This window comes from Pseudobutyrivibrio sp. OR37, from assembly GCF_900113655.1.
GTDB lineage: Bacteria > Bacillota > Clostridia > Lachnospirales > Lachnospiraceae > Pseudobutyrivibrio.
This window is the reverse complement of record NZ_FOQF01000008.1, coordinates 1-57,671: the sequence shown is the minus strand read 5'-3', so window position 1 is coordinate 57,671 and position 57,671 is coordinate 1. Positions and strand designations below refer to the sequence as shown.

At 40.8% G+C, this 57,671-nt stretch carries 44 protein-coding genes and 2 tRNA genes (1 of these 46 running past the window's edge); 34 read left to right on the top strand and 12 right to left on the bottom strand.

What is annotated here, in order from left to right:
* The 3 genes from BM097_RS05680 to BM097_RS05670 form a co-directional block, all read left to right on the top strand.
* A protein-coding gene (locus BM097_RS05680; RefSeq protein ID WP_090546915.1) for a carbohydrate ABC transporter permease crosses the window boundary here: on the top strand, positions 1 to 123 show its 3' portion. It extends 780 nt beyond the left edge of the window; 123 of the gene's 903 nt are visible here — the last part of the coding sequence; its start codon lies off the left edge, out of view; it ends in the stop codon at positions 121 to 123.
* Between the two features lie 3 nt (positions 124 to 126).
* On the top strand, positions 127 to 1,245 hold the full coding sequence (locus BM097_RS05675; protein ID WP_090546797.1) for a family 8 glycosyl hydrolase: 1,119 nt from the start codon (positions 127 to 129) through the stop codon (positions 1,243 to 1,245).
* 111 nt (positions 1,246 to 1,356) lie between these two features.
* The gene (locus BM097_RS05670; protein ID WP_090546794.1) at positions 1,357 to 2,892 is read left to right on the top strand and encodes a DHH family phosphoesterase; all 1,536 of its coding nucleotides are present in this window, start codon (positions 1,357 to 1,359) and stop codon (positions 2,890 to 2,892) included.
* Here BM097_RS05670 and BM097_RS05665 read toward each other — a convergent pair.
* Positions 2,889 to 3,251 carry a hypothetical protein gene (locus BM097_RS05665; RefSeq protein WP_090546792.1) on the bottom strand — a complete coding sequence of 121 codons (363 nt, stop codon included), beginning with the start codon at positions 3,249 to 3,251 and terminating at the stop codon, positions 2,889 to 2,891. The two genes, BM097_RS05670 and BM097_RS05665, sit on opposite strands and share 4 nt — an antisense overlap.
* Before the next feature lie 125 nt (positions 3,252 to 3,376).
* On the opposite strand from BM097_RS05665, the gene pepF reads away from it, so the two are divergent.
* From pepF to BM097_RS05595, 14 genes are all read left to right on the top strand, one after another.
* Entirely contained in the window at positions 3,377 to 5,173 is a 1,797-nt protein-coding gene (pepF, locus tag BM097_RS05660) for an oligoendopeptidase F (protein ID WP_090546790.1), read from the top strand.
* A 236-nt stretch (positions 5,174 to 5,409) separates the two neighbouring features.
* Entirely contained in the window at positions 5,410 to 8,922 is a 3,513-nt protein-coding gene (locus tag BM097_RS05655) for a DNA polymerase III subunit alpha (RefSeq protein WP_090546788.1), read from the top strand.
* A 129-nt stretch (positions 8,923 to 9,051) separates the two neighbouring features.
* Entirely contained in the window at positions 9,052 to 10,041 is a 990-nt protein-coding gene (gene pfkA, locus BM097_RS05650) for a 6-phosphofructokinase (protein WP_090546786.1), read from the top strand.
* Positions 10,022 to 10,828, top strand: a complete 807-nt coding sequence (locus BM097_RS05645; RefSeq protein ID WP_090546784.1) for a TrmH family RNA methyltransferase — start codon at positions 10,022 to 10,024, stop codon at positions 10,826 to 10,828. Before pfkA ends, BM097_RS05645 begins: the two co-directional genes overlap by 20 nt.
* Before the next feature lie 188 nt (positions 10,829 to 11,016).
* Entirely contained in the window at positions 11,017 to 11,529 is a 513-nt protein-coding gene (locus BM097_RS05640; protein ID WP_090546782.1) for an HAD family hydrolase, read from the top strand.
* A gap of 32 nt (positions 11,530 to 11,561) precedes the next feature.
* Entirely contained in the window at positions 11,562 to 11,825 is a 264-nt protein-coding gene (locus BM097_RS05635) for a hypothetical protein (RefSeq protein ID WP_090546780.1), read from the top strand.
* A 50-nt stretch (positions 11,826 to 11,875) separates the two neighbouring features.
* Positions 11,876 to 13,240, top strand: coding sequence for an MATE family efflux transporter (locus BM097_RS05630; RefSeq protein WP_090546778.1), 1,365 nt, complete (start codon positions 11,876 to 11,878; stop codon positions 13,238 to 13,240).
* A gap of 92 nt (positions 13,241 to 13,332) precedes the next feature.
* Positions 13,333 to 14,013: a GTP pyrophosphokinase gene (locus BM097_RS05625; RefSeq protein WP_090546913.1), complete on the top strand. Its 681-nt coding sequence runs from the start codon at positions 13,333 to 13,335 to the stop codon at positions 14,011 to 14,013.
* 63 nt (positions 14,014 to 14,076) lie between these two features.
* Positions 14,077 to 14,934, top strand: coding sequence for an undecaprenyl-diphosphate phosphatase (locus BM097_RS05620; protein WP_207647029.1), 858 nt, complete (start codon positions 14,077 to 14,079; stop codon positions 14,932 to 14,934).
* A gap of 357 nt (positions 14,935 to 15,291) precedes the next feature.
* Positions 15,292 to 17,571 carry a carbamoyltransferase HypF gene (gene hypF, locus BM097_RS05615; protein ID WP_090546774.1) on the top strand — a complete coding sequence of 760 codons (2,280 nt, stop codon included), beginning with the start codon at positions 15,292 to 15,294 and terminating at the stop codon, positions 17,569 to 17,571.
* A 77-nt stretch (positions 17,572 to 17,648) separates the two neighbouring features.
* Entirely contained in the window at positions 17,649 to 17,858 is a 210-nt protein-coding gene (locus BM097_RS05610; RefSeq protein WP_028242015.1) for a HypC/HybG/HupF family hydrogenase formation chaperone, read from the top strand.
* Entirely contained in the window at positions 17,858 to 18,901 is a 1,044-nt protein-coding gene (gene hypD / locus BM097_RS05605) for a hydrogenase formation protein HypD (protein WP_090546772.1), read from the top strand. Before BM097_RS05610 ends, hypD begins: the two co-directional genes overlap by 1 nt.
* 220 nt (positions 18,902 to 19,121) lie before the next feature.
* Positions 19,122 to 20,123, top strand: coding sequence for a hydrogenase expression/formation protein HypE (gene hypE / locus BM097_RS05600; RefSeq protein WP_090546770.1), 1,002 nt, complete (start codon positions 19,122 to 19,124; stop codon positions 20,121 to 20,123).
* A gap of 111 nt (positions 20,124 to 20,234) precedes the next feature.
* Entirely contained in the window at positions 20,235 to 20,618 is a 384-nt protein-coding gene (locus BM097_RS05595) for a response regulator (RefSeq protein WP_090546768.1), read from the top strand.
* A 312-nt stretch (positions 20,619 to 20,930) separates the two neighbouring features.
* Here the strand turns inward: BM097_RS05595 and BM097_RS05590 are convergent, their stop codons facing one another.
* Positions 20,931 to 22,082 carry a putative glycoside hydrolase gene (locus tag BM097_RS05590; protein ID WP_090546766.1) on the bottom strand — a complete coding sequence of 384 codons (1,152 nt, stop codon included), beginning with the start codon at positions 22,080 to 22,082 and terminating at the stop codon, positions 20,931 to 20,933.
* 144 nt (positions 22,083 to 22,226) lie between these two features.
* Between BM097_RS05590 and BM097_RS05585 the strand changes: the two genes are divergently transcribed.
* The 6 genes from BM097_RS05585 to BM097_RS05560 are packed head-to-tail and all read left to right on the top strand — an operon-like array spanning position 22,227 to position 28,774.
* Positions 22,227 to 23,378 carry a THUMP domain-containing class I SAM-dependent RNA methyltransferase gene (locus BM097_RS05585; protein WP_090546910.1) on the top strand — a complete coding sequence of 384 codons (1,152 nt, stop codon included), beginning with the start codon at positions 22,227 to 22,229 and terminating at the stop codon, positions 23,376 to 23,378.
* A gap of 6 nt (positions 23,379 to 23,384) precedes the next feature.
* Positions 23,385 to 25,139, top strand: a complete 1,755-nt coding sequence (locus BM097_RS05580; protein WP_090546764.1) for a lectin like domain-containing protein — start codon at positions 23,385 to 23,387, stop codon at positions 25,137 to 25,139.
* Positions 25,139 to 26,206 (top strand): N-acetylmuramoyl-L-alanine amidase family protein, encoded by a 1,068-nt coding sequence (locus BM097_RS05575; RefSeq protein WP_090546762.1) that lies wholly within the window; start codon positions 25,139 to 25,141, stop codon positions 26,204 to 26,206. The genes BM097_RS05580 and BM097_RS05575 overlap by 1 nt, the downstream gene beginning before the upstream one ends.
* Complete coding sequence (rdgB, locus tag BM097_RS05570) at positions 26,196 to 26,807, top strand: RdgB/HAM1 family non-canonical purine NTP pyrophosphatase (protein ID WP_090546759.1); 612 nt, start codon at positions 26,196 to 26,198, stop codon at positions 26,805 to 26,807. Before BM097_RS05575 ends, rdgB begins: the two co-directional genes overlap by 11 nt.
* Positions 26,788 to 27,291, top strand: coding sequence for a metallophosphoesterase family protein (locus BM097_RS05565; protein ID WP_090546757.1), 504 nt, complete (start codon positions 26,788 to 26,790; stop codon positions 27,289 to 27,291). Before rdgB ends, BM097_RS05565 begins: the two co-directional genes overlap by 20 nt.
* Entirely contained in the window at positions 27,281 to 28,774 is a 1,494-nt protein-coding gene (locus tag BM097_RS05560; protein ID WP_177197381.1) for an ASKHA domain-containing protein, read from the top strand. The genes BM097_RS05565 and BM097_RS05560 overlap by 11 nt, the downstream gene beginning before the upstream one ends.
* 49 nt (positions 28,775 to 28,823) lie before the next feature.
* On the opposite strand, the gene BM097_RS05555 is transcribed toward BM097_RS05560, so the two are convergent.
* Positions 28,824 to 29,861 carry a M42 family metallopeptidase gene (locus tag BM097_RS05555; protein ID WP_090546753.1) on the bottom strand — a complete coding sequence of 346 codons (1,038 nt, stop codon included), beginning with the start codon at positions 29,859 to 29,861 and terminating at the stop codon, positions 28,824 to 28,826.
* A gap of 86 nt (positions 29,862 to 29,947) precedes the next feature.
* Positions 29,948 to 30,019: transfer RNA gene (locus BM097_RS05550), tRNA-Thr, on the bottom strand.
* A gap of 79 nt (positions 30,020 to 30,098) precedes the next feature.
* Between BM097_RS05550 and BM097_RS05545 the strand changes: the two genes are divergently transcribed.
* The 3 genes from BM097_RS05545 (at position 30,099) to BM097_RS05535 (ending at position 32,201) form a co-directional block, all read left to right on the top strand.
* Positions 30,099 to 30,779, top strand: a complete 681-nt coding sequence (locus BM097_RS05545; RefSeq protein WP_090546751.1) for a lytic transglycosylase domain-containing protein — start codon at positions 30,099 to 30,101, stop codon at positions 30,777 to 30,779.
* On the top strand, positions 30,776 to 32,044 hold the full coding sequence (locus BM097_RS05540) for a diaminopimelate decarboxylase (RefSeq protein WP_090546749.1): 1,269 nt from the start codon (positions 30,776 to 30,778) through the stop codon (positions 32,042 to 32,044). The genes BM097_RS05545 and BM097_RS05540 overlap by 4 nt, the downstream gene beginning before the upstream one ends.
* Before the next feature lie 73 nt (positions 32,045 to 32,117).
* Positions 32,118 to 32,201, top strand: a tRNA-Leu gene (locus BM097_RS05535).
* 40 nt (positions 32,202 to 32,241) lie between these two features.
* Here the strand turns inward: BM097_RS05535 and BM097_RS05530 are convergent.
* Positions 32,242 to 32,970, bottom strand: coding sequence for a hypothetical protein (locus tag BM097_RS05530; protein ID WP_090546747.1), 729 nt, complete (start codon positions 32,968 to 32,970; stop codon positions 32,242 to 32,244).
* Between the two features lie 239 nt (positions 32,971 to 33,209).
* Between BM097_RS05530 and BM097_RS05525 the strand changes: the two genes are divergently transcribed.
* Both BM097_RS05525 and BM097_RS05520 read left to right on the top strand, forming a co-directional pair.
* On the top strand, positions 33,210 to 33,836 hold the full coding sequence (locus BM097_RS05525; protein ID WP_090546744.1) for a flavodoxin family protein: 627 nt from the start codon (positions 33,210 to 33,212) through the stop codon (positions 33,834 to 33,836).
* A gap of 336 nt (positions 33,837 to 34,172) precedes the next feature.
* Positions 34,173 to 38,984, top strand: a complete 4,812-nt coding sequence (locus BM097_RS05520) for a hypothetical protein (protein WP_090546742.1) — start codon at positions 34,173 to 34,175, stop codon at positions 38,982 to 38,984.
* 200 nt (positions 38,985 to 39,184) lie between these two features.
* Here the strand turns inward: BM097_RS05520 and BM097_RS05515 are convergent, their stop codons facing one another.
* The 3 genes from BM097_RS05515 to BM097_RS05505 all read right to left on the bottom strand — a co-directional run bounded on the left by BM097_RS05515 (position 39,185) and on the right by BM097_RS05505 (position 41,756).
* Positions 39,185 to 40,501: an IS4 family transposase gene (locus tag BM097_RS05515; protein ID WP_090546740.1), complete on the bottom strand. Its 1,317-nt coding sequence runs from the start codon at positions 40,499 to 40,501 to the stop codon at positions 39,185 to 39,187.
* A 226-nt stretch (positions 40,502 to 40,727) separates the two neighbouring features.
* A complete protein-coding gene (locus BM097_RS05510) occupies positions 40,728 to 41,315 on the bottom strand; it encodes an NADH peroxidase (protein ID WP_090546738.1) in 588 nt (195 codons plus the stop codon).
* A 48-nt stretch (positions 41,316 to 41,363) separates the two neighbouring features.
* On the bottom strand, positions 41,364 to 41,756 hold the full coding sequence (locus BM097_RS05505; protein WP_090546737.1) for a Fur family transcriptional regulator: 393 nt from the start codon (positions 41,754 to 41,756) through the stop codon (positions 41,364 to 41,366).
* Between the two features lie 241 nt (positions 41,757 to 41,997).
* Between BM097_RS05505 and BM097_RS05500 the strand changes: the two genes are divergently transcribed.
* From BM097_RS05500 to BM097_RS05490, 3 genes are read left to right on the top strand one after another with little or no spacing between them, the layout of a single operon-like run.
* Positions 41,998 to 45,291 (top strand): carbohydrate binding domain-containing protein, encoded by a 3,294-nt coding sequence (locus tag BM097_RS05500; protein ID WP_143084960.1) that lies wholly within the window; start codon positions 41,998 to 42,000, stop codon positions 45,289 to 45,291.
* Between the two features lie 28 nt (positions 45,292 to 45,319).
* Positions 45,320 to 48,118, top strand: coding sequence for a glycoside hydrolase family 3 protein (locus tag BM097_RS05495; protein ID WP_090546732.1), 2,799 nt, complete (start codon positions 45,320 to 45,322; stop codon positions 48,116 to 48,118).
* A 12-nt stretch (positions 48,119 to 48,130) separates the two neighbouring features.
* A complete protein-coding gene (locus BM097_RS05490; protein WP_090546729.1) occupies positions 48,131 to 50,821 on the top strand; it encodes a GH36-type glycosyl hydrolase domain-containing protein in 2,691 nt (896 codons plus the stop codon).
* Between the two features lie 9 nt (positions 50,822 to 50,830).
* Here BM097_RS05490 and BM097_RS05485 read toward each other — a convergent pair whose 3' ends face one another.
* On the bottom strand, positions 50,831 to 51,613 hold the full coding sequence (locus BM097_RS05485) for a helix-turn-helix domain-containing protein (protein WP_090546727.1): 783 nt from the start codon (positions 51,611 to 51,613) through the stop codon (positions 50,831 to 50,833).
* Between the two features lie 22 nt (positions 51,614 to 51,635).
* Complete coding sequence (locus BM097_RS05480) at positions 51,636 to 52,436, bottom strand: hypothetical protein (RefSeq protein ID WP_090546725.1); 801 nt, start codon at positions 52,434 to 52,436, stop codon at positions 51,636 to 51,638.
* A 160-nt stretch (positions 52,437 to 52,596) separates the two neighbouring features.
* Here BM097_RS05480 and BM097_RS05475 point away from each other — a divergent pair, with 160 nt between their 5' ends.
* The 3 genes from BM097_RS05475 to BM097_RS05465 all read left to right on the top strand — a co-directional run bounded on the left by BM097_RS05475 (position 52,597) and on the right by BM097_RS05465 (position 55,970).
* Positions 52,597 to 53,802 (top strand): 2-hydroxyacyl-CoA dehydratase family protein, encoded by a 1,206-nt coding sequence (locus BM097_RS05475; protein ID WP_090546723.1) that lies wholly within the window; start codon positions 52,597 to 52,599, stop codon positions 53,800 to 53,802.
* Positions 53,802 to 55,343, top strand: coding sequence for a 2-hydroxyacyl-CoA dehydratase family protein (locus BM097_RS05470; RefSeq protein ID WP_090546721.1), 1,542 nt, complete (start codon positions 53,802 to 53,804; stop codon positions 55,341 to 55,343). Before BM097_RS05475 ends, BM097_RS05470 begins: the two co-directional genes overlap by 1 nt.
* 183 nt (positions 55,344 to 55,526) lie before the next feature.
* Entirely contained in the window at positions 55,527 to 55,970 is a 444-nt protein-coding gene (locus tag BM097_RS05465; RefSeq protein ID WP_090546719.1) for an Hsp20/alpha crystallin family protein, read from the top strand.
* A 147-nt stretch (positions 55,971 to 56,117) separates the two neighbouring features.
* Here the strand turns inward: BM097_RS05465 and BM097_RS05460 are convergent, their stop codons facing one another.
* Positions 56,118 to 57,098, bottom strand: coding sequence for an IS3 family transposase (locus BM097_RS05460; protein ID WP_143084959.1), 981 nt, complete (start codon positions 57,096 to 57,098; stop codon positions 56,118 to 56,120).
* Complete coding sequence (locus BM097_RS05455; RefSeq protein ID WP_090546715.1) at positions 57,053 to 57,490, bottom strand: HTH domain-containing protein; 438 nt, start codon at positions 57,488 to 57,490, stop codon at positions 57,053 to 57,055. The genes BM097_RS05460 and BM097_RS05455 overlap by 46 nt, the downstream gene beginning before the upstream one ends.
* Between the last annotated feature and the right edge of the window lie 181 nt (positions 57,491 to 57,671).

Sequence of the window (57,671 nt, the reverse complement as noted above, 5' to 3'; positions counted from 1 at the left end):
GTAACTCCTACATCTGTAAGAGCAGCAGCAACTATCGTAACAATGCTTCCAATTATTTGTATTTATCCATTCTTACAGAAGTACTTCGTAACTGGTCTTACACTCGGTGGTGTAAAGGAGTAATACATGCGTAATGTTTTTTTAGAAATTGGAAAGTCTCATGAGGAAATTGATGCTCGCGTAGAAGAGACATTTAATGAGATTTTTTATGGCAGTAATAATTTTTATGGCACCACAGAAGACGGTTCCATGGGATATCTCATCGATACGGGTAACAACGATACCCGTACCGAGGGAATCTCGTATGGCATGATGATGTGTGTCCAGCTTGACAAGAAAAAAGAATTCGACCAGCTCTGGAACTGGGCAATGACAAACATGTATCTTGATAAGGGAGAAAATAAAGGATACTTTGCCTGGTCAGTGGCAACTGACGGAAATAAAAATGCTTTTGGACCAGCTCCTGACGGAGAGGAATTCTTTGCAATGTCACTCATTTTTGCAAGCCACAGATGGGGCGATGGCGAAGGTATCTATAACTACAGCCATCAGGCAAAAGAGTTGCTTAGGACATGCATCCATCATGAGGAGCTCTATGGTGGACATAACATGTGGACAGATGATGGATTAATCAAGTTCGTACCGGGGCTTGATTTCACAGACCCCTCATATCATTTACCACATTTCTATGATTTGTTTGCAGAAAATTGCTATGAAGAGGATAGTGCTTTCTGGAAGAAGGCAGCAGCTGCAAGTAGAGAATACTTGAAGAAGGCATGCCACCCAGTTACAGGTCTTTCACCAGAGTATAGCTACTATGATGGAAAGCCATATCCTGACCATGAGCATTTTGGTGGTCGTCACGATTGGTTTTACAGTGATGCCTATCGTACAGTTGCAAACTTAGGATTAGCTTATGAGTGGGAGTCAAAAGATTCCGATTTTGATAAATTTTGCAGACAGACTGCAAACAATTTACAACGCTTCTTCTTCACTCTTCCCTCTGATCAAAACAGAGGAATATATGAAATAGATGGCACAATCCTTGAAGGGGCAGCTTTACACCCAGTTGGCTTGACTGCCACAATCGCGCAAGCGAGTTTGGCAGCGGATGGAGAGTTTGCCCTTCGTGCCGTCGAAGAATTTTGGAATACTCCACTTAGAACAGGAGAACGCAGATATTATGACAATTGCTTGTACATGTTTGCCATGTTATCCCTAAGTGGAAGGTATAAGATATATTAAATAGTTACATTATATAATGTTTTTGGTTATGCTATAATAAGACTCAGAAGATAAGGCTATTATCTGGCCCACTTTTGGGTCTTTTTTATTTTTATTCGGAGGAAATATTTAATGAAGCTTTCCCAGCTACTAGAATTTGACAATATCATAGTGCAGTGTCACAACAATCCAGATGCAGATGCTCTTGCATCAGGCTATGCTGTTCTTAGATATTTAAAATCCTTTGGCAAAAACGCCAAGTTCGTATACGGTGGTAATTTCGAGGTAGCCAAAAGCAATCTTAAGCTGATGATTGGAGATTTAGGTATCGATGTTTATCACGTCAGAACCCAAGAGGAATTGGCTTCATTACTAGGTCTTTCAGAGGGAGCTTTGCCAGAATTGCTGGTTACTGTTGACGGCCAGTATTCTGAAGGAAATATTCAGCACTTCGAGGCGAAGGAGGTTGCCATCATAGACCATCATCAGGTGGAAGGACCACTGCCTGTATTGTCAGAGGTGCGCTCTTATCAGGCCAGCTGTGCCACTGTTGTTTGGGATATGCTTAGGGCAGAGGGCTTGGATGTAAATCACGATATCAAGCTTGCTACAGCCTTATATTACGGCCTCCTTACCGATAGCAACAATTTCTCCGAGCTGCATCATCCTGTCGATATGGATATGCGCGATGAGCTTAAAATCAGCTCATCCATCATTACCAAATTTAAAAATTCAAATATATCCCAGGAGGAGCTTCGCATAGCCGGAATAGCCCTCCTTGGTTCAGAATATTATCGTGATAATCATTACGCCATTGTCAAGACCGATCCTTGTGATCCTAATGTACTTGGCATTATTTCAGATATGCTTCTTGAGGTTGAGGATGTTGAATGCTGTCTTGTTTATTCCATCCACGAAAGCGGCATCAAAATCTCTGTGCGCAGCTGCGTCAAGGAGGTCAAGGCGGATGAGCTTGCCCAGTTTATCTGCGAGGGTGTAGGAAATGGTGGTGGCCACCTTATAAAGGCTGGCGGTTCCATCCAAAGAAAGCTTCTGGAGATTCAGGAGCTGGATTACAATCCACCTTGCATTCAGCAGTTCTTCCGCAGCAGAATGCAGGATTACTTCTACAACAATGATATTATCTACGCAGGCGATTATAATGTAGATATTACAGGCATGAAGCGCTATGTTAGAAAGTCCCTAAAGGCAGGCTATGTAGTCGCTACAGATGTTTTACCAGTAGGCACTAAAGCTGTCATCCGTACTATTCAGGGTGATGTTAAAATTCATGTTCAAGAGGATACTATTATCGTTATTGGTATTCGAGGCGAGGTATCAGCCATTAGCAGAAGCCTGTTTGATAAATATTTTAAAGTGGATTCTTCTGAATATGTTTATCCTGGTGATTACATTCCTACCATTAGAAGAGATATTGATGGAAGAACAATAGAAATTTTGCCTTTTGCCCACAGCTGTGTTACTTCAGGCAATAGTATGATGTTTGCAAAAGAATTGAATAATAGAACCAAGGTATTCACCAAGCATGATCCAGAACATTATCTTCTGGGAAAGCCTGGTGATTACATTGGCGTGTTAGAAGGGGACACCTCCGAAATATTAATTTTCGAACGGGAACTCTTCGAAAAGATTTTTGATATGGTTTAAAAAGCAACGACGGAAAAGCCATCCTTCAGGCCTTCAATCTGCAAATAAGATTTTACATCAAGTACTCTCTTAGTCAGCTTGTGGCCTGTCTGGGTGAAGCCATCATCCTCTACCTCGTTAAAGGTAATATCATTTCCATCCTCAATACCACGTCTATTTGTTACATGATATTTCACGACGCCACTTGCAATTCGGGCAAATTCAGCCTTGGAAACCACCACGCTTACTTCCACATTTCCACCAGCTGCACCAGTCATCAATGTGTTTGTATCAGCGAAAAACTGTCGACCAAGTTCGTCCTCTTTGTTATTATTCATAGCTTGACTTAATCCTTTAATCAGATCTTCTCTACCTGCCATGGCGCCCTCCTAATCGATAAAAATTTTCACAGTAAGTATTATTAGAATACAATGTATCTTTGAAGAAACTGTGATAGAATAGTGAAAGATTGTACTATTTGAAATTAATTATTGGAGGAAGAATAATGGCAAAGGAATTAATGTCCAGAGACCAGGTAAAGGTAGAAGATACCTGGAATGTGAATGATATTTATGAAACAGAAGCTTTATGGGAAGCAGATTTAAAAGTACTCGAAGAGAAGATAGCTGAGATTGTTAAGTTTGAGGGCAAGGTATGCGAAAGTGCCACTACACTTCTTTCAGTATTAGAGCAGACAGCAGCAGCTGAGGAAAAATTAGAAAGAGCATATTTTTACTCAGCAAGACTTTTCGATCAGGATCAGGGCAATTCAAAGCATAGAAGCATGAATCAGAAGATGGTTTCTATGTATGCAAAAATGGAATCAGATTTGTCCTTCATCACACCTGAAATATTAGCCTGCGATAGCGCAAAGCTTGAAGAATTCTATAAGGAAGAGGCAGGCCTTGATTTATATAAGAAGCAGATTAAGGAAATTCAAAGATTAAAGAATCACACTCTTTCAGCAGAGATGGAAAAGGTTGTTGCTATGACAGCAGAAATGGCAAATACACCAGGCGAAGTGTACGAGGCATTTACAAATATCGACCTTACATTCCCTAACATCAAGGATGAAAATGGTGAAGAGGCTGCTCTTACAAACGGAAGCCTTGTTCCATATTTAATGTCTGCAGACAGACGTGTAAGAGAGGAAGCTTTCAAGACCTACTATGGCACAATGAAGGGCTACTTAAATACCTTCGCAGCTTCTTACAGCGGTGAGGTTAAGCAGCGTATGTTCTACTCACGCGTTAGAAACTACGATTCAAATCTTAAGGCAGCTGTTGATGCAAACAATGTTTCGCCAGAGGTTTACGATAACTTAGTTAAAACCGTAAATGCGAATTTAGATAAATTACATGCTTATGTATCACTTCGTAAGAAGTGCTTAGGTGTAGACGAGCTTCATATGTACGATATTTACACACCTATGATTGCAGATGCTGCAAAGAAGGTAACCTACAAGGAGGCTCAGGAGACAATCTGCAAGGCACTTTCAGTGTTAGGTGATGATTATGTTGCGCTTCTTAAGGAAGGCTTTGCAAACAGATGGATTGATGTTTATGAGAACAAGGGCAAGCGTGGTGGCGCTTATTCTGACACAGCCTATGGCGTTCACCCATACATGCTTTTAAACTATCACGATACCTTCGATGATATGTTTACAACAGCTCACGAAATGGGCCACAGCATGCACAGCCACTATTCAAATGAAGCACAGCCATTTATCTACTCACACTACAAGATTTTCGTTGCCGAGGTAGCATCTACCTGTAACGAAATCCTTTTATTAGAGTATTTACTTAAGAACTGCACTGACAAAAAGGAAAAGGCGTACCTTCTCAACCACTACCTTGATAGCTTCAAGGGCACAGTATATCGTCAGACTCAGTTCGCTGAATTTGAAAAGATTACAAATGAAATGGTAGAAAAGGGAGAGAGCCTTAACGCTGAAAATTTATCGTCCCTATATAAGGACATAAACGCACGTTATTATGGACCAGATATGATTTCTGACGATGAAATTGCATACGAGTGGGCACGTATCCCTCACTTCTACTACAATTTCTACGTATATCAGTACGCTACCAGCTTCTGCGCTGCTGTAGCCATCGCAGAAATGATTCTAAAAGAAGGCGAGCCAGCCGTAGCTCGCTACAAGAAGTTCCTATCATCAGGCTGCACAGACGCCCCAGTAGAGCTTCTCAAAATCGCTGGCGTAGACCTAACCACTCCAGCTCCAATCGAATCAGCCCTCCGTAAGATGGGCGAAATTGTACGTGAATTGGAGACATTAGTATAACGTCATTTAGTTTATGGTTCATTCCTGTTTTGCTGATGAAAAACAAGAATCTACAATTATTTATATGAGCGAGAAAGTAACAAGTGTGCATAACCTAGGCGAGCGCGAGGAAGAGGGCCCCATGTAGTTAAGGAGGGACCCTTTAGGGAGGTTCCCTTGACTGCAATGGGAGATGGCTTCCGGGAGCACGGAAAACTAGGAGCACTTGTTACTGATTCTTGCGGACTAGAGGTTTTATGAGTTTTGTACATTTACACACCCATACAGAGTATTCGCTATTGGATGGCTCCAACAAGATAAAGGCTTATGTTAAGAAGTGTCTCGATATGGGCATGACCGCCGCAGCCATCACAGATCATGGCAATATGTATGGTGTAACCAAATTTTATGATGAGTGTATGGCCCAGGGACTGAAGCCAGTTATTGGCTGCGAAGTCTATGTGGCTCCAGGCTCAAGATTTGATAGAGAAATGGTTAAAGGTGAGGATAGATACTATCACCTTATTTTGCTTGCAGAAAATGATGTAGGCTACCACAATCTTATGAAGATTGTCTCTATAGGTTACGTGGATGGCTTTTACTATAAGCCACGTGTAGATTTCGAGACTATTGAAAAGTATCATGAGGGGCTCATCTGCCTATCAGCATGTCTTGCTGGTGAGGTAGCCCGCGCCCTAAATCGTGGTGATTATGAAGAGGCTAAAAAGGTAGCTATCCAGTATAGAGATTGCTTCGGCAAGGATAACTATTTTCTGGAGATGCAGGACCATGGTATTGCTGAACAAAAGAATGTTAACCAGGGCCTGCTTCGTCTTTCAAGGGAGACTGGCATTCCTTTGGTAGCCACAAACGATTGCCACTATACAAATAAAGAGGATGCATATAGCCATGATGTACTTCTTTGTATTCAGACAGCTGCTAGATTAGAGGACGAAGATAGAATGCGCTTCGAGACAGAGGAGTTCTATGTTAAGTCTGAGGAGGAAATGCTGGAGCTGTTCCCTTATGCAAAGGAGGCTGTTTATCGCACTCAGGAGATAGCAGACAGATGTAATGTGGAGATTAAATATCATATTGCAGGCCTTCCACCTTTTGATGTTCCAGAGGGCTATGATGCCTGGACATATTTAAATAAGCTTTGCTTTGATGGCTTGAAGGAGCGCTATGGTGATAAATCTACTCAGTACGAGCAGCGCCTTACCTACGAGCTTAATACCATCAAGGAAATGGGATATGTAGAGTATTTCCTTATTGTGTGGGATTTTATAAATTATGCCAGAACCCATGGCATTCCAGTAGGACCAGGTAGAGGCTCGGCCGCTGGTTCACTTATCAGTTACACTACAGGCATTACAGATATTGATCCTATGGAATACAAGCTGGTATTCGAGCGATTCCTCAATCCAGAGCGTGTATCCATGCCTGATATTGATACGGACTTCGATCCAGAAGGCCGTGAAGAGGTAATCGATTATGTCCGTAAGAAATACGGGGATGATTGCGTTACCCAGATTGTTACATTTGGTACACTAAAGCCAAAGAGCGTAGTTCAGGATGTAGGAAGAGTAATGGGCCTTCCTATTCCTTTTACAAATAGTATTAAAAAGCTGATTCCAGATGCTATCCCTGAAAAGAAGGTTACCATCGAAACAGCCCTAGCCTACAGCCCCGAGCTTAAGGCTATCTATGACAGTGACGACCAGGTTCGTCAGCTGCTTGATATATGTAAGAGCTTAGAGGGATTGCCACGTAACACTGGTGTGCATGCAGCAGGTGTTGTTATTTCCGGCAAGCCTACAGTAGAATACATGCCACTTGCCCTTGGAAAGGGCGATGTAATCATCACCCAGTACGAAAAGGAAGTTATCGAGGCTATCGGTCTGTTAAAGATGGATTTCCTCGGCCTTCGAAACCTTACAGTTATAAGTGACACTATCAAGCAGGTAGAAAAGAACTACAACATCAAGCTTGATATGCACGAAATTGATTACAACGATCCTGCCGTGATGGAGCTTTTTGCAGAAGGCAAAACAGAGGGTGTATTCCAGTTTGAATCCTCTGGAATGAAGGGCCTGTTAAAGCAGCTTAATCCAACGCATATTGGGGATTTAGTCCTTGCCAATGCAGTCTACAGACCAGGACCAATGGATTTCATTCCTAATATCATCGAATGTAAAAACACTGGAAAGCAATCACCATTTATTGAGAAGTTCCCAATACTTAAGGATGTGCTTTCTGATACCTACGGCTTCCCTGTTTATCAGGAGCAGGTTATGCAGATTATGACTACCTGCGCAGGCTTCACCATGGGACGTGCGGATAACGTTAGACGATTCATGAGCAAGAAGAAGCGTGACAAGTTGGCAGCAGAGCGTCCAGCCTTCGTTCAGGGTTGTCAGGAAACTAATGGAATAGGCGAGGCAGATGCAGGCTGGCTATTTGATCAGCTTATGCCTTTCGCTGAGTACGGTTTTAACAAGTCTCACGCCGTAGCATATTCTTATGTTGCTGTGCAGACAGCATATTTGAAAAAGTATTATCCACTAGAATATATGGCTTCACTCATGACCTCTGTACTTAACAGCAGTACAAAGATTGCTGAATACATTGCAGAATGTCGTGAGGCTGGAATAAAGCTTCTTCCACCTGATGTAAATTATGGAGAAGCAGATTTTTCCGTAGATAATGGAAATATTAGATATGGTCTTTCTGCTATCAAATCGGTTGGTGGCAGCACAGTCCTTTCTATCATTGAAGAACGTGAAAAATATGGCCTTTACCGAGACCTTGAGGACTTCATAAATCGTGTAAGCAAATATGATGCCAACAAGCGTACAGTAGAAAATCTGATAAAAGCAGGAGCACTAGATTCCTTAGAGGGTAACCGACGTCAGAAGGTACTCATTTATCAGCAGATTATGGATTCTGTAAATCATTCTAAAAAGAATTCCATGGCAGGTCAGATGACTCTGTTTGATTTTGCTGACGAGGAACAGAAGGAAGCTCTTAAGATTTCACTTCCTGAGGCAGATGAATTCCCAAAGGAATTACTTTTGGCCTTCGAAAAGGAATTGATGGGAGTATATGTTAGTGGCCATCCACTTGATGACTATATCCCAGTTTTAGAAAAGAATGTTACTGCCCATGCCAGCGAGTTTATGTCATCTGCAGATGCAGACGACGAGGCTAATGGACAGATGGAAGAAGCCTACGCTACCATCAAGGATGGCGCCGAGGTTGTAGTGGGTGGAATCATCATGGATTCTACCATTAAATACACAAAGAACGGCAAAGCCATGGCATTTATCCACATTGAAGACTTAACTGGTCCACTTGAGGTAATCATATTCCCTAACAGCTTTGAAAAATCCAGAGCACTTTTGGCAGAAGGAAATAAGATATTCATCAAGGGACACGTTCAAAACGAAGATGAACGAGGCGCCAAGCTGATATGCGATGATATCAAATCCTTTGATGATTGCGCCCGTGAAATCTGGATTCAGTTTTCCAACAAGGATGCCTACAACGTCGCAGAAGCCAAACTTCTAGAGACCATCCGCCAGATGGATGGAAACGATGCCCTCATAATCTACCTTACAGAAGAAAAAGCTGTAAAGCGCATGGGAGCCAACTGCAGCTTATCCGCTTCCGAGAATAACCTTGCCGCACTTCGTGGATTATTCGGCGAAGAAAACGTCAAGACTGTGGATAAAAAGATTGAATTCGAAAAAACACGCCGCCGCTACTAAAAATAATTAAAAAATAGTGTAAATGAGCTTAGTTTTTTTGCATGTTTTATATTGAAAACGGTGCCAAAAGAGGATAAAATAGGATGGAATTATTATAAAGAGGGATTTATTTTAGGAGGATTTATCAAAATGGCAGATAAAGTAACCACAATTGGTGTTCTTACATCCGGCGGTGATGCTCCTGGTATGAATGCTGCTATCCGTGCAGTTGTTCGTCAGGCTATTGCTAGAGGTAAGAAAGTTAAAGGTATTAGAAGAGGCTACGCCGGATTATTATCTGGTGAGATTATAGATATGAACGCACATAGCGTTTCTGAGACTATTCAGCGAGGCGGTACTATTCTTCAGACAGCTCGTTGTTTAGAGATGCTTAATCCTGAGTATCAGGAGAAGGCTGCTAAGAATGCAATCGCTGCAGGTATCGATGGCCTTGTTGTTATCGGTGGTGACGGTTCTTTTAAGGGTGCTCAGAAGATTTCTAAGTATGGAATTAACACAATCGGTCTTCCAGGTACTATCGATCTTGATATCGCATGTACAGAATATACTATCGGTTTTGATACAGCTGTTAACACAGCTATGGAAGCTATCGATAAGGTTCGTGATACATCTACATCACACGAGCGTTGCTCTATCATCGAGGTAATGGGTCGTGGCGCTGGTTACATCGCTTTATGGTGTGGTATCGCTAATGGTGCTGAGGATGTTCTTCTTCCAGAGAGATATGATTATGATGAGCAGAAGCTTGTTAACCATATCATCGAAGGCCGTAAGAAGGGTAAGCAGCATCATATCATTATCAATGCTGAGGGTATCGGTCATTCAACATCTATGGCTAAGCGTATTGAAGCAGCTACAGGTATTGAGACACGTGCTACTATCCTTGGTCACATGCAGCGTGGTGGTTCACCTACATGTAAGGATCGTGTATACGCATCTACAATGGGTGCTATGGCAGTTGACCTTCTTTGCGAAGGTAAGACAAACCGCGTAGTTGGTTACAGACATGGTGAGTTCGTTGATTTCGATATTGACGAGGCACTTGCTATGAAGAAGGACGTTGACGAGTATCAGTACTCACTTTGCAAATCTTTGAACAATGATTACAAGTACGAATAACAATCAAATCAAAAATATAATTGCACTTAACAAAAAAGCCAGAGAGCGTAAAGCTCAAAGGCTTTTTGTGGTTGAGGGAATCAGGGCTGTTCTGGAGGTTCCAGGAGAGCTTCTTTCTGCTGTTTATTACATTGAAGGCTTTGCGGCTTCAGTAGAGGGCAAGGAGTTTATAAACGACATCATCGAAAAGGCTCCACATGCACCTTTAGAAGAGGTTACAGCAAATGTATTCAAATTGATGTGTGACACAGTGACACCACAGGGCGTGCTTGCTGTTGTTAAGATGCAGGATTTCACTTTAGAGGATGTGCTAGGTAAGGGGCTTGATAAGCCTGCTCATGTAATTATTCTTGAGACTTTGCAGGATCCTGGTAATATGGGCACTATCATTCGTACTGCAGAAGGTGCAGGCGCTACAGGAATTATTATCAATTCTACTTCGGTGGATATGTATTCACCAAAGGTTGTGCGTTCTACCATGGGCAGTATTTTTAGAGTGCCACACATTATAGTGAAAGATTTGGCAGCTACAATTCAGACCTTGGAAAATGAACATAGCGTATCAGTTTACGCTGCGCATTTAAAAGGGGATCGCTATTACGACGAAATGGATTTCACTGGGCCTACAGCTTTCATGATTGGAAATGAAGGAAATGGTCTTTCTGATGAAATGTCAGAATTAGCTACAAGCTATCTTAAGATTCCTATGGAGGGACAGTTGGAATCTCTTAATGCGTCGGTTGCTGCGAGTCTTCTTATGTATGAGACACATAGGCAAAGAAAATAAATTTAAGGGATAAATGTCAATGTAAATTGGCATTTATTTTTTATATAAACCGATATATTATATATAGTATTAATGATTGATAATATTGCAAAAGACTTTTTTGAATATGATATCGCAGATAAGGATAATTGGTCTAAAGCAGTAATCGACATCATAAAGGGACTTAATGTATAAGGATGGCCAGGGGTATGACATTAAAAGGGCTTCGACAAAAAGAACATAATGAAAAGATGAGGGTATCATTTGATTTGGATGAGGTATTATTTGTATCTCCTCAAACTCATAAGACAGAGAAACCTTTACATTTTCCGTTCAATCATATTTACAAGGAAAGACTTAGATTAGGCACGCCGGAGCTTATTAATGAGCTGCAGGCCCTGGGCTACGAGGTATGGGTTTATACATCTTCTTTTAGAACAGAAAGATATATAAAAGGACTTTTTAAGCACTACAAAATTCATTTTGATGGTATAATAAACGCTCAACGTCATTTGAAGGAAGTACAAAGAGACAACAAAATGATACTTCCACAGAAGCTGCCAAGCAGATATCGCATATCACTGCATATTGATGACGAAAGTGTGGTATGCACAATGGGGCCACAGTATGGCTTCAAAACATATCAGCTTGATGCCCAGGATGATGATTGGAAAGATAAAATAATTAAGAGAGCAGAGCATATAAAAAATTTACCTAGGTAATAGGATTTTTGAAATGCTTAGAGGATAATGTTATGCGTATATGGTTTAAATCATGGAAAGATAATCACATGCTGCATGATTTTATGGTGGAGGATGAATCGGAAGATACTCGCACACATAAGATTTTTAATGCTGTAGATAAGGCGTGTTATGAGTTTGATACAAGTAAACCGGTTTGGCTGGATTCCACTATCAGAGAGTTCAAACGCCACGGAAAAGCCAGATTTAGTAGCGACAATTTTGTTGACGAGATTCCATTTGATTACTTAGAGATTCACATTATAGAAGAAGATTAGGCTTCACCATGAAGGGAAGCTGTCAGCGCTAGCTGACTGAAGAGGTACTTATGAATAAAAAATCGGTTGATTTGTTAAATGGTTCAATTGTAAGGGGGATGATTCAGTTTTGCATCCCCCTTTTTATTGGTCAACTTTTGCAGCAGCTTTATAATATAGCTGATGCTTGGGTTGTAGGAAATTTTGCAGAAAGTAATGCATTTGCAGCCATTAGCTCTGGCGGTGCTTTGAGCTTTTTTATTGTTGGATTTTTCGGCGGCATGGGAGCTGGTGGTGGAATTATCATCAGTAGATATTTTGGCGCAGGAGATAAGGAGAATGTTGTAAATTCTATTCACAGCAACGTACTTTTTGCTCTTATTTGTTCTGCTGTAGCTACTGTTATTGGATTGATATTTGTTCCATTTATGCTTCGAATAATAGATACACCAGCTGAGGTACTGCCATATAGCTTGCAGTATTTTAGAATCTATTTTGGTGGTATAGCAACTATCGTTTTATACAACACCTTTATGAACATAATGCGTTCTGTGGGAGACAGCTTCCATCCACTTATTTATCTGCTTATATCTTCTGTGATAAATGTTGGCTTGGATTTGCTATTTGTTGCTTACTTGCACACTGGTGTAGTTGGTGCCGCAGCAGCTACTGTTATTTCACAGGGATTATCAGCACTACTATGCTTCATTAGATTGCTTCGCACCGATGACTACACAGGTGTTAAGCTATCGAAGATTTTTATTTGGCATCCAAGGATTATTCATCAGATTCTTGTACAGGGACTTCCTATGGGATTACAGAATTCCGTAATCTCAATTGGAAATATTGTTGTTCAGAAAAACATCAATGCCTTTGGTCCACACGCTATGAACGGTATGGGAGCCTATGCAAAGATTGAAGGCTTTGTATTCTTGCCTATCAACAGTATTTCAATGGCAGTGCCTACATTTATTAGCCAGAATCTTGGTGCTCGCCAGTATGATAGAGCTAAAAAGGGAGCCAGATTTAGCATTATTGTAGGTGTGGTGCTGGCAGAGGTGATAGGTCTTGCCTTCTATCTGTTTGCAGATCCACTTCTAAGTATATTTATAAAGAACCCTAAGGATATTTTATTTGGTCATATGCAGGTTGCCACATGTGCATTTTTCTATTGTCTGCTGGCATATTCACATTGTGCAGCAGGTGTAATGCGAGGGGCAGGGAAATCAATAATCCCAATGGTTACCATGCTTACCTTCTGGTGTGGAGTTAGAATTGTATATGTAACTATCGCAGTACATTACATTCCAAAGTTTACCACTATCAGCTGGTGTTATCCTCTTACATGGGCATGCTCAACTATCGTATTTACGATATGGCTTTTAACACAGGATTGGACCCACGCTTACGATACACAGCATGTTTGGCATAACTAAAAATTAATAAAGACTTAATAAAATTTTTTGTGGTTTTATGGTATTATATATTTGTAATAAAAACGGGGAGGTGATTCTTTTTGGATATAGGAATGTTTCCTGATGACGGGGTTAATTCATGGAACACTGTCATGCTACTTTATGAATCAGCTATTAAAAAATTTCGTACCAAGGTTGAGATTCTAAACGACGAATTTCAGCAAGTACATCAATATAATCCAATTGAATACATAAAAACTAGAGTAAAAACTCCAGAAAGTATTGTTAAAAAGCTCAAGAAAAATGGCTATGAAATCTCTATCCCAAATATGATTGAGCATTGTAACGATATTGCAGGTGTCAGAATTGTATGCTCCTTCACATCGGATATTTACCAGATAGCAGAAATGATTGGCCGCCAGGCAGATGTTACTGTTATCTCTATCAAGGATTATATTAAAAATCCAAAGATATCTGGTTATAAGAGCTATCACATGCTTGTTACTATTCCTATCTATCTGTCAGACAAGACAGTTGATACAAAGGTAGAAATTCAAATACGTACCATCGGCATGGATTTCTGGGCAAGCTTAGAGCACAAAATCTACTACAAGTTCGAGGGTAATGCACCAGATTATATCAGCCGCGATTTAAGAGAGTGTTCTGAAATCGTTTCAATGATGGATACCAAGATGCTTCAGTTGAATGAGGCTATCATGCAAACGAAGCACCAAGAGGAAGAGAAACTCAAGGCTGAGCAGCGCCACAAGAACAACTGGAAAGAAAATATTTAATGTAATATAATATGAGCTGTCGTGTATAACGACAGTTCATTTTTTTTTATGGAGGATAATTTTATGTTAGAGATATTAAAAGCTATATTATTTGGTATTGTTGAGGGTATCACAGAATGGCTCCCAATCAGTAGCACAGGCCACATGATTCTTTTAGACGAAATCGTTAAGCTTGACGTTTCAGAAGAATTCTACAGCATGTTCCAGGTAGTTATTCAGCTTGGCGCAATCCTTGCAGTAGTTCTTATTTTCTGGAATCAGATTTGGCCATTTGGTAAAAAGAACAACAAGGCACCTTTAACAAAGAGTGGCATCGGAGCATGGATTAAGACAGATATTTTCGTACTTTGGTTCCACATTCTGGTTTCTTGCGTTCCAGCAGCCATCGTAGGACTCCTTTGGGATGATGTTTTTGAAGCACTTTTCTACAACTACACTACAGTAGCAATCATGCTTATCATTTTTGGTGTAGCATTTATCGTAGTTGAAAATATGAAATCTGGCCACAGCGCTAAGATTAACGCAGTAGCAGATATCACATACACAACAGCATTTTTAATTGGTATGTTCCAGCTTATCGCTGCTATTTTTCCTGGTACATCACGTTCAGGAGCAACTATCGTAGGCGCCCTTTTAATCGGAGTTTCACGTACAGTTGCAGCAGAGTACACCTTTTACCTTGCAATCCCTGTAATGTTTGGCGCCAGCCTTCTTAAAATCCTTAAGTTCGGATTTTCATTCACAGGCATGGAAGCAGCCATTCTTCTTGTTGGTATGGTAGTAGCCTTCGCAGTATCAATGTTCGTAATCAAGTTCCTAATGAGCTACATCAAGAAGCACGATTTCAAGGTGTTTGGATGGTACCGAATCATCCTTGGCGTTATCGTCGTTGTCTGCGGCATCGCAGGTTTAATCGGCTAATACCTTAGGCTGAGTGACATGTCGAGAAAGGCTCTAGGCCCTATCTTATTTGCCACTACACTCGCTAAGTAAAATTAAAAAAGTGGGTTTCTCATATATAGGCACCGTGCTCCATGCAACATCGTGTTGCTTACGCACTTGAACCGCCATCCTAGCGGTTCATGCCAATATATGTGAAACTCACTTTTTATTTTACTAAGCTCGTTCCAAGGCAACTAAGATAGGGCCTAGAGTCTTTCTCGACATGTCAATTCAAGTATTGCATTAGCCGATTAAGAGATGCGGTTCTGCATACAAAGTGAAATATTCGTTAGAAAGTGTTAAAATAGGCAAAGACTATTGTTGAAGGAAAGTTTGATGATTAGGAAATATACGATTAAGGGCTTGGTGCAGGGGATTGGATATAGACCTTGGGTGGCCAAGCTGGCAGATGAACTTAATATAGAAGGATATGTTAGAAATACTGGCGGCATTGTTACTGTGGTAGCATTAGGAGATGAGACAAAGCTTGATGAGTTAAAGAACAGGCTTAGCAAGGATGTGCCAACAGGAGGATTTGTCACATCAATCGATGAAGAGGAGCTTCAAGAAAGTGATGTGGAGCTTTCATCAGCTCATCAGTTTAAGATTATTGAATCTGACAGTGATGTGAAGGCAAATCTTCCGCTGATTCCTGCGGATATTTGTACCTGTGATAAATGTAAAGAGGAATTGCTAGATCCTAACAACAGAAGATATTTGCATCCATTTATTAGCTGTACTATCTGTGGGCCTAGATATTCCATAATAGAAAGCTTGCCATACGATAGAGATACTATCACCATGGGTGATTTTGAAATGTGCCCAGAGTGTGAGAAGGAATATACAGGAAAGCTGGATAGGAGACGTCATGCCCAGACTATTGCCTGCAAGGACTGTGGCCCAAGGCTTTCTTTTGAGCAGGTGGCAGGTGTAGAAAAATCAGAAGATACATTTGAAAAGGCAGTTGATGTTATTGCAGCAGGTGGAATCCTGGCGGTGAAGGATATTGGTGGATATCATCTGTGCTGTAATCCCTTTGATGAGAAGGCTGTGGCTGCTCTTAGAATATTAAAGCATAGGGAGGCAAAGGCATTTGCAGTGATGTTCCCTGATGTGGATTCTGTTAGGGATTATTGCGAGGTAAATGACCAGGAGCAGGAGCTTTTGGAAGGCCCTGCCAGACCTATCGTTTTGTTAAAACATATATACGATAATAAAAAGAAGCTTGCAGACAACGTATGTCTAACCAGTCCTTCTATAGGTGCCATGCTTCCATGTAATCCTGTGCAGATTTTGCTGGCAGAAAAGCTTGGCCCAATCATTATGACTAGTGGAAATGCCAGTGGGGATGTGCTTGAAACGGATGATAATAAAATGCTTAACTGGCTAAAGGAAAGAGTGGCTTCAAAAGAGATAGAGGACACTCCAATTGGAATACTTAGCCATAACAGAAGAATCCTTCGTCCAATGGATGATTCTGTAATGAAGGTGGTTTGCGGTAGACAGCAGTTCATAAGACGTGCAAGGGGCTATGTTCCAAACCCTATCAGTGTGGATATCTCAGGTGAATTGTTTGCGGCAGGTGGAGATCTTAAATCCAGCTTTTGCTATGTGAAAAATGGATTAGCCTATGTGAGCCAGTATTTAGGTGATATGGAATCCGTTAGCTGTCAGCATTTCTATCAGAATGAAAAGGCGGCTATGGAGCGTATATTTGGATTTGCGCCAGAAGTTATGGCAGTGGACAAGCACCCTGGCTATTTCAGCAGAAAATCAGGAGAAGAGGCAGCTGAGAATGCTAATCTGAAGCTAATTCAGATTCAACATCATAAAGCCCATGTTGCATCGGTGATTGCAGAACATAAGCTAACAGGTAAGGTGCTTGGTTTCGCATTTGATGGAACAGGCTATGGTGATGATGGAAGTATATGGGGAAGCGAAACATTCCTGTGGGATGGAATATCTGAGATGACGCGAATTGCTCACCTGAAGCCTATGAAGCTTATAGGCGGAGATGAAGGCGCTAAGAATTGCGATACCATTTTGACGGGGATGCTTCATAACTATGGGCTACAGCTACCAGATGCAAACAAGGATTCCATGGAGCAGCAGCTTATAAAAGCGGCCATTGATAACAATATAAACACAGTCACATCCACATCCATGGGAAGATTGTTTGATGCAGTATCGGCCCTTCTTGAAATATGTCACTACAATTCCTACGAAGGCCAGGCTCCAATTGAGCTTGAAAATGTGGCGGCTTTAACAAATGATTCGTACCCATTATCAATAGATGAAAATGGAGATACAAAAAAGCTGTTTGAAGATATCGTATATGCGATATCAAATGGAGCATCAAAAGCTAGTCTTGCCAGAGGCTTTATAGATGGGGTGGCAAAATATGTTGTCAGTATCGCAGAGAAAAATGCGTCACAGCTTGATGATAAAAAACAGATAGCTCTATCAGGAGGAACCTTCCTGAATCGTATCCTGTTAGAAGGGGTAATAAAGGGATTGGAAGAAAGAGGCTTTAGCGTTTATACTTCCCAGCAGCTTCCACCGGGAGATGGGGGACTTTGCCTTGGGCAGGCGTACCTAATTTCAAGGCAAAGCTGACCAATATTTTATACAATCCTTCATGATAAATTGTGCTAAACTAGTAGCAGTAAGTTTTGGTTTAAGAGGTAATAATTATGTGTGTAGCAATACCAGGATTAGTTAAAAAGAAAAAGGATGGAAAAGTAACAGTAGATTTCAATGGTAACGAGGTTGAAGCATACGCAGGACTTGTTAATGTAAACGAGGGCGATTATGCATTAGTTCACGCAGGCTGTGTCATCCAGACACTTAAGAAGGATGAGGCCGAAGAGATTCTTGAACTTATGGGAGGCCTTGAGGGCTAATGGAAATCAGTGAAATTGTTGACTTTTTAAGAACATACGATGGCGCACCAGTTCGTTTGATGGAGGTTTGTGGAAGCCATACTCATGCTATTGCAAAGCATGGCATTAGGGATTTGCTTTCACCTAATATTCAGCTTTTATCAGGCCCTGGCTGCCCTGTATGCGTTACACCTACAGCATATATTGATAAGCTTATAGAGCTTAGCTTGGAGGAGGGCACTACAGTTGCCACCTTCGGAGATTTGCTTAGAGTCCCTGGCTCGAAGGAAAGCCTTAATGAGGCAAAGGGCAGAGGCGGCTCGGTGGAGATGGTTTATTCTCCAATGGATGTTTTGGGATTGGCAAAGGAGCATCCTGATAGAAATTATGTATTTGCAGCAGTTGGTTTTGAAACCACTGCTCCAGTTTATACATTGCTTTTAGATAATGCTATAGCAATGAATCTTACAAATATTCGTATCCTTACAGCACTTAAGACAATGCCAGGTGCTATATCTTATTTGTGTGACCACGGCGCAGCCATCGATGGCTTTATCGCCCCAGGCCACGTAAGTGCCGTTACAGGAGCAGATTATTTCAACGGGCTTGCTGACAAATATCAAATACCTTTTGCAGTTTCGGGCTTTGGCGATCAGGAGCTGGTAATTGCAATCTACGGCTTGGTTCAGATGATAATAAAGCATCAGCCACAGGTAAAGAACTACTACACATCAGTGGTAGATGCAGGCCAGAATGATATTATCACACGTCAGTTAAATAAATATTTCGTTCCTGCAGATGTGGTATGGAGAGGCATGGGCATCATCCCTGGCTCAGGCCTGATGCTAAAGGATGAATATGCCCGCTTTGACGCAGGAAGCGCAGGATTAGATGAGGACAACAAGCGCAACAAAGCCTGCCGCTGCGGCGACATCCTAATGGGCAAAGCAACCCCAAAGGATTGCCCACTCTTCGGCAAGGTATGCACCCCAATGTCCCCAGAGGGTGCCTGCATGGTATCCGAAGAAGGTAGCTGCTTCAACGCGTATTTGGTAAGACGTTAACACGAAAATATATCTATTAGATACGTTATAATAATTAAGTGAGCTTCGTAGTTAACAAGCTATTATCGTTTTGAAGAAGATATTGGATGAGAGTGTGTATAATAAATTTAAGTGAGCGTTGTAGTTAACAAGCTATTATTGTTTCGAACGAGACATTAGTCGAGTGAGGAATAATAATGCTTGTTAACGTAACAACGCGGACTAAAGTGGAGATACAGATATGGAGAAAATTATTATGGAGCATGGCTCAGGCGGCCGTGCAACTGGAGAATTGATAAGAGAAATATTTGAGGCACAGTTTAATAGCGATGTGCTTTCTGAGATGGAGGACGCCGCCGTCGTCCCAGGCGATGCCACAATCGCTATGACAACAGATAGCTTTGTCGTAACTCCTTTGGAGTTCCCAGGCGGAGATATCGGTAGACTTTGTATTTGCGGTACTGTAAATGATTTGTGCATGAGAGGCGCAGTTCCTAAATATATTACATGCGGTTTTATTCTGGAAGAGGGCGCTGATGTGGAAACACTCAGAAGACTTGTGAAATCAATGGCTGAAACAGCAAACGAAGCTGGAGTAAAGATTGTTGCCGGTGATACAAAGGTTATCGAAGGAAATGGTGGTATTTATATTAATACTGCAGGTGTAGGCTTTGTTCCAAAGGGCGTGGATATTAAGGCTAAAAATGCCACAGTAGATGATGTGATTATTGTATCTGGTAATGTTGGTGACCATCATGCCACAGTTCTTAGCCAGCGTATGGGAATCAAGAATACAATCGTTAGTGATAATGCTCCTCTTCAGGAGATGGTTGGGAAGCTTACTGATGCAAAGGTGCCAGTACATGTTCTTAGAGATGTGACAAGAGGTGGACTTGCTACAGTATTGAAGGAGCTTGCTCTTTCAAGTGGCCTTACTTTTGAGCTAGCACAGGATTCAGTGCCAGTGGATGCTCAGGTTCAGTCCTTCTGCGGTTTGCTTGGCCTTGATCCAATGTACATGGGAAATGAAGGCAAGATGGTAGCTATAGTTCCTAGAGAGTACGCTGATAAGGCAGTCGAGCTTATCAGAAGCAGTAAGTACGGCGAGAATGCCTGTGTCATTGGAGAGGTAAAGAATCCTTCCGATGATTCTGAAAAGGGTGCTCTTGTAATGAAAACAAAAATAGGTGGAAGAAGATTTTTAGACATTCTTCAAGGCGAAGGATTGCCTCGTATTTGCTAGTAATACACAGCGTCGCCAACATTTAACATAATGTTCATATTCAGTTCGATATATCTTGTGCTATAATAACCATAAATCATCCATTAACAATAATAGTGAGGAGGATGACCTTTGGGTAAAACAGTACTGATAGTCGACGATTCAAGGTTTATGCGAGCTGTCGTCAAAAACGAAGTTGAAAAAAATGGCTGTACTGTTGTAGCTGAAGCCGATTGCTCTGATGCAGCGGTTGCAAGATACAAAGAATTAAAGCCTGATATAGTAACCATGGATATCACAATGACTGTAGATGGACATACTATAGGTCGTAGCTCCAATGGTATTGATGCTATCAAACAGATTATTGAATTTGATCCAGATGCCAAAATCCTTGTCGTAAGCGCTATGGGGCAGAAGTGCTATGTTATTGAGGCTATCGAAGCAGGCGCAAAGGATTTTGTTATTAAGCCTTTTGATGAGGTTAGATTCGCGGAGGCGCTAGCTCATTTTAAATGATAATTGAATAATGATTTTACGGAGACTGCATTTGCAGTCTCTTTTTTTGCCTGTGCACAAAAAATAAATGATGTGGCGCAACGGGAAACTAATTTTGCACAATTAGTTTTCCGTGAACCTGTGAAGATAAAATTAGACAAAAGAAAAAGACCGAATTCTCGGTCTTTTTGAGGGGAGTATAAATAATTAATAAGGGTGAAACTAGGAAACTCCTAGTTACGAGAAAGATTATAATATACAATCTAAAACTTTGCAATAAAAATAATCTGAATTTTAGCTGAAAATTTAAAAATCCAGAAGTTTATATTGACTTTACTGACATTTTAGCCCATCGGAAGTGTAATTACTTTTAGAATTCCAAAGAATCCATTCATCGTAGCCAGCTTCATATACGGCATCAATCTCTTTTCTTATGGCAGCTCCATCATAATCAATATAACCTTCCACCCAGGAAGCGGTGAAGGCCTGTAGCCATGGACGAATTACAGCACATTCATCTTCAGGAATGTCCTTTAACACCTGCTTTGAACCATCAAGGGCCATGTAAATAGTATCGTGAGGATTGGCATCAGGAGTTTCTAATCCGAACTCGCCGCTGGCATAATGTGAAGGATAAATCATAGGACAAAGGCAATCTAAAGAAGAAGCCAGATTTTTGTAGTCCTGTCCAATATGCTTTGAATCCAGAGAGCTTTTGATGATGGTTCCAAACACATCAGCAGTAACAGGAATATCCTGCTCATGAAGGGCATCAGTGATTTTTGAAATAAAATCATTTATGTATTTTTGTCGACTCTCATCATCAGATGGGGCCCCGTAATATGCCATGTCTGCGTTGACGCCGACAGGAAAGCGAACATAATCAAGCTGAATTTCATCGAAGCCTAAATCGGCACAGCTTTTAGCAAGGCTGATTATATAGTTCCAAACCTCTTCCTTGCATGGATTTACCCAAGCATTGCCGTTTGCATCAGTGACAGCATCACCAGAAAGAGTGCGCAGGGCAAGGTCAGGCTTTGCTGCAGCCAATGTAGGATCCTTGAAGCAAGGAATTCTTGCAATTACGTAAATATTATTGTCCTTAAGCTTTTTCATAAGCTGATTAATATCGGAAATGTATGGAATGCAAGCTCCAGTTTCTATAGCGTCATTATTATCCATTTTGAAGGAAATGTTACCATTATCATCCTTCACATCCAAAACGATAGCGTTTAATTCAGTATCGTTAATAAGCTGAATAATTTCATCCATACGCTCGGTGCCGGCGGTTGGGCCAGTGATGTATATACCTTTTACTTTAACGTGATTGTTTTTGTAGGAACTCAAAGAAAAATCATCTTCCACTGGACAAGCTGCCAAGGCTGGCTCTTCCCCTGAAATAATGATAGTTGAATCGTTGTAAGATACTAGAATACAAAGTACTAAAAATAGTGCAACTGCACCTGCAGAAAATATACGTCTCATTTAAACTCCCTCTTATTTCTGTGTTTACACCATTGTACAACAAAAACATCCAGTAAACATCTATTAATATCCACGATTTTACAGTGGTATGAAGGGGGCAAAATGGCTATAATATATATAAAAATGATTTTTAGAAAGAGTAATATGAGAACAGAAATTTTTACAATTAGTTGCCCATGTCATTTCGGACTTGAGGCACCACTTAAAAGAGAAATATATGATTTGGGGTACGATATCACAGAGGTTACGGATGGAAGAGTAACCTTCACTGGTGATGCAGAAGCCATCTGCCGCGCCAACATCCATCTTCGTACTGCAGAACGCGTACTTGTTGAGGTAGGTCGTTTCCGTGCCACCACCTTTGAGGAGCTCTTCCAGGGCATCAAGGCTTTGCCATGGGAAAACTATATTCCAAAGGATGGTAAGTTTTGGGTTACAAAGGCTACCTCTGTTAAAAGTAAGCTTTTTTCCCTTACAGATATTCAGTCTATAGTTAAGAAGGCCATGGTAGAGCGCATGAAGTCCTACTATGATATCAACTGGTTTGAGGAGACTGGCGCCGAGTATCCTGTCAGAATCTTCCTATTAAAGGACGAGGTTGTGGTTACTCTGGATTCAACAGGTACACCACTTCACAAGAGGGGCTACAGAACCTACACAAGTAAGGCTCCACTTTCTGAAACTATGGCAGCAGCTCTTATCCAGCTTACACCATGGCATCCAGACAGAATCCTTGTGGATCCTTTCTGTGGTTCAGGTACATTTTTGATTGAAGCAGCCATGATTGCAGCCAATATTGCACCTGGTCTTAACAGGGAATTTACATCAATGGATTGGGACAATCTTATAGATCAAAAGACTTGGAAGGATTGCTTTGACGAGGCTAGAGCAGATGTTGATACATCAGTAGAATGCGACCTACAGGGCTTTGATATTGACCCAGAGATGGTTAAGATTGCTCGCCTTAATGCCAAGCAGGCAGGTGTGGATCACATGATTCATTTCCAGGCAAGAGACGTGGCAGATTTACGTCATCCTAAGAAGTTCGGCTTCATTCTTACCAATCCACCTTACGGTGAGAGACTTGAGGATAAAAGGGATTTACCTGCCATCTACGGCAAACTTGGTGATGCCTTCAAGGCACTTGATAGTTGGTCTATGTACGTAATCACCAGCTACGAGGATGCGCCAAAGTCTATCGGCAGAAAGGCAGACAAAAATAGAAAGATATATAATGGAATGATAAAGACATACTTTTATCAGTTTTTGGGACCTAAACCTAAGAAGAAGGGCTAATTATAAATGAAATTTTCCAAGAGAATTTTGGTTTTTACAATCATCATTGCAGTGACACTGATTTGGAAATTGAATAATTGGAATGACAGATACGCGGCAGTTGAGACCTTTCGAGGGGCTACTCTTAACGAGGATGTTTTGTACCCTCTCATGTCGAAGAATCTCAACGACGCTGGACAGCTTAGAGTTTACATAAATGGAAATCAATTCGTTTCTAATAATTCCGAGGTAATACTTGATGACAAGCTTAATCCGGTAGGCTCGTTGGATTTTATTAAAAGCGAATTGAAGGGCTCGGCCTTCATGGAAGATGATAAGAGCGCCGTGGTCCAGATTACAAATAGTATTTATGAATTCATGGAAGGCAGCAAGACCGCCGCAGAAAATGGCGACGATATGAAGCTGACCATCGAGCCTTCCATACATTTGGGAGAGCTTTATGTGGGGCTGGAGGATTTGTGCGATGTATTTGGATACGATTACAGCTATGACAAAAGCGCATACACTGTAAGCATCGAATACGACAAGGTTCCCAATCTTCCCACAACATACGATTTACGAAGTGTAAATAGAGTAAGCACAATCAGAAATCAGGGCTCTACAGCCACCTGTTGGGCATGCGCCTCTTTAGAGGCCCTTGAATCCTCCTTACTACCAGCAAAGCCTTACTTGTTTTCGGTGGATTCAATGATAAAAGACAACAGCTTTGGACTAGATGAATCGGCAGGCGGAAAGTATACCATGGCCCTGGCATATCTTTTGTCTTGGCAAGGACCATCCTTGGAAAAGGACGATTCTAACAATCTGATAAGCACACTTACTTCAAATAATGATAATGAGTTTCAGGTTCATTTGCAGGAGGCTCATTTCTATGATTCAGAGAATCTGGATGAAATCAAACAGGCGGTATATCAATATGGTGGAGTTTCATCATCAATATACGCAAGTGTTTCCACGTCAAATCTGAATCGTTCAAGCAGCTATAATCGAAGGACTAATTCATATTGCTACACAGGCAATTCTAAGCCTAATCATGATGTAGTAATTATCGGCTGGGATGACAAATATCCTGCTGAAAATTTCAGTGAAGAGGTTCCAAAGGATGGAGCTTTCATCTGCCAAAACAGTTGGGGTACAGGTTTTGGTGATGACGGAGTGTTTTATATTTCTTATTACGATTCCAACATTGGTAACCAGGCGGTTTCCTACGTAAAGGCTGATACCAATAACACATATAATTATATCTATCAGTCAGATTTATGTGGATGGGTAGGCCAGATAGGTTACAACAAGGAATGGGCTTATGGCGCAAATACCTTTGAGGCAGATGCCGACCAGCAAATAGAAGCTGCAGGCTTTTACGCTTTGGGGAAAAACACAAACTATCAGGTTTATTTTGTGCCAAATTATAAAAACACCAGCACATTGTCTGAGAAGGAACTAGTGGCATCAGGCACTGTTGTTGAAAAAGGCTATTACACTATTAAGTTCAACTCAGCAAAGACAGTTAAAAAGGGAGAAAGCTTTGCTATAGTTTTATATGTGAATACACCAGAAACCAAGCGTCCTCTTGCAGTGGAATACGCTACTGACAAGATGACCCAGGCGGTGGATATCACAGACGGAAAGGGCTTTATAAGCAATAATGGATTGGATTGGGAAAATGTTGAGGATGCAGTTAAGTCCAACCTTTGCATTAAGGCCTATGCAAATAATGTTATGGAAGTTTTTGAGGATGAGGCTAGTAAGGTAAGGCAATAATGGAACGAAGGGTCATGGGCGCCTTTACAGCGATTATTCTTGCTGTTGCGATAATAATGAGCTGCATTTTGATTTATGTGCCAAACATGCACATAATTGCTCTGAAGATAGAGGACAGCAAGCTCACTGGGGGAAGAGTATCAGTTATGGATATGTTGAAAGCCAGTGATATGGAGCTACAGGGCGAGGGAGAAGAAACAAGAAAAACTGTATTAAAGGGGCATCAAATTCGATTGACACTGCCACAAAATGTTACGAGTGCCAGTGTTAGCATTGAGAATTTTCATGTAGATAAAAATATTGCGATTTCAATTAATGGAATCGGCAAGGATTATTTTGATGAGTATCCAATGCTAGGCGAATCAAACAATATCACAGATATTACTTATGCTAGTGAGAATCTTGTTGGTGTTATCGAAATCACTTTGGATAGGGTTTTAGAGGCCCAGATGACATCGGAAGGTGAATATATTTATATCGATTTTGTAGACCCACATGAGGTTTACGACAAGATTGTTGTTATAGATGCAGGCCATGGTGGCAATGTTCCAGGAGCCACCAAAATGGGCGTTTACGAAAAGGATATTAATCTTGATATAGTTTTGGAGCTAAAGCGTAAGTTTGATAGATGCGACAAGAACATTGGCGTTTACTACACACGTACGGATGATAGTAATCCATCATTTGAAAACAGAGTAGGGCTGGCTAATGATTCCAAGGCTGATGTGTTCCTGTCGGTTCACAATAATTCTACTGCCTCTGGTCGTATGTCTTCCATCAATGGTAGCGAGGTTATGTACGAGGGCGGTGATTCTTCTGGAGAATCTAAGAAATTTGCCAGTCTTTGCCTAGACCATCTTTTAGGGGAGCTTGGTTCCAAATCTAAAGGAACAGTGGTAGGCGACGAGGTCTACATCATACGTATGTCCAAATCTCCAGTGGCCCTTGTGGAGGTTGGATTTATGACTAATCAAAAGGAACTTGAAAATCTTCAAGATAAAGAATATCAAAGAAAGGCAGCACAGGCACTTTACGATGCAGTGCTAGAGTATTTAGATGAAAACTAAAATTATTTTTGCAACAGGTAATGCTAACAAGATGCGAGAGATTCGTGAAATTCTTGGTGAGGACAGATATGATATTCAGTCCATGAAGGAAGCTGGAATTGATGTTGATATTGTAGAGGATGGCACTACCTTCGAGGAGAATTCACTTATCAAGGCAAGGGCTGTTGCAGAGCATGCGAAGGATGCGATTGTGCTTGCTGATGATAGCGGTTTGGAGATTGACGCTCTTAACAAGGAGCCTGGCATTTATTCTGCCAGATACATGGGTGAGGACACATCCTACGATATTAAAAACGCCAATTTAATCGAAAGATTAGAGGGTGTTGAAAAGCAGGACAGAAGTGCAAGATTCGTATGCGCAGTTTCAGCAGTTTTTCCTGATGGAAAGGAAGCCTGCGTTCGCGGCACTATCGAAGGTTATATAGGCTATGAGCCAATGGGTGAAAATGGCTTTGGCTACGATCCAATCTTTTATCTTTGGGACAAGGATGTTAGCACAGCCAGTCTTAGTCCAGAGGATAAAAATGCCATCAGCCACCGTGGCAAGGCTCTTAGAATGATAAAGGAAGAAATTGTTAATCATGAAAATATTGGTTGTTAGTGATACTCATGGCAGAGCTGAAAATCTTAGGGATGCCATTCATATAGAAAAGCCAGATAGAATCTATCATCTTGGTGATGGCCAGGGTGTTGAGGATAGTCTTTGGATGATGACGGAGGCTCCAGTAGAATGCGTATGTGGCAACTGCGATTGGGGCACTAATCTTCCAGGAGATATTGTTTTAGAGGTTGGAAAGCACGTGTTGCTTCTTACCCACGGTCATGGCTATGGCGTGAATTATGGCTACGAAAGAATAGCAGAGGTTGCTCATCAGAAGGGCTGCGACATTGTTCTTTACGGTCATACACATGTGCCTACCATCGATCATTACCAGGATTTAATCATCGCAAACCCTGGAAGTATAGCATTTCCAAGACAAAATAGTCGTGAACACACTTATATGACAATTTTGGTAGATAATGAAGGTGAGTTCAAAATGGATTTACATTCGTTAGAGGAATATGACAGAGGCCATGGAAATTAGAATTGTTATTGTAGGTGCAGATCCACAGAGGGAATATACTCTACTGTCGGATGAACCAATCAGCTTCATAGAGGCAATGAATCAGTTGGGACTTAGCTTTTATCGCCCTTGTGGTGGCGTGGCTAAGTGCCTTAGCTGTGTCATTAAGTTTGTCTATGGAATGCCACCAATGACATCTTATGACGAGCGTGCATTGGATTTTTCAGATATGCGTGCAGGCTATCGATTGGGATGCAAATGTATAATCACTCGTGATTGTAAAATCGAAGTACCAACGTCTTTGACTTCGGAAATAACATCAGTATTAATGGATGAGGTTTCCGAGGATGAAACTCTTGAAAGAGAAAATATCGGAATTGCTGTGGATATTGGCACTACCACTATTGCTACAGCTATCGTTGATTTATCCACTGGAAAAATACTACGTCAGCGCAATTGTACCAACTCGCAGATACGCTTTGGTGCAGATGTTATGAGCCGTGTTAAGGCCGCTATGGATGGCCACGGACAGGAGCTTATGGATTGCGTTAGAAACGATTTAATTAATCTTGGCAAGGATTTGCTTGGCGAGAATTTTTTGATGCATAAAATTGTTTTTAGCGGCAACAGCATCATGACACATCTTTTCCTGGGAATGGTGGTAGATGGCTTTGCAAGGTATCCATTTGTGCCATATACACTTGATAGCGTGAAGTTTGTAAAGGACAGAAAAAATATTTTCTTTATGCCTGGCATCAGCGCTTTTGTAGGCGGCGATATAGTATCGGGACTTTATTATCTGAAGGATAGAGGAAGCTTTCTTTTGGTAGACATGGGAACCAATGCGGAGCTGGTTCTATTTGATGGAAAGACATATTATTGCACATCTGCTTCGGCAGGACCGGCCCTTGAGGGAGCGAGCTTAAGCTGTGGTGTTGCAGCAGTGCGAGGTGCAATCAATCACCTTAGCATTAACAAAGGAAAATGCACTTACACCACCATCGGTGGCGAGGCGCCAATTGGATTGTGTGGCAGTGGCGTGATAGATTTAATCCATGAATTAAGGCGAAATAACCTTATAGATGAAGGTGGATTGCTGGTAGATGAGTATAGCGAAAAGGGATATCCTGTGGCTGAAAATGTAATTATGACAGGAGAGGATATTCAGCAGGTGCTATTAGCTAAGGCAGCCATTTATTCCGCCATAACACTTCTAATAAAGGAAGCTAAAATTCAGATGGAGGATATTGACCATTTATTTGTATCAGGTGGTTTAGGGGCTACTATCGGTATTTGGTCGGCAGCAGGAATTGGAATATTCCCAGAGGAGCTACTACCGAAGTTCGAGGCAGTAGGAAATACATCTTTACGAGGTGCAATAAAATTTGTTCGCGAAGGTAACGAGGAGGAGCTTCAGGAAATAAAGGACAATGCAAAAGTAGTAATTCTAAACGAGAAGCCAGAGTTCCAGGAACTGTTTTTAGATAATTTGAAATTGAGTTAGATAAAAAGGAGCACAATTACGATTTCGTAACTGTGCTCTATTTTTATAATTATTTTACGTAGTTAATGAGTAGTCGGAAGGTGTTTTCTGCACCCTTCTTGTGAGAACGCTCGTAGCCGTGACTAGCGTAAACACCTGCACCAATGAGGCCGTGCTTTACATCATAGCCTGCCCTAAGAGCAGCGTCTGCATCAGAACCATAGTGTGGGTAAACATCTACAGCAAAGTCGATATCGTTGGCCTTTGCAGTGTTGATAAGGTTGGTAACAACATCGTAGTTGTAAGGGCCAGCAGAATCCTTAGCACAAATGCTAACCTGAGTTTCCTTACAATCAAGGCCTTCGCCGATGCATCCCATATCTACTGAAAGGATTTCAGTAACACCAGCTGGAACAGTGCCGCAAGCTCCGTGTCCTACCTCTTCGTAAACGGTGATGTGGTGGTAGATTTTTCTGTCTGTAGTGATTTTGTTGTCGGCAATGTATTTAGCCTGACCTAAAAGGATACCTACAGAAAGCTTATCGTCTAAGAAACGGCTTTTGATGTAGCCAGATTTTGTAACTCTTGTGCGAGGCTCGAAGGCAACAATGTCACCAATCATAATGCCTAGCTTTTTAGTATCATCTGCAGAGGAAACTTCTTCGTCGATAACAACCTCCATGCAGTTGAACTCTCTTGTAGTAGAAGAGTAATCATCATTTACGTGAACAGATGCATTGTTGAGCTGTAGTGTGCCCTCGTAAATCTGTCCGTCACGTGTGTAGATATGGCAGTTTTCAGATTCACCATTGTTAGGATTGAAGCCACCAAGAGGTGTGATTTCAAGATTACCATTAGACTTTATTTTGCTAACCATTCCGCCAAGAGTATCCATATGTGCTTCAATAAGGATAGCGTCATCAGCGTTGCGTCCACCTAAATCAACAAGTACGCCACCTTTAGTAGTGAGCTCTGGCTTGAAGCCAAGCTTTTCGTACTCAGCAATAAGATGCTTTGCAGCATTTGCAGTGAAGCCTGTAGGGCTGTCGATTGCGAGAATGTCCTCTGTTTGCTTTACGATGTAATCAACATAGTTTCCTGTATTCATATCTGCCTCCTAAAAAATAAAATCAATTGTACAAAATTGGTTTACATCATTACTTTATTATGCTAAAGTATAGCTAAATAAAAAAAAGCTGGTGACGGGAATCGAACCCGTGACCCCTTCCTTACCAAGGAAGTGCTCTACCTCTGAGCCACACCAGCTTGCTATTCAGCAAGAAAAAGCATATCAAAGTTGGATAGCGATGTCAAGAGATGACAGTCATTTTATGAGGGATTGAGTATGAAAATTTCGGTTGCATCATCGGACTCTATGATTACCTATGAGGAAATCATAGAAAGTCCCACCAAGGAAACTTCTACTAGTAATACAAATGCAACTAGCAAGGCATTTGTAGAGGCATTAAACCAAAAGACAGTAGCAGATAGCATCAAGACGGCCACCTCCTATAAGGACATCTTTATAGAGGCAAGTCAGAAGTATGGCGTGAGCTATGACTTATTAACAGCTATTGCTGAGCAGGAATCCGGCTTTAATCCAAATGCCGTAAGCCATACTGGGGCTATGGGTATTATGCAGATAATGCCAGCCACTGCAAATGAGCTGAAGCTGACACATCCTTTTGACGCCTATGAAAATATCATGGCAGGTGCAAAAGATATTTCTCAGAAACTGAGCGAATATAATGGAGATCTTGATAAAGCATTGGCTGCTTACAATGCTGGGAGCAACGCTGTAGATATGTATGGTGGCGTTCCACCTTACGGTGAAACCTTAAGCTATGTGGAAAATGTAAAGGCAATCATGCAAAGAGGTGCTAACGTACCTTATACAAATTACATTTCCCGTAATGCTACAAAAGCAGAAATAGAGGCCGACTTAAAAGCCCTGCTTAAGGAAATGCCTGAAACCGAAGAGTATGCTGCACTTAGAAACACACTAGCGGAGATTAACTATTTATGAAAACCCCATTTGTTACAAAAAATCAAATCGAAGAAATTACAAAGACTATCCCAACTCCTTTTAACATTTATGATGAGAAGGGAATCAGAGAAAATGCAAGGGCTGTAAACAAGGCTTTCAGCTGGAACAAGGGCTTCAAGGAATATTTTGCAGTAAAAGCTAATCCTAATCCATTCTTACTTAAAATTTTACAGGAAGAGGGATGCGGTGTTGACTGCGCTTCTTATGTAGAGCTTGCACTTTCAGATGAGCTTGGCTTCAAGAAGGACGATATCATGTTCTCTTCTAACGATACACCTGCAAGCGAATTCAAATATGCAGATGATTTAGGTGTTATTGTAAATCTTGATGATTTCACACACATAGATTTTTATGAAAAGACTGTAGGACATTTCCCTAAAAAGATGTGCTGCCGCTTTAATCCAGGTGGAGTTTATGAGCTTTCAAACGGCATCATGGACAATCCTGGAGACAGCAAATACGGTATGACTAAGGACCAGCTTTTTGAGGCTTATCAGGTGCTCAAGAGCAAGGGCGTAGAGGAATTTGGTATCCATGCATTCTTGGTTTCAAACACAGTTACCAACGACTATTATCCAACACTTGCAAAGACATTGTTTGAGCTTATTGTAGAGCTAAAGGAAAAGACTGGAATAGCTATCTCATTTGTAAATCTTTCAGGTGGTGTTGGTATCGCATATCGTCCAGATCAGAAGGCAAATGACATCGCTGTTATCGGCGAAGGCGTACATAAGGCATTTGATGAAATCCTGGTTCCAGCAGGACTTGGTGATGTGGCTATTCTTACAGAAATGGGTCGCTTTATGACTGGCCCTTACGGTGGCCTTGTTACAACAGCCATCCACGAGAAGCACACCTACAAGGAATACATTGGCGTTGATGCGTGCGCTGTTGATTTGATGCGTCCGGCAGTATATGGTTCATATCATCACGTTACAGTTTTAGGCAAGGAAGGGGCACCAGAAGATCACGTATATGATGTGGTAGGTTCTCTTTGCGAAAACTGTGATAAGTTCGCAGTAGATAGACAGCTTCCTAAAATAGAAGATGGTGACATCCTGTTTATCCACGACACTGGTGCCCACGGATATTCAATGGGCTACAACTACAATGGCAAGCTTAAAAGCGCAGAAGTCTTACTTAAGGAAGACGGCTCATTTAAGCTAATTAGACGCCCAGAAACCATCAAGGATTATCTGGCTACATTTGATAATTTAGGCATCGTGGACGGATTGTTAAAATAAATAATTTTTTGGAAAAATAATCCTAAAATCATATTGAAAACGCAGACAAGATTTAGTATACTAGTCTGCGGACGCCGGCTTGTCGGAATTGGCAGACGAGGCAGACTCAAAATCTGTTGGTGGCAACATCGTGCGGGTTCAAGTCCCGCAGCCGGCATAATATATAAAAGTGGTCTAGCATTGCTAGACCACTTTTTTTAGTCCTGAAGGATAGAATCGATTAGTTCGTTGTACTCAGCTTCTGAGATTTTTTCTATGTCGTCGCTGTTAGGAAGGCTGCGGTAGAAGTATTTTTCGTCGTTTTCATCTGCATCGCTACCGAATCTTAGTGTTTCAGCTAGAGTAGAACCTTCGTATCTGTGCATGCTAAAATCATCAGAATCTTCCCAGGCGTGAGCCTGCACAATCCAGTAAGCGTTTTTGTAATATGCCAAGAGGCATGTTGCACCAGTGCCCAGACCATCTTCGAATAGAATGACCTTATTATCTCTAATATCGAAGAAGCTATAACCGTAAGGGCCAGAGAGCATTAATTCTGCATCACCGTCATTGTTAACATCTCTGTAGTCACAGAAGTGATAAGAATCCCATTCATCACCTTCAAGATCAAGAGTAGAAGCATTAATAGGACCTTCGATACCTTCTTCTAATATCGATTCAGCATCTATTTTACCGTCTAAGAATAAACCAAATAAGTCCTCTTTAATTTCTGCATTTTCATCAGATGAAGTACCAGCTGAAGCATCATCATATTGATTTTGAACTTCAGTGCTAACAACAGGAGAGTTAGATGTCTCAGTTGTATTTACAAGCTTATCCTTAAGTATATAAAGACCACAGCCTACTATTAAAAGAAGCGCTATGATTATTAGACAGATAGAAAAGATGCGGGTTTTCTTCTTTTTCTTATTTTTTCTTGTTGTCATAATTAATAATCTCCCTATGTGAATTTTGATACAGGCGATATTATACCATTAAACCAATTAATCTCAATGTAGTGATTTTTGAAATGCACTAGGGTACCTTGGGTTTTCAAAATAGAGTGTTTCTTCGGAAGATATGAAGTATAATATGACAGTATAAAATATTTGTGGAGTAGGTATGCTTTACAAAAAAGACTTTTAAATAGGTAAGAGTAACACCCGGTGTAAAAGGAGGAAGAAACATGGCAAAAGTGATTCTATTAAACGGTAGTCCTAAGGCTAATGGTTGTACAGCTACAGCTTTGCAGGAGATGGTGACAGTTTTTGAGAAGGAAGGCATCGAGACTGAAATCATCCATGTAGGAAACAAAGACATTAGAGGATGTATTGCCTGCGGTAAATGTGGTGAGAAAGGAAAGTGCGTCTTTGATGATTTGGTAAATGAGGTAGCTCCTAAATTTGAGGAGGCTGATGGAATAGTAGTTGGAAGCCCGGTTTACTATGCTTCTCCAAACGGTACTATTCTTTCTTTTATGGATAGATTATTCTATAGCACATCCTTTTCAAAGCACTTGAAGGTAGGTGCTGCAGTAGTGAGTGCTCGTCGAGGCGGAAATACTGCAACCTTTGATGTATTAAATAAGTACTTTTCAATAAGCGGTATGCCAATTGCAACAAGTACCTATTGGAACCAGGTTCATGGCTTTAGCGCAGAAGATGTAAAGAAGGATTTAGAAGGACTTCAGACCATGAGAAATCTTGCCAGAAACATGGCATTTATGATAAAGGCTTTTGCTGATGCAAAGGGAAAATATGGCGAGCCAGAGGTTGAAAGAGGTTCCTTTACAAGCTTCCCTGATGGAAAATAGAGAACACAAAATTTCTATAATTAAATCATAGTCTGGTCACAAACTAGCGTTACATAAATGATATTATAATCAAAATATATTAAATCTATAACGTAACGCGGAAAGGATTGACGGCTATGATTAGAATGACCCCAACCCCAACCCCAACTCCAAATAGAAATTGCTTCATTGTTGGACAGGGGGAAGTTGGCCATTTCCTAATTGCGGTAAATTTATCAATAGCACTGAATAAGCTCAAATGTGTAACTTTGGAATTTTCAAAGTCGTACATTTGAGCTTTTTTATTATATAGATTTAGAGGTCTTTATCAGGTATTAAAAGATCGGGGGTATCAATATGAAAGGTAGAAAGATTTATAAAGGAAACAACATATTAAATAGAGCGTTGGCTTTAGCACTTGCATCAGTAATGACTTTAACAATGGGCTTCAATCCTACAATAGTATTTGCAGAAGATGAAGCAGCTGATAGCAACTCAGTTATTTCAGCAATTAATCCTCTTACTGAAGATGTAGCAGTTCAGTATATAGAGGTTGGTGGTGAAGAAACAGATATCGTATTTCCGGATTCCTTCACAGCAACTCTTGAGACAACTAAAGAAGTGATAGTGGAGGAGCAGGTGACACAGGACGAGGAGACACCAGAGGAAGTTCCAACTGAAGACACAACAACTGATACTGAAGAAGCTACTGAAGACACAACAGACGCACCAGCAGAGACATCAGAAGAAACAGATTCTGAGACAGCCGAAGAGCCTACATCAGACGAGCCAGCACCAGTAGAACTAGCCGCAGAGCCAGCACCAGCAGAACCAGCAGCAGAGCCAGCACCAGCAGAACCAGCACCAGACCCAGCACCAGTAGAACCAGTCGCAGAGCCAACACCAGCAGAAGCTACTCCAGCAGAATCAGAAACAGCTGAACCAACAGATCCAGTAGCTTATGTTATAGATAAACTTTTCCCAGCTATGGTAGTAAAAGCAGCTGAGGACACTACTATTATAGAAGAAACAGAAGAGCAGACTACTCTTGAGACAGCTCCAGCCGCAGAGACAGTTCAGACAACAGAGACAGTCACAACAACATCTGAGCTTACACTTACAGGTGTAACCTGGAAGCTTGACGCAGAAAATAGCTCGAATCCATCCTTTGATTCTAGCATTGAGGGTGCAAGCTATATCTACGTGGCAAGCATTCCTACCGCTTATACAATAAATGCAGCTGTCCCAACAATTAAGGTAATTATTGGAACAGACGGTACATCAAAGCTCTTTAATGAAAGCGTTGTTGTTGACGGAGTAGTAATTACCGTCAAGGCAGATAAAGGCGTATTCCCTGAAGGAGCACAGCTTACAGCAAGAGCGGCAACAGAGGAGGAGACCGCCGTTGCTGAAGAAGCAGTAGAAGCAAATCATGAAGCAGAAAATGAAGTAGCTAATGTTGCAGCTTCATATACATTTGATATTAAGATTCTTAATGCAGATGGTGTGGAAATCCAGCCAGACACAACTAAAGGAACAGTAAAGGTGGAGTTTGCCATGGAGGAAGCAAAGGCTGAAAACCTTGAGGCAGATATCTACCATATTAAGGATGCAAACCCAGCTGCACCAGTAGCTGAGAAGCTTGAAACTGAAAACACATATAATACAGTAGAAGCTGAGACAACAGGCTTTTCTTTCTATACAGTAGAGTTTACTTACAATGGCTTGCAGTATGTAATGAAGGGCGGAACTATAGTATTACTTTCTGAAATCCTTGAAGCAGTAGGAATTGAAGGAACTGTAGTATCAGCAGAAAGCTCTAATGAAAACCTATTCTACGCAAAGAAATATCTTAAGCCAGAAGAAGACCAGTCAGCTGGCATTGGCGGTTATGCTGAAAGTGAAGCAGGGGATTGGTATGTAGTTTCCCTTAAGGCTTTCACAACAGAGGAATCTTTGGTTGTAACCATGGATGATGGCACAAGCTACACTTTAGTAGTTACAGATGACCCAGGCCTCGTAGGGGCACACAGTGATACTAATAGTAGTGGTGATGTATTCCTTGGTGGTAACTATATTGAAGTAGGTGTTGCAAAGACTGGTTCCTTTGGTACAGCAGGTGAACCATCTGCAGATAATAAAAGCAAGTTCCATCCAATAGGAAGATCGGAACTTGGACTTAGTGTAGATGGTGATGGCTTTGAAAATGGAAATGCATCTACTACAGGTGATTTCTTCTTACCAGGTTCACCTGCAGAGCAGTATATTTTAGGTTATAAGATTGATGGAGTAGCAGTAAGCAATAATAATGCTGAAAGATGTGATGATAAGTGGGAATCTCCAAAGGTAGCTCCAACAACTGTTGATAAATCCAATGTTAAAGCAGGCTTGCTTAAGTCTGTTACAACAGGTACTACTAAAGATGGCGTTGATATGGAAATGACTATATCATTCAATGAGAATGATATGTTCTTTATCACAGATGTAAAAATTACAAATAACACAGGAAAAGATATAGAAGATGTTAGATGGGTTAGAGCATTTGACCCTGACCAGGATGCAGATCTTAATTGGAGTTATGAAACATTCAATAAAGTAATTAGTAATCCAAACAGCAAAATAGCTTATACTCCAAATCAATGTGCAATGGTAGTTGCAAAAGGTGGTGAAACAAAGGAAGGATTCTTCTTTGCAGCATTTGATGAGCGCGCAAGAGCAGCAATTATTAATGATCTTTCAGTAAGTAGTGCTTACGATGAATCATTATGGATGGATTCTGACAGTATCCCAACAGTACCAGTGGAAGCTTCATACTCAGGTATTGATGGATTTGACAAACGCGACACAGGTATCGCAATTACATTCGATTGCGGTACTCTTAAGGCAGGAGCAAAAACAACCTTATCATATTATTCAAGCCTTGATCCTGATGTAAGCAGAACCTTCTCACAGCTTTCTGGAAAGGTAAACTATGCAAAGGAAGTAATCGAAGGCTTTGAACCAAATACAATTTATGACGTAACTATCGAAGGTGATGAGACAGGCACAGTATATAAGATTAAGGCAAATAGTGAAGGCGGAATTAAGTTTGAAGGAACAGATACAGAAGAAAAGGAATACAGCTTATTAGGAAAGACTGTACACATTTCTTTGACTGAAGAAGATGTAACCAGCACAACAGATGTAGATGTTAATGACAGACCTACACCAACAGAAATTGATTCTGCAGGTACTCTTGATGATGGTGATGCATCAAAGCCAGAGGAAGTAGGTAAGGATTATATCGTTACTACAGATGATTCTATTACAATCACTGCAGGTACAAATGGCCAGGAATATGGTATAGCAGATGCAGATAGCAATGTAGATAAATGGATTGGCTTAAACGAAAACGAGAGCCACACATTTGATGGTTTGGAAGCAGGTGACTATACATTAAAGACTCGTGTTAAGGCTACAAACAAAGCACCAGCATCATTGCCTTCAAAAGGAATCACTATTACTCTAAAGCCTACAGCAACAGTAAAGCCTCATGAAAATACAGTTGCAGATTACGATGGCGCAGCAAAGGACACAGCAGTTGAGACAGAAGATGATGGCGTAAAGAATACATACAGCACAAGCCCTGAAATGCCATACTCTGCTACAGAGCCAAAATTTACAGATGCTGGAACATACACAGTATATTACAAGGCTACAAAGGATGGCTGCAGAACTACCTATGGTTCTTACACAGTTACTATAAACAAGCAGACGAGAAACTTTGTTGAGGTTGAAAAGACTTATAATGTTCCAACAGAGTCAACAGAAAATGGAACACTTGAAGTACCAGAGCTTGGCAAGGAGCCAGAATTAATTAAATATGAAATGTCTGGTGATATCCAGGATTACATTACAGATGTAAAAATCGTCGATGGAAAGATTGTATACAATATTGAAGAAAACAAAGAAGATACAGAAGGTGTATTACGCTTATATGTGCAAGGAAAGAATGACGAGCCATACTGGATTGCAATTCCACTTAAGACAAAGGCTAAACCAGCACCAGCTCCATCATACATAGACTATATATTTGAAGATACAACAGATACAACAGATACAACACCAGTAGCTCCTCAGAATCAATCTTCTGAGCCAACACCAGCACCAGTAGCAGTGCTACCAGCCCAGAAATTAAAGACCGAGCTTGAAGAAGTACAGCCAACACAGGAATTAAAGGTTGAGCTTCCTGACTCTGTTCAGAAGCTTGTTGCAGGAGATTTAGAGACAGAAAATAAAGATACAGCAATTGATAAGGGCAATATTATCGACCGTGGTGACATCTGGGGCGATATGACAGATGATTCAAAAATCAAGCTTTTAGATAAGCTCAATGAAACAGGTGGTGAAATTATTAAGCTTGCAGATGCAGCATTATCAGGTGATGCAGCAGCAGAAAATGAATCTGAAGATAACGCAAAGGTTCCTGTAAAGGAAAAGCCTATCGCACTTGTAATGGGCGAAGGCGCTATAGTAGTAAAGCTTGAAACTCCAGAGGCATCAAGAAACACAGCAGGCCTTGCAGATGCAAAGGCAGTAGCAAAATCTCTCCTTACAGAGGAGCAGTATGCAATGGTTGCAGCAGGAAGTATTCTTGAAATTAAGGTTGAGGTTATTCCACTTGATGATGATACAATTCCTGAATTAGACAAGCAGGTTATTACTGATGGTGTTGCAGCAGTTGCAGAAGAAAAGCCAAATCTTTCAATGGCAGATTATATCGACATCAGTATGTTCATGAGAATAGATGACAGCGATTGGAATCAGATTACAGATACAGAGCCTATAGATATCGTTGTGGATATTCCAGATAATTACAAGGGAATGTCTGATAATTATTACATCATGCGTGCACACGAAGGCGTAAGCACATTACTTGAGGATTTGGATGATGATAAGGATACAATCACAATTTCAACAGGTCAGTTCTCTACCTATGCATTGATGTATGACAGTGTTGATGAAATGCCAGTAGCTGTAAAGGTTAATCTTTCAGCACCAGAGAAGTGTCAGATTTGCCATGTATGCCCAACCTTCCTTGGTATTTGCTACTTCGTATGGCTTGCAATTATTACAGTAGCAGCAGGCTCTATCATGCTTTACATGACACTTAGAAAAAAGAATGACTAAATACATAATTGATACCTTTCATACCCCCATAAAAATTGCCCTCCGTCATGGACAATGTCATTAAGTTAACATTGCGGTGGAGGCTACGATGAAGAAAACGAGATTGAAGTGATATGCTTCAATCTCGTTTTTTCCTTTTTTAGACATTAAAAGAAGACAGATTGTATATCTGCCTAAATAACATTTTTAACTTTTCATTTTTATGCTACTCTATATAAGAAACCTCTAAAGATTCTTGCTGACTGGTATCTTTCACGATGTCGGTCTGGTCTAATGGGTACAAGATTTCTTGATATGATGGTTTCTAAATCAGGTGGAGATGTAATACCGCGGTAAAACTTTTTGCACATGTGAGCTGCGACCGAAAAATTGGCTTTATATGTATATTTTCTTTGCTTTTTCTTAATGACTACGTGCGAGGTAATCATTTCCGCAAAGTTATACATTATAAGATGTGCATATATTTCCTGCTGTATGCATTCCACCTTTTTTGAATGAAAATCAAGCATTCCCATGGTATATTTCAAATCCCTAAATGATGTTTCGATTCCCCATCTTAAAGCATACAGTTTCTTTATTTCTTCTGCTGGATATTTATCTGTTGGAAGATTCGTTATGATTGTTTCATTTGTCTCCTCGGATATAGGAAATCTCACAATCCTGAATGATAGTTTATAGAATCTGACCGGATCACTTTTTCGACTTTTGGGCGGAAGGTAATCAAAGACCATGTTACTTGGAATCCACCTGTAATGATTTCTGTCTTTTATCAATTCCTTCACTTCTTTTGTCTGCTTCCGAGTGAGATTAAGTTCAAAACTGATATCATAAGAATCTTCATCTGGCAATGTCAACCCTTGTTTAATGCCATAGTCGCCATCTTTAATTCGAAACAGAAAATACCAACCCTTTTCCTGAATGTGAGCAAGGTTGTTGTAACTTTCATATCCTCTGTCAGCCATCAAAAGAGCATTGCGCAGTAAAGAACGATCAACCATCTCGACAAGAGCAAGATGCTCATTAGCATACTTTGATTTCTGAATAATTGCATCCTGATATATTTGATGCTGGAGATTATATAGAGCATTTAGGTGCAGGAGATTGTAAGGCTTTTGACCATTTGTGCCAGGCAAATAGGAATCCACATCATCTGGATTCGTTGGAATTTGAATTTTTGAACCATCTATTGCAAGTATAGGTAATTGATCATCAAAAGAATCACATAGTTTTTTTGAAAAAAGTCGAAATACTGCTTCAAAAGCCTCTACAGTAATCTTGGAGCGCTGTTGGCAAAAAGCAGACGAAGTTGGAGTTTCAGGACTATCATTAAAAAGATCCAGCAATTCATTTGTAAGGCTGCCACTTCCCATACCAATGATTCCGGTAATGACTTTTTCCATAGTCAGTTTTCTTTTTCTTGAGAAGTTCCTCTCGGTATCGATACAGAAAGACTTGGCATTAGCAGCAATTGTTTTGATCTGAGACATCAAAAGATCCTTTACTATTTGTGGTTTCATGTGCACCTCCTTGAAATTGAGAAATATGCTTACAATTTCAAGGGCCGCTTTCGCTACCTCTAAAAACAATCAGTAGCGAAAGCGGCCGCACTTTTCGGTGTTGCTGTCAACCCCTTCTTTGCAGAAAAAAAGACCCCTGCATCATTTTTTTGATGCAGAGATCTTTTAAGGTCCCTCTTAACTTAATGACATTGCCGTCATGGAGGGCAGTTTTTTTAATATGCTTTTATTTAAAGTAACGATTTAAAAGTCCTTCAAGAGCTTTACCGTGTCTAGCCTCGTCACGAGCCATCTCATGAACTGTATCATGGATTGCATCAAGATTGTTTTTCTTAGCGCAAGCAGCAAGATCAAACTTACCAGCTGTAGCACCATATTCGCAATCAACACGCCATGCAAGATTCTTCTTTGTAGAATCTGTCATGTTTACCTCAAGTTCTGAACCTAAGAGCTCAGCAAACTTAGCAGCGTGCTCAGCCTCTTCGTAAGCAGCCTTTTCCCAATATAAACCGATTTCTGGATAACCTTCTCTATGTGCAACACGAGCCATGCAAAGGTACATGCCAACCTCTGAGCACTCACCAGTAAAGTTAGACTTTAACTGATCTAAGATGTATTTTTTGTCTTCGTCTGTGATATCAGGGTTGTTCTTAACTGTCTTTTCATAGATGCCGAATTCATGCTCAGCTGCAAGCTTAATTTCGCCCTCTACCTCTTTAAATTTGTCTGCGTCTGCGTGACAAACAGGGCATTCCTCTGGTGGGTTATCGCCCTCATAAACATAACCGCATACAGAACATACATACTTTGCCATAACTAGACTCCTTTCATTTGAAAAATATAATAATCATTACTGATTTCACTATAAATTTTTGTCTTGCTCTATAATGCAGTCTTTGCACACACCGGTGAAAAGCAAGCTTGCTATTTCAATTGTGCCAAGACCTGCAGAAGAAGCGGAAAGAATCTGGTCAACACTAGGCGTAACCTCCAAATCCATTACCCTGTGACAGCACCTACAATAGTAGTGACTATGAGCTGATGTATCTGCATCATAATGCTCTGTTCCGTCACCAGTGGAAATCTTTCTGACCTCCCCTAAATCAACAAGGAGAGTAAGATTTCTGTAGACAGTACCCAGGCTGATTTTGGGATAATCCTCCTTAACATGCTGATATATTACATCAGCCGTAGGATGCTCATGGGTTGACATTAAATATTCTTTTATTGATTCACGTTGCCTACTATAATTCATTTAACACCGCCAATCTAAAAAATTAATAGTGACTATATTTATAATAACAAAATTGAAGGGAATGTCAATATAAAATTAGTAATAATTCCTGTTTTATAGCTCTAACCACAGTTAGAGTAAATATAATTCACTGTTTTTTGATGAATGAATTTGATAAAAAAAGTTCATTTTCGATATAAAACTATAAAAATTTTTCCTATCATATCCTTATCATTTTTAAAATGAAAGGAGAATGGATGTAATGAAGAATGGTAGTGGATTGCGCATGCTGGCTTTGGGGATGGCCGGTATGATGGCTTTCACAGGGGTTCCGGTGGAAGCTAAAACAGATTCGAAACCCTCCATCACGGATAAGTATTCTGATGAAGGCTACGAAATGGTATGGAACGATGAATTTGACGGGGATAATCTTAACCTAAAGGATTGGAACGTGGAAAAGCACGAACCAGGCTGGGTTAATTCAGAGCTTCAACGATACACAGGTATAGATGAAGGAAATATAGAGGTGAAGGATGGCAAGCTGGTCATCAAGCCTCACGTAGAAGAAAAAACAACTGAAGATGTTATTGAGGAGCCAGCGGAAGAAAAGGTTACACATGTGAGCTTCGAATTTACAGTGGGGGATGACAAAGCAACCTCAGAAACAATTGCTCTTCAGGTTAATTTCGGAAAGATAGATGATTCAGAGGCAGGAAATGCAAAAGCTAACGTAAAGCTTTCAAACATCTCCCTTATTGATACAGAGGATGATTCACAGCTTGTTAGAAACGGAAGCTTTTCTGGTGGAGATGATTGGTATTGTGGCATCACATCACCAGCGGAAGGTTCATACAAATATGAAGATGGAAATGCCTATTTAACCATAGACAACTCCGGCGATGCTAACTGGAACTACCAGCTGCAGCAAAGCGGTTTGAAGCTTGAAAGCGGACATTCTTACAAGTTTTCAATGGATGCAGTGGCAGATGCAGATAGGATGGTGGAAATCAGCCTGCTTGATCCTGACAACGGATATGATTGGTACGCAGGAACAAAGGCTACTATAGAAAAATCAGCAATGGGTGGACAGACAAGCACTGGTTCTTCCAAGCGAGAAATCACATCAGGTCGTATCACTACACAGGGCTTGCATGATTTCACCTACGGAAGATTTGAAGCTAGAGCCAAGGTGCCTGAGGGCAAGGGATATCTTCCAGCGTTCTGGCTCATGGCTACAGACGAAGGCCTTTACGGCCAGTGGCCAAAGTGTGGCGAGATAGACATCATGGAGGTTATGGGACAGGACGTTTCAAAGTCTTATCACACCATCCATTATGGCTATAGCTCAGGAAGTGGTCATAAGGAAAATCAGGGAAGCAAGGTTCTTTCAGATGGAAGCTTTGCTGATGAGTATCACACCTACAGAGTGGACTGGGAGCCAGGACTTATCACCTGGTATGTGGACGATGAAAAGGTGTTCAGCACCAACGATTGGTACACAGGTAGCGACGACAATAGTCAGCTCACTTATCCAGCTCCATTCGATCAGGATTTTTACATCATACTTAATCTTGCAGTTGGCGGCAGCTGGGTAGGTTATCCTGATGACAGCGTTTATGAGCACATGAATGATGATAGCTTTGCTGTAGATTATGTAAGAGTTTATCAGAAATCTGCTGAGGAATATGAAAAGGAAGAGGCGAAGGCCAAGCGTCCTGAAAAGGAGCCAGTAAAGTTCAGAGAGCCAGATAAAAATGGTAACTACGTAATCAACGGTGATTTTGCAAAAGACATTGCAATTGATGGTGCCGAAGATGCTGATGATAACAATTGGAAGCTTCATTTAGAAAGCGATGCCAAGGAAACTACTTACAAGGTAGAGAATAACAAGATTAAGCTAGAGCCTTCTGCTGTAGGTTCGCAGCCACACAGCGTACAGCTTAAGCAGCAGAACATCCCAATGTACAAGGGTTGGGAATATGAACTTACCTTTGATGCAGTTGCAGATGAGGATAGAGACATCATCATTGATGTGGAAGGTCCAGACAGAGGCTGGATGAGATATCTTCAGGATACATCAGTTCCAGTATCTACCAAGAAGCAGAGCTACAGCTACAGCTTCACAATGAATGAAAAGACAGATGCAAATGGTTCCTTAGAATTTAATTTAGGAAAACAAAAATCGACAGCGGCGGTTACAATTTCAAATGTAAAGCTTAGACACAAATCAGGTAATGAGATAGTTGAAGACGATGCAAAGACAATTCGTCCGGATGGTAATTATATTTACAATGGAGGTTTTGATCAAGGTGAAAATCGATTGGGCTATTGGGAGAGCAATAATAAAGAGGCAGTTTCTGTTACTAATAAGAGGAATATGCGATACCTTAAGGTGGTAGCACCTAAGGGCACATCAAAGAAAAATCCTATCAGGGTTTTCCAGGGCGAGCTTTCACCACTTATGGCAGGCCAATACGAAATCAGCTTTAACGGTTACAGTGATGTTAAGGATGGCCTTACTGTAAATGTGGCAGGTAAGAGCTTTACACCTGAGCTTGCAAAGGAGAACGCAAGCTATTCTCACAAGTTTGTGCTTGATAAGAATTTGGAGCGCAAGGATTCTAAGGTTGAATTGGTATTTACAAAGCCGGGTGAGTATTACATTGATAATGTATTTCTTGCTGAGGCAGCCCTATTAAAGAATGGTTCCTTTAATGCAGGGCTTGCAGGCTTTACACCATACATATATGATTCAGTAAAGGCAAACTATGTCATCGACAACATGAATGGAAATGACAATGCCTTTGCTATCACAATCGAGGATACTGTTGCTGATACAGATGATAATTGCTGGTACGTTCAGCTTAACCAGGATGGAATCAAGCTGGAGAAGGGCAAGAAATATAGAGTATCCTTTAAGGCAAAGTCTTCAATTGACAGAATCATCAAGTACTCACTTCAGGAGTTTGAGGGCAATTGGACCAACTACAGTGGCACAGGCTCTGTAGAAATTGGAAATGATTGGAAGACCTTTAGTCAGGATTTTGTAATGGAGGCTGATACAGACCCTAACACAAGATTTAACATTACAATGGGTTCTGTTGAAGGCAAAAGAATTACTGATAAGCATGACATTTATATAGATGACATTAGCTTAATTGAGCTTACAGATGATGCACCAGCCCCTTCTGCTCCAAAGCCACAGGTGACTGGAGGAGATAAAACCCCATCGGCTTCGGGAGCATCATCTGCTAGTCCAAGTGTAAAGACTGCATCGACAAAGACTGCTTCAACAAATGCAAAAGCTGGTAAGACAGTGACAGCAAAAACTGAGACAGCAAAAGCTGAGTCGGAAGACACAGTGGAAGATACAGAAAACGACGAGACAGAAGAAGTAAAGGAAGAAGAATCAGTAGATTCAAATAAGGCTACAGAAGAGAAGATTGATGAGCCTGAGACTGCAAAAGCAGGTGATGAGAAGCAGGTAGGCTTCTTCGGGGCAATTATTAATTTCTTCAAGGCTATTATTGATTTCTTTAAATCACTTTTCGCGTAATATTTAGAAAAGAGAGGAATTAAGGTAAATGGCAAACAAGATTTTTGATACTACAGAGTTTGCTAAGGTAGCAAGACAGGCAGTTGCTGAAGGAGTGGTATTACTCAAGAACGAAGCAAAGGTTTTACCTCTTAAGGAGGGAACAAAGGTGTCAATCTTTGGTAGAAGTCAGTTCAACTACTACAAGAGCGGCACAGGCTCTGGTGGAATGGTCAACACCAGATATGTCATTGGAGTATACGAGGCCATTGAACAGGATGGCAGTCTTGAGATTAATAGCAATTTAAGAAATACCTATGAAAGATGGATTGAAGATAATCCATTTGATGCAGGCGCAGGTTGGGCTGCAGAGCCTTGGTTCCAAAAGGAGATGCCAGTTACAAAGGAGCTGGCTCTTGAAGCTAGAGAAAATTCAGAGGTTGCTATTGTCCTGATAGGACGTACCGCAGGTGAGGACCAGGATAATAGCAACGCTAAAGGAAGCTATTTACTTACAGATGACGAGCATCAGATGCTTGAAAATGTAACAAAGGTATTTGAAAAGACCATCGTCCTTTTAAATGTAGGAAATATCATTGATATGAAGTGGGTGGCTAAATACAACCCCTCTGCAGTAGCTTACATCTGGCAGGGCGGCCAGGAAGGTGGAAACGGTGTATTAGATGTGCTTAAGGGCAAGGTTTCTCCTTCAGGTAGGCTGACAGATACAATCGCCTACAACATCGAGGATTATCCTTCAACAAGAAATTTTGGTGACAGCAAGCGCAATATCCAGCAGGAGGATATTTATGTAGGCTATAGATATTTTGAGACCTTTGCAAAGGACAGGGTTATGTATCCTTTTGGATATGGTCTGTCTTACACATCCTTCGATATCATTTCCAATGGATTTGCTGTAGAGGATGGTCAGGTCAAGGTTTCAATCACAGTAACAAATATTGGCGATTACAAGGGCAAGGAAGTGGTTCAGGTTTATGTAGCCAAGCCACAGGGCAAGCTAGGCAAGCCAGTTCTTGACCTGGTAGGCTTCGCCAAAACAAAGGAGCTTGATGCTGATGAGCATGAAATATTAGATATCGTATTTACGAATTATCAAATGGCAAGCTTTGATGATAGTGGAGTTACAGGACACAAGAGTGCCTATGTTTTAGAGGAGGGAACCTACGTCTTTTATGTAGGTGATAACATCAGAAATCTTTCTAGAATCGGTACCTACAATATTGGTAGAACAAGGGTGGTAGAACAGCTTTCAGAGGCTCTTGCACCAAAGCTTGATTTCACACGTATCAAGCCAGAAGCTAGGGAGGATGGCTTTACCATCTCCTACGAGGATGTGCCAAAGGCAACTGAAGAAAACTATGAATTACCAAAATGTGAAGCCTTGGTAGCAGGGGATAAGTCCTATAAGCTTGTTGATGTTTTAGATAACAAATGTACAGTTGATGAATTTGTAGCACAGCTTAGCAATGAAGAGCTTTGCGCAATAGTTAGAGGTGAGGGAATGAGCTCGCCAAAGGTGACACCTGGCTGTGGGGGCGCCTTCGGTGGAGTAACAGAATCATTGATAGAAAAGGGAATTCCTACCTGCTGTTGTACAGATGGCCCATCAGGTATCAGAATGGATTCCGGCAAGAAGGCATTTGCTATGCCAAACGGAACCTTGTTGGCCTGCATGTGGAATCTTGACCTTACAGAAGAGCTTTATCAATACGAGGGCTTAGAGCTTAGAAAGAACAAGATTGATGTGCTTTTAGGACCTGGTATGAATCTGCATAGAAATCCACTTAATGGACGTAACTTTGAGTACTTCAGTGAGGACCCATTTGTTACAGGAAAGAATGCAGCTGCCCAGCTTAAGGGTATGCATAAAATCGGTGTAACAGGCACCATCAAGCATTTTGCCATGAACACACAGGAGGCACATCGCCACACTGTAGAACATGTGGCCAGCGAGCGTGCCATCAGAGAAATATATCTTAAGGGCTTTGAAATAGCAGTTAAGGAAGCGGGCGCAACAGCAGTAATGACAACCTACGGCTCTATTAATGGCTATTATACATCTTCTAATTACGATTTAGTTACAAAGGTCCTTCGTGATGAATGGGGCTTTAAGGGCATCGTAATGACAGATTGGTGGGCAAAGGGCGGCAAGGCTGAGTGCGGCGATTCCACCGATATGGCAGCTATCGTGAGAGCTCAGAATGATTTGTACATGGTAACACAGTGTGCCGAGGATAACACCAACAAGGACAATCTTGAGGAGGCTCTTGAGGACGGAAGACTTGATAAGAGTCAGCTTCAAAAGTGTGCTAAAAATATTTGCGAATTCATCCTTCACACACCTACCTTTGCAAGATTTATCGAAAGAAACAATACACTTGATATTGATCTTGCAAATGAGGCAGAGGATGATGATACAGAATTTGACAATATTATAGATTGTAGAATTGATGAAAGTGGCAGTGCAAAGCTTCAGGCAGACTTAATCAAGACTGCACGAAACAGTAGTAATACAGTTTCAATTTCCTTTAAGGAAAGAGGAGACTACAAGCTTTCTATGCGTGTGCGTTCTAATGCCAAAAGCGATTTGGCTCAGATACCACTTAGCATTTTCAAGGATAAGGAGCTTGTAAAGATGGTTACCTTAACAGGCGCCGACAGAGAATGGCAGAACGTTGAGGTAATATTCGAAAACTGCGCTATGACCTTCTTCATGAGATTATATTTTGCGCAGGATGGAATGGAAATAGATGGTATGACAATCTCTTTGGCAAAGTCCAAGGAGGAAGAATTTAGATTAATGTTTGCCAGAATGGGTGAACAGTAAGGAGTAAGTAAGTTGATAGATTTTATAGATAAAAATGGTAGTTTTAAGGTGCCAAGAGCAGAAGATACAAGTTATTTATATTTTCCAATAGCAGGAGAAAAGGGGCTTAAGGCATCGGTTGCCCCAAATCTTGCAGGTGATGCAATGGTGGACCAGGAAACATTTTTGTTAGAACCTGTCAGCGTGGAAAACTTACACAACAATAAAAGTGGTAGAAACTTTTGGACTTACATGGACAATTGTAAGGTCTGGTCTGCAGTGGGAAATTCTGCAGATCAGGAAAGTAAAAAGTTCACATTGGCTCAGGATGAAAGCTGCGTTGAGGCTGGATTTATGTGGCACAAGGCTACTCGCTACAACAATGAATATAAAATCAGCTCGGAAATCACTTCCTTCATCCCAGTGGATGCAAATGTGGAGATTATGCATGTGCTAATCAAAAACGAGGGCAGTGAGTCAAAGACTATCACAAATATTGCAGCAGTACCAATTTATGGAAGGTCTGCAGACAATCTTAGAGATCACCGCAACGTAACATCTATGCTGCATCGCATCAAAACTGTAGATGCAGGGGTTTTGGTTACGCCTACAATGTCCTTTGATGAAAAGGGTCATAGAATGAATCAGAAAACCTACTTTGTGGTGGGTGTTGATGAAAGTGGAAATAAGCCAGAAGGTTTCTTCCCAACTGTGGAAAGCTATATTGGTGAAGGCGGAAGCTTTGCCAAGCCAAGAAGTGTGTATCGACAGGAGACTGGTGTAGCAGCAGGCTATACAGCTGATGGCAAGGAAGCAGTGGGCGGACTTAGATTTGCTGAAATAGAGCTTAAGGCAGGAGAGAGTATCGCATATACGATACTTCTTGGAGTAACAGAAGATGTTACAGAAATCGATGCTTTAGTAAAAAGATTCGGCACATCTTCGGCTGTAGAAAAGGAGCTTGAGGAGACCAAAAAGTATTGGCTGGACAAGGTAAATGTAGGCTTTAAAACAGGTAATGGGGCTTTTGATGAATATATGCGCTGGATTGCATTCCAGCCATTCCTTAGAAGAGTGTATGGCTGCTCCTTCCTTCCATATCATGATTATGGCAGAGGTGGCAGAGGTTGGAGAGATTTGTGGCAGGATTGTCTATCACTTCTTTTTATGGAGCCAGCAAATGTGCGCCAGATGATAGTGGCAAACTTTGGTGGTGTGCGAATGGACGGAAGCAACGCCACAATAATTGGCGATGGACTTGGCAATTTTATTGCCGATAGAAATGGTATCGCCAGAGTTTGGATGGACCATGCATATTGGCCACTAAAGACACTTCTTTTATATATCAATCAGTCAGGTGATTACGATATTTTAAGGGAAATGGTTCCATACTTTAAGGATTCCATCGTTCATCGTGGAGCTATTGTTGATAAAAAATATGAAAATACCGAAAACAAGCAGCTTACAGAGGCTAAGGAGGTATATTCTGGTTCTATAATAGAGCATTTGTTGGTGCAAAATCTTGCAGCCTTTTACGAGGTAGGTGAGCATGGAGTTCTTAGACTTCGCGGTGCAGATTGGAATGATGCACTTGATATGGCAGAAGCAAATGGCGAATCCTGTGCATTCTCCTATGCTTATGTTGGAAATCTAAAGGATTTAGCGACACTTATTTCAGATTATTCAAAGAAGCAGGGAATCGACACAATCGATATAGCGGAAGAGCTTGTAACTCTTGTTAATTCGTATATACGAAGTGATAAGACTGTGGCTTCGAAAAAGGAAATTCTTGAAAATTACCTTGCGCAGGTAGATGGAGATATTTCAGGAAAGCTTAGCAGCATTACTGTCACAAGTCTTGTAAATACAATCAATCAGATGGCGGAAGATTTTGCAGAATATCTTAATGCTAATGAATGGATTGATGGCAAGGAAGGCGAGGGCTGGTTCAACAGCTACTACGACAATAGCAAGCGTAAGGTAGAATATTTTGATGAGATAGATGAAAACACCAGAATGATGCTTACAGGTCAGGTATTTGCAATCATGGGAAAGGTGGCAGATGACGCCCACATTCAAAAGATTGTAAAGGCCGCTGATAGATATTTATATCGTGGTGAAATCGGTGGATATAGATTGAACACTGATTTTAAGGAAGTGAAATCGGACCTTGGTAGAATGTTTGGCTTTGCCTACGGTGAAAAGGAAAATGGAGCGGTATTTTCTCACATGTCGGTAATGTACGCAAATGCTTTATATCAAAGAGGCTTTGCTGAGGCTGGCTACAAATCACTAAAGTCGTTATTTGACGCTTCTATGAATTACAAGGTGAGCCGAATCTATCCTGGCATTCCAGAATATTTTGCAGCAGATGGAAGGGGTAAGTATCCTTATCTTACAGGCGCCGCTTCATGGTATCTGCTTACAATGATTACAGAGGTGTTTGGTGTAAGAGGAAATAGAGGAAATCTGGAAATCTCACCAGCCCTTATAAAGGAACAGTTTGATGAAAACAACACTGCAGCTATAGAACTAAATTTTGCAGATAAGAGATTTGAAATCATCATTGAAAATCCTGAACAAAAGGATTTTGGTTCATATAAAATAAAGGCAGCTTACTTAAATGAAAGCAAGCTACCCGTTAATGATTCACAGCTAATTATCACAAGAGATGTTATTGAGAGGCTTGAAAATAACAATAAAATTCTCGTGGTGTTAGGATAAAAATTTTCTTCATTCTTGGGACTCGGCGGTATAAGACATTATATCGTTTGCAGTCCCCTTCCAATGAGTACCGTAGTATTTCTCACGGTACTTTTTTGGTGTCAGGCCAGTTTCTTTTAAAAAGATCTGGCTGAAATGACTCTGAGAAGTAAATGAATAATAGTTTGCAATATCTGCAAGACTATAATCACTAAATCGAAGAAGATTCTTTGAAGCTTCTATTTTGGCATTTCTAATATAATCACTGGTGGAAACTCCCACCTCTTCCTTGAAAAGACGAGAAATATAGCTGGCTGAGTTGCTGGTGTATTCCGCCAAATCCTTAACAGTAATACGCTCCTTGATGTGGGAGTAAATATAATTCATACATTCTGTCATAGGACGTGACAAGCCTGCGTTTTGCCTGATAATCTGCATGCGCTCGGTATAATCTGAAACCATCCTGTCATGAATTTTTTCCATGGCATCGATGGAAGTAATATCGTCTAGCTGTTGGATGTAATAATCGCTTAAACGATAGGATTTTTCCATCTCCATACCATTATCTACGCACAATCTGGAAATGATAGCTACGGAAACTACAAAATGATATTTAAGATTTTGGATAGGGTCCTTTGAAAGCAGACCCACCCCTGCCTGATTCAAGAATTCGTGGCGAAGGCAATTCTCATGAATGGCTGCAAGATCTCCCTTTGCAACCTGCTGATAGAAAAGTAATTCGCTGTTTTGATGGCGATGAACTATTTCATTTTCCTCGCCAGATACCATAAATTTCAAGTCGTTTTCTGCCATAATATTTCGTAAAGCCTCTTAATTATGCATATAATTTATCGTAAATACGAAGATCGTAATGTTTAGTGTACATATCATCCAAACTATCGATTTCGATGGAATCACTTATTAAAATCTTGTCGAAGGAATAATTGAAGTGATTGTTCATGTAATCGTGATAGCTCATGTAGGCAAAGGTCTCCATTAAGGAGGCGTTAGCCTTATAAATATTGTCAATTCCTATTATATCCCTGTTTGTAAGATAAACACCATTGTTGAGAGAATAAAATCTGACGGAAATAATAGGATGTGTATTGGTGCTGCTTTCGTGGAAGGTTGCTGCAATTTTGATAGCACCTTCATTGCCGCCGCCGATAACACAGCTTCCAAGCTCCTCAAGTGTGGTAGGTTGAGCCTTGATGCTAAAGCTATCGTAATCATCAAAGGACCTTACCAAAGGTGCGGTGGTGCTTGAGTGGGCAGTGGAGATGGCGTTAAAGGCCTCACAGGCGCTGGCAATCTTTTGAAGCTCGCTGAAAAGAGTCATATTGCCAATAGTGATGGCAGTATGCTTGGCGTATTCAGTGAGATCCAGAAAGTTGTATTTCTTATCAGGGGAAAAGTTGGATGGTTTAACCGCATCCAGGCTTGAGTCCATAAAATTAAAATCAGGATTTTTGTTCTTTTCAAATAATAGAGCCTTTGAAAATTCCTTAAAATCGCATTTCTTAAGATTAATGGACAGAATATCCTTGTCAGGAATGTCTGTTTCGCTTTCCGCTGATTTTGCAGCATTAATTTGATAATTCAAATGTGAACTGAATAAAAAATCATTTCTATACATTATTTATCCTCCACTATTCAATATAATAGCATATATTGTGGCGAAAGTATATATTTGTTACTACATTTTGTGATTAACAGGTGTAAAATTTGATAAATTTTGTTGTTTGGAAGGCGTTTTGCTGATAAAATAGACAAGAATAACTTAATAGGGGGTATAAATGAAGGACCTAAAACATTTATATTATTTCGAAAAACTTCTTGAGGATAGCTACAACGACCTGGCGAGAGCAGCTAAGGACGAGGGAAGACATGCTATTGGACATGTTTGTTTTCAAATTCCTGAGCCTTTACTTAATTTGCCGGGTTGTTTTTCTGTCAGACTCCGTGCACCTCGCACCGGTTCAATTGAAATGGGAACATATTATATGAGCTCCACTTTGTGTGAGGCTTGTCGTGCATTTTTGGAAAGAGCTTTAGAGGGGGGCTTTAATTTCCTTGATTGCATCATCGCACCAGATGCCTGTGCACAGATGAATCGCTGCGTGGAAAATATCGAGCATCTTAAAACTAATCCAAACCCGGATTTCTTTGTTACATATTCAGATGTTCCAATGAAATCTGATGAGACAGCGCTTAAGCATTATGTTAAGCAGATGCGCATTCATGTGCTTGAGCCACTTCATGAAAAGCTTGGAGTAGATATCTCAGATGAGGCTATGCGTTCAGCTGTTCAACAGCAAAATGAAGTAAGCAGACTTCTTACTGAAATTGGCGACTATCGTAAATGCGATAATCCTGTTATCACAGGATATGAGTTTGCGGTGCTATGCCTGGCCAGCTACTGCAGTCCTAAGGATATGATTATTGATAAATTACAGGACACCTTAGAAGAGCTTAAAACAAGAGAGCCTGATGAGAAGAATAAATATCGCATCAGGGTTGTGATGATAGGCTCTGAAATAGACGACCCAGAGTTTATCCGTCTTGCAGAAGAATGCGGTGCCCTTGTTGTGGCAGATAGATACTGCTTTGGCTCACTTCCTGGCAGACAGGTGATTGAGCTTAACGATGATGAGGATGTGCTTACACAGATTTGCCGTACTTATTTGCAGTGGGGTAAATGTCCACGCTTCTTCAATCAGGAAAAGATAATGGAACGCAGGGAGTACGTGGATTATCTTGCAAAGGAATACAAGGCTGACGGACTCATTTATGAACAGATTAAGTTCTGTGATTACTGGGGCTACGAGCGTGCAGCCGCCTTCCATATCATGGAGGAAGAATACGGTTATCCTGTTCTTTCAGTAGACAGACCATATTCTGTCAGATCATCAGGCCAGCTGCGTACCAGAATACAGGCTTTTGTTGAGCGAGTAGAGCATAAACAGCTTATAAATAATCGAAACGAAGGAGGGGCGAATTAATGGGAAAAGCATTAGGAAGTGAACCTCTTGGTAAGGTAATATATTCAGGCAGACGCCCACGTCGCCGTAGGGAGTGGCGCGGCCTTAAGGACACCTGGTACGACTACACCAGATGGCTATACTATTTATTTACACTTGGCAAATTTATGATGAAGCCTAACAATTTCAAAGGCTTCTTTAGATATCGCTGGATGAGCAATTATCTGGCAGTCCCAGATTTCATGGACAGACATACAGAAGGCTTGCGCGGCACAGCCCTTCGTCTTGCCCATGAGGGAATCGGCCTGATAGTTCTTGATATGACATTGTCTTTAACTGACATGTTCAAGGCAGACCCTGAAATTGGAAATGATGTTGAGCTTTCCAAAAAGATGGTTATCTTTGATGAAAATATGATGAGCACACTGATGGGGGGCTTCCCTAATCTTAAATGGGTAAGCTACGAGGTGCCAGCCATCTATTCCAGCTCCTTCATGTGCCAAAACGGTGTAATGCATTACATCGATAAGACTCACGAATACGGTGTGCCTAACGATGTATGCCCTATGCCTGCAGCAGAATTTGGTGCAGCCTTAGAGGATGATTTTCCAATGATTGGTGCCTGCGCCGTTCAGTGCAACACCACCTGTGACGGTAGTCTTATGGGGGGCGGTCTTATGGCTCGTTCCATGGGCATTCCTACCTTCCAACTTGCAGCACCTATTCGTCATCGTCAGGAGAGCGTACAGGAATATGCAGGCGAGGAAGTATTAAACGCTATCAAATTCATCGAAGAGCATACAGGAGAAAAATTCGACTGGAATTATCTGTTTAGCAACATGGCTCGCTTCAACGAAGAAACAAAAGAATTTTTGGAATGGCTTGAAATCAACAAGACACCTTATCCACAGCTTCTTGGCGCAACACTTGGTTTCTATCGTTACGGTGTTTACATGGCAGCAGGTGGCCGAAGCCAGCTATTCTTAGACACAGATAAAAAGATTACAGCCCTTGCCACAAAGGCATACCAGAATAAGGAAATGGCCTGCAAGGAATACAGACATCGTGCCATTCTTTGGGGCGTGCAGGCTGCGTATTATACAGCTTTCCCTAATTGGCTGATGAACTGCTGGGGAATCGTTCCTATCAACGATATGCTTTGCTGTGTTTCCACAGAAATGGTTAGCACCACAGATAAGCACCAGGCACTTTTAGATTTAGGACATCTCTATGAAAACATGATTATGAGAAATCGTTCTAACGGTGGTTACGAAACAGGAGTTGAAGACCTGTTCAGACTCTGCGAGCAGATGAACGTAGACATGGTAATCATGTACGTTCACATCGGCTGCAAAGCCATGTCTGGCTACCATGGTCTCTTTGAAGCCGAAGCCAGAAAGCGTGGCATCCACTGGATTTGGGTAAATCACAATCTTATGGTTCCCCTTGACGGCACCCGCCGCGACATGCGTACCGAAGTCAACCGTTACATGCGCACCATCCTTAAGGAAGAGCCTGTAGACGCCAGCCTTGAGGAGTTTGATGATTCACTGAGTTGGTAAAAGTCAGATAATTTATTAACAAAATATAAAATAATTATAAATTATTAGCACTCGTACTTGACGAGTGCTAATTTTGGGTATATAACATAATCAACAAGAGGGGAACAAAAGAAATCCTCACTTGGAACTAATTCACAATCCACTAGACCGAGAGCCTAGCGTCAATAAAAGGAGGTAAGTATTATGTTAATGCCTAGTATTTTATCAAATGATTTTATGGATGATTTATTCTCAGTACCACGTGTAACAGGTTTTGGTGGTTCCAGATTCGATCGTGATTTTTCACGAATGATGACAACAGATGTAAAAGAAACTGAAAATGCATATCAGCTTGATATGAACCTTCCAGGATTTGCAAAGGAAGATATCAAAGCAGAGCTTAAGGATGGATATCTTACCATCAACGCTGAGTCAAATAGCAGCAATGATGAGAAGGATGATGATGGTAACTTCATCAGACGTGAACGCTACACAGGTTCATGTTCTAGAAGCTTCTATGTAGGCGATGGAGTAACACAGGATGATATCCACGCAGCATTCAAGGATGGCGTTCTTAGCCTTACAGTTCCTAAGAAGGAAGCAATCCCTGAAAAGGAAGAAACAAAATATATAGCTATTGAAGGATAGCTTGAAAATCACAGGTCCCATGGCAAGCGCCATGGGACTTTTTTTGTAGAGCTTACTACCTGAGAGGAAAAAATAAAAATAGATAGTAGTGTTTTAGGTAAAGTGAACCCCTTGTCAAGGACACGGCCAATTCTTTTGGCCGTATTTTTATGTCAATGCTGATGGTAACTTATTTGTAACTATGTAATGATAGTACTCGTTAGGAGCCATTCCTTTTAATTGAGACTGATATCTGTCGTTATTATAGTAGTCCATCCAATCAGTTATTCGAAGATTCACATCATCGAACGTTTCCCAAAAAGGGATGTATGGAGCTAGTTCATCTTTCATGTGCCCAAAGAAACTTTCTTGGGGCGCGTTATCCCAGCAATTACCTCTCCTTGACATGGATTGTCTCAGATTCGAATCCTTTATTAGTTCTCTAAATTTCACACTTGTATAGTGACAACCCTGATCTGAATGAATTATCGTGGTAGCTTCTAGTGAATGCAGATGATTTTTGATTAGTATATTTACAGTTTCTAACACAAAATCTACTTCTAATGATTCACTAAGTACAAAGGATAGTACTTGCATGGTAAAAGCATCAATTATTACAGATAGATAGCAAAAGTTTTTTTGTAATCTTATGTAGGTTATATCGGTTAAAAGAACTTGGCGTGGTCCATGGCTCTTAAACTGTCTCTCAACGATGTTGGGAGCTACAACATTTGTTTTTATAGCCTTTGCCATTCGCCTGTAAGGATTAGCTTTTCTAATAGGGCACTTTAGCCCATATTTATTCATGAGCCTAAGTACTTTTTTATGGTTCATAGGAGTGCCCATCCTATTTAGTCGCATGCAAATGCTACGATATCCCTTTGCATAGCCTCTATAGTCATAGGCAATTTTTATAAGAGCAAAATCTTCCCTATCCTTTAGTTCCTTATTGTACCGTTTTTGTGCTCCATCCTCTGATATATATCGATAATAACCAGAACGAGATACTCCTGCTAGAGAGCATAGTTCTTTTACATCAAGATTGTTATATTCAGATTCGAGTTCTTTTTTTATGGCTTCGAACACTAAATATTTTTTATTTTTTAAACCTCCGGTGGATGCAAGGTATTTGAAATTTTTTTTAAAAATTCAACTTGCTGTTCTAGATGGACTACTCTGCTTTGGAGCTCTTTTAATGATGTTGAAGTCCTTTGACTATCCAAATCTTTTTCTGCAAAAGCTTTGATTCTTTCTGCTTGAGATAAGCCTTTAGGAGGTTGTAAACCTTCTGGTGATGCTGCCTCAACTAAAATCCTTTTTCGAAGATGATCTATAAATGGACGGGAAAACATTTTAGGATCATATCCAGCTGCCTTCAGTATCTTCGGACAAGTCATTCCTGGCTTATATACTTGAGACATAAAAAACTCTTTAAAAGCTAATGTGAAAGTTAGCCTATATGGGGTAACAGAGTGAGTGTATGGATTCTGTTCAAGTATGCTAATTTGTTCATCTGAGTAAACACGTTCTTTCTTCTTCATAAAAATTATCCTTCCATTGCTAATTATATCAGCAATTGACTGCCAAATCTGTGTCCACTATTGGTTTTCTAATCTTTATGAAGATAAAATCCATAGTAAAATGTGTCCACATTATGGATTCATTACAAAAAATACTTCCTAATTATTTATTAACGTGTCCACTCTATGGGGTCCATTTTAA

Bases quoted from the DNA above. Each gene is read 5' to 3' on its own strand.
- BM097_RS05575 (WP_090546762.1), top strand. From the start codon at position 25,139: ATGGAACGAAGGGTCATGGGCGCCTTTACAGCGATTATTCTTGCTGTT.
- BM097_RS05610 (WP_028242015.1), top strand. From the start codon at position 17,649: ATGTGTGTAGCAATACCAGGATTAGTTAAAAAGAAAAAGGATGGAAAA.
- BM097_RS05485 (WP_090546727.1), bottom strand. From the start codon at position 51,613: ATGGCAGAAAACGACTTGAAATTTATGGTATCTGGCGAGGAAAATGAA.
- BM097_RS05500 (WP_143084960.1), top strand. From the start codon at position 41,998: ATGAAGAATGGTAGTGGATTGCGCATGCTGGCTTTGGGGATGGCCGGT.
- BM097_RS05655 (WP_090546788.1), top strand. From the start codon at position 5,410: ATGAGTTTTGTACATTTACACACCCATACAGAGTATTCGCTATTGGAT.
- BM097_RS05530 (WP_090546747.1), bottom strand. From the start codon at position 32,970: ATGACAACAAGAAAAAATAAGAAAAAGAAGAAAACCCGCATCTTTTCT.
- BM097_RS05480 (WP_090546725.1), bottom strand. From the start codon at position 52,436: ATGTATAGAAATGATTTTTTATTCAGTTCACATTTGAATTATCAAATT.
- BM097_RS05455 (WP_090546715.1), bottom strand. From the start codon at position 57,490: ATGAAGAAGAAAGAACGTGTTTACTCAGATGAACAAATTAGCATACTT.
- BM097_RS05675 (WP_090546797.1), top strand. From the start codon at position 127: ATGCGTAATGTTTTTTTAGAAATTGGAAAGTCTCATGAGGAAATTGAT.
- BM097_RS05555 (WP_090546753.1), bottom strand. From the start codon at position 29,861: ATGAATACAGGAAACTATGTTGATTACATCGTAAAGCAAACAGAGGAC.
- BM097_RS05515 (WP_090546740.1), bottom strand. From the start codon at position 40,501: ATGAAACCACAAATAGTAAAGGATCTTTTGATGTCTCAGATCAAAACA.
- BM097_RS05585 (WP_090546910.1), top strand. From the start codon at position 22,227: ATGAGAACAGAAATTTTTACAATTAGTTGCCCATGTCATTTCGGACTT.
- BM097_RS05465 (WP_090546719.1), top strand. From the start codon at position 55,527: ATGTTAATGCCTAGTATTTTATCAAATGATTTTATGGATGATTTATTC.
- hypE (WP_090546770.1), top strand. From the start codon at position 19,122: ATGGAGAAAATTATTATGGAGCATGGCTCAGGCGGCCGTGCAACTGGA.
- BM097_RS05505 (WP_090546737.1), bottom strand. From the start codon at position 41,756: ATGAATTATAGTAGGCAACGTGAATCAATAAAAGAATATTTAATGTCA.
- BM097_RS05495 (WP_090546732.1), top strand. From the start codon at position 45,320: ATGGCAAACAAGATTTTTGATACTACAGAGTTTGCTAAGGTAGCAAGA.
- BM097_RS05630 (WP_090546778.1), top strand. From the start codon at position 11,876: ATGAATAAAAAATCGGTTGATTTGTTAAATGGTTCAATTGTAAGGGGG.
- BM097_RS05520 (WP_090546742.1), top strand. From the start codon at position 34,173: ATGAAAGGTAGAAAGATTTATAAAGGAAACAACATATTAAATAGAGCG.
- BM097_RS05590 (WP_090546766.1), bottom strand. From the start codon at position 22,082: ATGAGACGTATATTTTCTGCAGGTGCAGTTGCACTATTTTTAGTACTT.
- BM097_RS05510 (WP_090546738.1), bottom strand. From the start codon at position 41,315: ATGGCAAAGTATGTATGTTCTGTATGCGGTTATGTTTATGAGGGCGAT.
- BM097_RS05475 (WP_090546723.1), top strand. From the start codon at position 52,597: ATGAAGGACCTAAAACATTTATATTATTTCGAAAAACTTCTTGAGGAT.
- hypD (WP_090546772.1), top strand. From the start codon at position 17,858: ATGGAAATCAGTGAAATTGTTGACTTTTTAAGAACATACGATGGCGCA.
- BM097_RS05645 (WP_090546784.1), top strand. From the start codon at position 10,022: ATGATTACAAGTACGAATAACAATCAAATCAAAAATATAATTGCACTT.
- BM097_RS05525 (WP_090546744.1), top strand. From the start codon at position 33,210: ATGGCAAAAGTGATTCTATTAAACGGTAGTCCTAAGGCTAATGGTTGT.
- BM097_RS05640 (WP_090546782.1), top strand. From the start codon at position 11,017: ATGACATTAAAAGGGCTTCGACAAAAAGAACATAATGAAAAGATGAGG.
- BM097_RS05545 (WP_090546751.1), top strand. From the start codon at position 30,099: ATGAAAATTTCGGTTGCATCATCGGACTCTATGATTACCTATGAGGAA.
- BM097_RS05565 (WP_090546757.1), top strand. From the start codon at position 26,788: ATGAAAATATTGGTTGTTAGTGATACTCATGGCAGAGCTGAAAATCTT.
- BM097_RS05665 (WP_090546792.1), bottom strand. From the start codon at position 3,251: ATGGCAGGTAGAGAAGATCTGATTAAAGGATTAAGTCAAGCTATGAAT.
- BM097_RS05580 (WP_090546764.1), top strand. From the start codon at position 23,385: ATGAAATTTTCCAAGAGAATTTTGGTTTTTACAATCATCATTGCAGTG.
- BM097_RS05635 (WP_090546780.1), top strand. From the start codon at position 11,562: ATGCGTATATGGTTTAAATCATGGAAAGATAATCACATGCTGCATGAT.
- BM097_RS05470 (WP_090546721.1), top strand. From the start codon at position 53,802: ATGGGAAAAGCATTAGGAAGTGAACCTCTTGGTAAGGTAATATATTCA.
- BM097_RS05540 (WP_090546749.1), top strand. From the start codon at position 30,776: ATGAAAACCCCATTTGTTACAAAAAATCAAATCGAAGAAATTACAAAG.
- BM097_RS05670 (WP_090546794.1), top strand. From the start codon at position 1,357: ATGAAGCTTTCCCAGCTACTAGAATTTGACAATATCATAGTGCAGTGT.
- pepF (WP_090546790.1), top strand. From the start codon at position 3,377: ATGGCAAAGGAATTAATGTCCAGAGACCAGGTAAAGGTAGAAGATACC.
- BM097_RS05620 (WP_207647029.1), top strand. From the start codon at position 14,077: ATGTTAGAGATATTAAAAGCTATATTATTTGGTATTGTTGAGGGTATC.
- pfkA (WP_090546786.1), top strand. From the start codon at position 9,052: ATGGCAGATAAAGTAACCACAATTGGTGTTCTTACATCCGGCGGTGAT.
- hypF (WP_090546774.1), top strand. From the start codon at position 15,292: ATGATTAGGAAATATACGATTAAGGGCTTGGTGCAGGGGATTGGATAT.
- rdgB (WP_090546759.1), top strand. From the start codon at position 26,196: ATGAAAACTAAAATTATTTTTGCAACAGGTAATGCTAACAAGATGCGA.
- BM097_RS05560 (WP_177197381.1), top strand. From the start codon at position 27,281: ATGGAAATTAGAATTGTTATTGTAGGTGCAGATCCACAGAGGGAATAT.
- BM097_RS05625 (WP_090546913.1), top strand. From the start codon at position 13,333: ATGTTTCCTGATGACGGGGTTAATTCATGGAACACTGTCATGCTACTT.